The 57,671-nt window shown below is 38.9% G+C and carries 54 protein-coding genes and 1 pseudogene (2 of these 55 cut by a window edge); 30 read left to right on the forward strand and 25 right to left on the reverse strand.

The window, feature by feature from the left end; translation table 11 throughout:
- Positions 1-847 carry the 3' portion of a fimbrial protein gene (locus tag AABS66_RS13215; RefSeq protein WP_430225012.1) on the forward strand. It extends 770 nt beyond the left edge of the window, so only the last 847 of its 1,617 coding nucleotides appear in the window; its start codon lies beyond the left edge, outside the window; the stop codon is at positions 845-847.
- A gap of 92 nt (positions 848-939) precedes the next feature.
- Positions 940-1,617 (forward strand): fimbrial protein, encoded by a 678-nt coding sequence (locus tag AABS66_RS13220; RefSeq protein ID WP_272574459.1) that lies wholly within the window; start codon positions 940-942, stop codon positions 1,615-1,617.
- Between the two features lie 45 nt (positions 1,618-1,662).
- Here AABS66_RS13220 and AABS66_RS13225 read toward each other — a convergent pair whose 3' ends face one another.
- The 10 genes and pseudogenes from AABS66_RS13225 to AABS66_RS13270 form a co-directional block, all read right to left on the reverse strand.
- The gene (locus tag AABS66_RS13225) at positions 1,663-2,664 is read right to left on the reverse strand and encodes a fimbrial protein (protein ID WP_241016866.1); all 1,002 of its coding nucleotides are present in this window, start codon (positions 2,662-2,664) and stop codon (positions 1,663-1,665) included.
- 13 nt (positions 2,665-2,677) lie between these two features.
- Entirely contained in the window at positions 2,678-3,244 is a 567-nt protein-coding gene (locus AABS66_RS13230; RefSeq protein WP_206085162.1) for a fimbrial protein, read from the reverse strand.
- 39 nt (positions 3,245-3,283) lie between these two features.
- Positions 3,284-3,898: a fimbrial protein gene (locus AABS66_RS13235; protein ID WP_206085161.1), complete on the reverse strand. Its 615-nt coding sequence runs from the start codon at positions 3,896-3,898 to the stop codon at positions 3,284-3,286.
- Between the two features lie 10 nt (positions 3,899-3,908).
- Positions 3,909-4,658, reverse strand: coding sequence for a fimbria/pilus periplasmic chaperone (locus AABS66_RS13240; protein ID WP_206085160.1), 750 nt, complete (start codon positions 4,656-4,658; stop codon positions 3,909-3,911).
- Positions 4,659-4,671: 13 nt separating this feature from the next.
- The gene (locus tag AABS66_RS13245) at positions 4,672-7,203 is read right to left on the reverse strand and encodes an outer membrane usher protein (protein ID WP_206085159.1); all 2,532 of its coding nucleotides are present in this window, start codon (positions 7,201-7,203) and stop codon (positions 4,672-4,674) included.
- Between the two features lie 28 nt (positions 7,204-7,231).
- Positions 7,232-7,777, reverse strand: a complete 546-nt coding sequence (locus AABS66_RS13250; protein WP_241016864.1) for a fimbrial protein — start codon at positions 7,775-7,777, stop codon at positions 7,232-7,234.
- Positions 7,778-7,843: 66 nt separating this feature from the next.
- On the reverse strand, positions 7,844-8,407 hold the full coding sequence (locus tag AABS66_RS13255; RefSeq protein WP_094960889.1) for a fimbrial protein: 564 nt from the start codon (positions 8,405-8,407) through the stop codon (positions 7,844-7,846).
- Between the two features lie 82 nt (positions 8,408-8,489).
- Positions 8,490-8,879 carry a helix-turn-helix domain-containing protein gene (locus tag AABS66_RS13260; protein ID WP_206085158.1) on the reverse strand — a complete coding sequence of 130 codons (390 nt, stop codon included), beginning with the start codon at positions 8,877-8,879 and terminating at the stop codon, positions 8,490-8,492.
- 938 nt (positions 8,880-9,817) lie between these two features.
- The gene (locus tag AABS66_RS13265) at positions 9,818-10,375 is read right to left on the reverse strand and encodes a tyrosine-type DNA invertase (protein WP_206085157.1); all 558 of its coding nucleotides are present in this window, start codon (positions 10,373-10,375) and stop codon (positions 9,818-9,820) included.
- A gap of 372 nt (positions 10,376-10,747) precedes the next feature.
- Positions 10,748-11,347, reverse strand: a pseudogene (locus AABS66_RS13270) (formate dehydrogenase subunit gamma).
- Positions 11,348-11,495: 148 nt separating this feature from the next.
- Here AABS66_RS13270 and AABS66_RS13275 point away from each other — a divergent pair.
- From AABS66_RS13275 to AABS66_RS13285, 3 genes are all read left to right on the forward strand, one after another.
- Entirely contained in the window at positions 11,496-12,236 is a 741-nt protein-coding gene (locus AABS66_RS13275; protein WP_206085156.1) for a MurR/RpiR family transcriptional regulator, read from the forward strand.
- Positions 12,237-12,429: 193 nt separating this feature from the next.
- Positions 12,430-13,986 carry a PTS transporter subunit EIIC gene (locus AABS66_RS13280; RefSeq protein ID WP_272573805.1) on the forward strand — a complete coding sequence of 519 codons (1,557 nt, stop codon included), beginning with the start codon at positions 12,430-12,432 and terminating at the stop codon, positions 13,984-13,986.
- 14 nt (positions 13,987-14,000) lie between these two features.
- Complete coding sequence (locus AABS66_RS13285; protein WP_272538866.1) at positions 14,001-15,371, forward strand: class-II fumarase/aspartase family protein; 1,371 nt, start codon at positions 14,001-14,003, stop codon at positions 15,369-15,371.
- A 590-nt stretch (positions 15,372-15,961) separates the two neighbouring features.
- Here the strand turns inward: AABS66_RS13285 and AABS66_RS13290 are convergent.
- Complete coding sequence (locus tag AABS66_RS13290; protein ID WP_430225013.1) at positions 15,962-17,764, reverse strand: FUSC family protein; 1,803 nt, start codon at positions 17,762-17,764, stop codon at positions 15,962-15,964.
- A gap of 109 nt (positions 17,765-17,873) precedes the next feature.
- Between AABS66_RS13290 and AABS66_RS13295 the strand changes: the two genes are divergently transcribed.
- Positions 17,874-18,335: a MarR family winged helix-turn-helix transcriptional regulator gene (locus tag AABS66_RS13295; RefSeq protein ID WP_430225014.1), complete on the forward strand. Its 462-nt coding sequence runs from the start codon at positions 17,874-17,876 to the stop codon at positions 18,333-18,335.
- Between the two features lie 481 nt (positions 18,336-18,816).
- On the opposite strand, the gene AABS66_RS13300 is transcribed toward AABS66_RS13295, so the two are convergent.
- The 9 genes from AABS66_RS13300 to AABS66_RS13340 form a co-directional block, all read right to left on the reverse strand.
- Complete coding sequence (locus tag AABS66_RS13300; protein ID WP_430225015.1) at positions 18,817-19,248, reverse strand: hypothetical protein; 432 nt, start codon at positions 19,246-19,248, stop codon at positions 18,817-18,819.
- A 23-nt stretch (positions 19,249-19,271) separates the two neighbouring features.
- Positions 19,272-19,691, reverse strand: a complete 420-nt coding sequence (locus AABS66_RS13305; RefSeq protein ID WP_206085150.1) for a winged helix-turn-helix domain-containing protein — start codon at positions 19,689-19,691, stop codon at positions 19,272-19,274.
- Positions 19,692-20,003: 312 nt separating this feature from the next.
- Positions 20,004-20,477 carry a hypothetical protein gene (locus AABS66_RS13310; protein ID WP_206085149.1) on the reverse strand — a complete coding sequence of 158 codons (474 nt, stop codon included), beginning with the start codon at positions 20,475-20,477 and terminating at the stop codon, positions 20,004-20,006.
- Positions 20,458-21,108 carry a hypothetical protein gene (locus AABS66_RS13315; protein ID WP_206085148.1) on the reverse strand — a complete coding sequence of 217 codons (651 nt, stop codon included), beginning with the start codon at positions 21,106-21,108 and terminating at the stop codon, positions 20,458-20,460. Before AABS66_RS13315 ends, AABS66_RS13310 begins: the two co-directional genes overlap by 20 nt.
- Positions 21,086-21,667, reverse strand: coding sequence for a hypothetical protein (locus tag AABS66_RS13320; RefSeq protein WP_430225016.1), 582 nt, complete (start codon positions 21,665-21,667; stop codon positions 21,086-21,088). Before AABS66_RS13320 ends, AABS66_RS13315 begins: the two co-directional genes overlap by 23 nt.
- Positions 21,642-22,391 (reverse strand): type III secretion system inner membrane ring lipoprotein SctJ, encoded by a 750-nt coding sequence (gene sctJ, locus AABS66_RS13325; RefSeq protein ID WP_430225017.1) that lies wholly within the window; start codon positions 22,389-22,391, stop codon positions 21,642-21,644. Before sctJ ends, AABS66_RS13320 begins: the two co-directional genes overlap by 26 nt.
- Before the next feature lie 2 nt (positions 22,392-22,393).
- Positions 22,394-22,690 (reverse strand): type III secretion system inner rod subunit SctI, encoded by a 297-nt coding sequence (gene sctI / locus AABS66_RS13330; protein WP_206085146.1) that lies wholly within the window; start codon positions 22,688-22,690, stop codon positions 22,394-22,396.
- A gap of 55 nt (positions 22,691-22,745) precedes the next feature.
- Complete coding sequence (locus AABS66_RS13335) at positions 22,746-23,063, reverse strand: type III secretion apparatus needle protein (protein WP_206085145.1); 318 nt, start codon at positions 23,061-23,063, stop codon at positions 22,746-22,748.
- Positions 23,064-23,089: 26 nt separating this feature from the next.
- Positions 23,090-24,259, reverse strand: coding sequence for a PrgH/EprH family type III secretion apparatus protein (locus tag AABS66_RS13340; protein ID WP_206085144.1), 1,170 nt, complete (start codon positions 24,257-24,259; stop codon positions 23,090-23,092).
- Between the two features lie 193 nt (positions 24,260-24,452).
- Between AABS66_RS13340 and AABS66_RS13345 the strand changes: the two genes are divergently transcribed.
- The 24 genes from AABS66_RS13345 (at position 24,453) to AABS66_RS13460 (ending at position 50,751) form a co-directional block, all read left to right on the forward strand.
- A complete protein-coding gene (locus AABS66_RS13345) occupies positions 24,453-25,232 on the forward strand; it encodes an AraC family transcriptional regulator (protein ID WP_206085143.1) in 780 nt (259 codons plus the stop codon).
- Complete coding sequence (gene sctC, locus AABS66_RS13350) at positions 25,222-26,919, forward strand: type III secretion system outer membrane ring subunit SctC (protein WP_430225018.1); 1,698 nt, start codon at positions 25,222-25,224, stop codon at positions 26,917-26,919. The genes AABS66_RS13345 and sctC overlap by 11 nt, the downstream gene beginning before the upstream one ends.
- Positions 26,910-28,007: a type III secretion system gatekeeper subunit SctW gene (gene sctW, locus AABS66_RS13355; RefSeq protein ID WP_430225019.1), complete on the forward strand. Its 1,098-nt coding sequence runs from the start codon at positions 26,910-26,912 to the stop codon at positions 28,005-28,007. The genes sctC and sctW overlap by 10 nt, the downstream gene beginning before the upstream one ends.
- Positions 28,008-28,022: 15 nt before the next feature.
- Positions 28,023-30,089 carry an EscV/YscV/HrcV family type III secretion system export apparatus protein gene (locus AABS66_RS13360; protein ID WP_430225020.1) on the forward strand — a complete coding sequence of 689 codons (2,067 nt, stop codon included), beginning with the start codon at positions 28,023-28,025 and terminating at the stop codon, positions 30,087-30,089.
- A 17-nt stretch (positions 30,090-30,106) separates the two neighbouring features.
- Positions 30,107-30,514 (forward strand): type III secretion system protein, encoded by a 408-nt coding sequence (locus AABS66_RS13365; protein WP_206085139.1) that lies wholly within the window; start codon positions 30,107-30,109, stop codon positions 30,512-30,514.
- A gap of 16 nt (positions 30,515-30,530) precedes the next feature.
- Positions 30,531-31,823 (forward strand): type III secretion system ATPase SctN, encoded by a 1,293-nt coding sequence (gene sctN, locus AABS66_RS13370; protein WP_430225021.1) that lies wholly within the window; start codon positions 30,531-30,533, stop codon positions 31,821-31,823.
- Positions 31,820-32,263, forward strand: coding sequence for a hypothetical protein (locus AABS66_RS13375; protein WP_430225022.1), 444 nt, complete (start codon positions 31,820-31,822; stop codon positions 32,261-32,263). The genes sctN and AABS66_RS13375 overlap by 4 nt, the downstream gene beginning before the upstream one ends.
- Positions 32,250-33,551 carry a hypothetical protein gene (locus AABS66_RS13380; protein ID WP_430225023.1) on the forward strand — a complete coding sequence of 434 codons (1,302 nt, stop codon included), beginning with the start codon at positions 32,250-32,252 and terminating at the stop codon, positions 33,549-33,551. Before AABS66_RS13375 ends, AABS66_RS13380 begins: the two co-directional genes overlap by 14 nt.
- A gap of 2 nt (positions 33,552-33,553) precedes the next feature.
- Entirely contained in the window at positions 33,554-34,480 is a 927-nt protein-coding gene (locus tag AABS66_RS13385; RefSeq protein WP_430225024.1) for a FliM/FliN family flagellar motor switch protein, read from the forward strand.
- 1 nt (position 34,481) lies between these two features.
- Positions 34,482-35,147: an EscR/YscR/HrcR family type III secretion system export apparatus protein gene (locus AABS66_RS13390; RefSeq protein WP_430225025.1), complete on the forward strand. Its 666-nt coding sequence runs from the start codon at positions 34,482-34,484 to the stop codon at positions 35,145-35,147.
- A gap of 14 nt (positions 35,148-35,161) precedes the next feature.
- Positions 35,162-35,431 carry a type III secretion system export apparatus subunit SctS gene (sctS, locus tag AABS66_RS13395; RefSeq protein WP_206085133.1) on the forward strand — a complete coding sequence of 90 codons (270 nt, stop codon included), beginning with the start codon at positions 35,162-35,164 and terminating at the stop codon, positions 35,429-35,431.
- Complete coding sequence (gene sctT / locus AABS66_RS13400) at positions 35,431-36,225, forward strand: type III secretion system export apparatus subunit SctT (RefSeq protein WP_206085132.1); 795 nt, start codon at positions 35,431-35,433, stop codon at positions 36,223-36,225. Before sctS ends, sctT begins: the two co-directional genes overlap by 1 nt.
- A 20-nt stretch (positions 36,226-36,245) precedes the next feature.
- Entirely contained in the window at positions 36,246-37,322 is a 1,077-nt protein-coding gene (locus tag AABS66_RS13405; RefSeq protein ID WP_430225026.1) for an EscU/YscU/HrcU family type III secretion system export apparatus switch protein, read from the forward strand.
- Positions 37,323-37,463: 141 nt separating this feature from the next.
- On the forward strand, positions 37,464-37,979 hold the full coding sequence (sicA, locus tag AABS66_RS13410; RefSeq protein ID WP_206085130.1) for a type III secretion system translocator chaperone SicA: 516 nt from the start codon (positions 37,464-37,466) through the stop codon (positions 37,977-37,979).
- 12 nt (positions 37,980-37,991) lie between these two features.
- Complete coding sequence (sctE, locus tag AABS66_RS13415; protein WP_206085129.1) at positions 37,992-40,148, forward strand: type III secretion system translocon subunit SctE; 2,157 nt, start codon at positions 37,992-37,994, stop codon at positions 40,146-40,148.
- Positions 40,149-40,163: 15 nt separating this feature from the next.
- Positions 40,164-41,486 (forward strand): type III secretion target, IpaC/SipC family protein, encoded by a 1,323-nt coding sequence (locus tag AABS66_RS13420; protein ID WP_206085128.1) that lies wholly within the window; start codon positions 40,164-40,166, stop codon positions 41,484-41,486.
- A gap of 2 nt (positions 41,487-41,488) precedes the next feature.
- Positions 41,489-42,490: an IpaD/SipD/SspD family type III secretion system needle tip protein gene (locus AABS66_RS13425; protein WP_430225027.1), complete on the forward strand. Its 1,002-nt coding sequence runs from the start codon at positions 41,489-41,491 to the stop codon at positions 42,488-42,490.
- A gap of 56 nt (positions 42,491-42,546) precedes the next feature.
- Entirely contained in the window at positions 42,547-44,208 is a 1,662-nt protein-coding gene (locus AABS66_RS13430) for a hypothetical protein (protein WP_430225028.1), read from the forward strand.
- 8 nt (positions 44,209-44,216) lie between these two features.
- Positions 44,217-44,471, forward strand: a complete 255-nt coding sequence (locus AABS66_RS13435; protein ID WP_272538892.1) for an acyl carrier protein — start codon at positions 44,217-44,219, stop codon at positions 44,469-44,471.
- Positions 44,472-44,798: 327 nt separating this feature from the next.
- The gene (locus AABS66_RS13440) at positions 44,799-45,587 is read left to right on the forward strand and encodes an inositol monophosphatase family protein (RefSeq protein ID WP_206085124.1); all 789 of its coding nucleotides are present in this window, start codon (positions 44,799-44,801) and stop codon (positions 45,585-45,587) included.
- Positions 45,588-45,637: 50 nt separating this feature from the next.
- Positions 45,638-47,035, forward strand: coding sequence for a hexose-6-phosphate:phosphate antiporter (gene uhpT / locus AABS66_RS13445; RefSeq protein ID WP_206085123.1), 1,398 nt, complete (start codon positions 45,638-45,640; stop codon positions 47,033-47,035).
- Positions 47,036-47,285: 250 nt separating this feature from the next.
- Positions 47,286-48,671, forward strand: coding sequence for an MFS transporter (locus AABS66_RS13450; protein ID WP_206085122.1), 1,386 nt, complete (start codon positions 47,286-47,288; stop codon positions 48,669-48,671).
- Positions 48,672-48,741: 70 nt separating this feature from the next.
- Positions 48,742-49,743 (forward strand): LacI family DNA-binding transcriptional regulator, encoded by a 1,002-nt coding sequence (locus AABS66_RS13455; protein WP_430225029.1) that lies wholly within the window; start codon positions 48,742-48,744, stop codon positions 49,741-49,743.
- 24 nt (positions 49,744-49,767) lie between these two features.
- Positions 49,768-50,751: a nucleoside hydrolase gene (locus AABS66_RS13460; RefSeq protein WP_206085120.1), complete on the forward strand. Its 984-nt coding sequence runs from the start codon at positions 49,768-49,770 to the stop codon at positions 50,749-50,751.
- A 191-nt stretch (positions 50,752-50,942) separates the two neighbouring features.
- Here the strand turns inward: AABS66_RS13460 and AABS66_RS13465 are convergent, their stop codons facing one another.
- The 5 genes from AABS66_RS13465 to fdrA all read right to left on the reverse strand — a co-directional run.
- Positions 50,943-52,331 carry an amidohydrolase family protein gene (locus AABS66_RS13465; protein WP_430225030.1) on the reverse strand — a complete coding sequence of 463 codons (1,389 nt, stop codon included), beginning with the start codon at positions 52,329-52,331 and terminating at the stop codon, positions 50,943-50,945.
- Positions 52,332-52,456: 125 nt separating this feature from the next.
- Positions 52,457-53,407 (reverse strand): carbamate kinase family protein, encoded by a 951-nt coding sequence (locus AABS66_RS13470; protein WP_206085118.1) that lies wholly within the window; start codon positions 53,405-53,407, stop codon positions 52,457-52,459.
- 74 nt (positions 53,408-53,481) lie between these two features.
- A complete protein-coding gene (locus tag AABS66_RS13475) occupies positions 53,482-55,044 on the reverse strand; it encodes a xanthine permease (RefSeq protein WP_206085117.1) in 1,563 nt (520 codons plus the stop codon).
- A 275-nt stretch (positions 55,045-55,319) separates the two neighbouring features.
- Positions 55,320-56,735 carry a DUF1116 domain-containing protein gene (locus tag AABS66_RS13480; protein WP_206085116.1) on the reverse strand — a complete coding sequence of 472 codons (1,416 nt, stop codon included), beginning with the start codon at positions 56,733-56,735 and terminating at the stop codon, positions 55,320-55,322.
- Positions 56,735-57,671: the 3' portion of an acyl-CoA synthetase FdrA gene (fdrA, locus tag AABS66_RS13485; RefSeq protein ID WP_430225031.1), read on the reverse strand. The gene runs 614 nt beyond the window's last position; the window shows 937 of its 1,551 coding nt (coding positions 615-1,551); the start codon falls outside the window, past its right edge — the gene reads right to left on this strand; the stop codon is at positions 56,735-56,737. Before fdrA ends, AABS66_RS13480 begins: the two co-directional genes overlap by 1 nt.

Consider the following 57,671-nt stretch of genomic DNA (forward strand, 5'->3'; position numbering starts at 1 on the left):
AATTAGTGGCTCATTTACTGTCCGTATGTATATTGATAGTGCAAAGTTAGGTTTAGCGAGGGCGCCAGCTGCGGCATCTATTAAATATAAAGGAACTAACAGTACACGTTGGACAAATTGGTCTTCAACAACAAATATGTCTGAAATTTTTAATAATGGCTCACAGAATATTGAAGTCTTTCTTTCCAATGCGTATTTAAAATCGATTGTTGATGCCTCGCCAAATTCAACCGTGACATTGGCAGACAGTGTTTATACATTTGGTTTTCAATCTCCACTGCCACAGTCTGGTTTTTATGAATTTACGCCCTCAAACTACTTAATAATTAAACCGAGAGATTATGGAATTAGCATTATTCCTGCAGACTTTAATCCAAATCAATCGAAAACGGGTAAGGTCGGTAGCGAAGAGCCGCCGATAGAATTTAATTATATTGTGACGACCAGTGGCCCAAGACAGGCAGACTCTATTACGGCAAAAGTTGAGGGGCCCCAAACAACATTAAAAGGTCAGTCGTACTGTTTATTTACTTCAAGTGATAACAAGTTTAATGTCCCTTTTTCTGCCTACCTTTCATTTAAAAATGGCAGTGGGGTGAAGGAGTCATACCGCGCTAGTTGTGATAATAATGAAATTTCATTGAAAAACGCATTATGGGCGGAAACCCCCTGGGACCGGCCAAATGAAGATCTCGGTTCTTTTTATCGTACTGATTTAGACTTATCATTCCCAATGAATGACGCTAATTCGTTTTTCACATTAGACGGTATTGATTGGTTAGGGACAGTTTCAGCAAGTGGGACGATTACCGTTAAGGCGATTTGGACGGGACCTGATATTCAATAACTTTAATGGCTATTTTGTGGCTACTTGTAAAGACGCAAGTAGCTTTTTTATTGGTACCAATTCTTCCTTCAATTTAATAGCGGATTTTTATTATGAAACGCTTCTCTTTGCTTAAAATCCTATTTTTGATGGTGTTGTTTTCGTTTTACAACAACGCATTTGCGTTATATATCAACTCAGATATTTCTTCGATGGATTCGGGCCAAGAGTTTTTTTCTAAGCCATACGTTAATGATACGAAAAAAACGAATTTATATAATTTTAGCGCTTATAAAATTGATAGACCAGGTGGCCAAGAACAGGGTGAGCCGATACTCAATGGTGAAATTATCTTTACTCCGCTGAAGAAAATTTTATTACCAGGAGAGCAGGAGTTTTTTAAGATTTTTTATCGAGGGCAAGCGGATGAAACTGAGCGCTATTATAAGATCATTATTAGCGAAACGCCTTTGGATATGCGTAATGATGATGGGAAAAAAAAGCAGCCATTATTTTACCCAACAGTTAGCTTAGAAACCTATTTTGTTGTGAGGCCACAAAAGCCAGACTTTAAATACGATCTCAATTCAAATGATGGGGTACTAAAAAATACGGGTAATACTTATTTTAGGGTGTTATTACATGACAGCTGTGATGCTGATGATGACTCGGAGCCTTACGTCTTTTATTTGTTGCCTAATCAAGAGTTTAACGATGTACGCTTAAAAAAGAAAAGCCGAAAATATATAGTTATTTTCGATAAATATTACTCGGTCGGGAATTGTGAATAATTAATGCAAAAGAGGCTTTTAATAAGTAAAAGCCTCTTTATAACACTATGGTGTAGACATAATAATTGTTGCTGCAGAGTTAAACTGGCCTTCGATGAGCTCATTTGGCGATAAATTTGGCTTCTTTACTAACGTAAACATTAATGTATCTCTGCCATGGCCATTTTCGATTTTTGAATTGAAATGCCCATTCATTGGGGAAACACGTTGTCCTTGATGATAAATCTCTACACCTAATCCTGGCATGATCGGGCCTTGACTGCCGATATCACCTGTTCTGACGAGTAGCGCATCTCCTGAAAAGGTTGATGTTTCACCACTTAAAATCATTTTTATTGGTGCTGTTAGGTTATTATCTTCACAGCTATATGTGATCTCAACATTACGCTGAAAACGGCTCGCACTACCCACTGTTGAAATACCTGATGCATTAACCGTTTCAAAATCAACAATAATGATTTGGTTATCATTGATATCACATGTCCCTGTTCCTACAACCACATCATTTCCAGCATAGAAATTCCATTTAAAATAAGCGTGGTCAATATGTTGGTTGCTGCCTACAAATGTTGCATATTTATGGAGATCAAGCGTCATCAATAAATCTCCTTTTCTGACTAAAACTGAAGGTGTAGGCTTAACATTCACTTGCAAATATAACTTAATTTGCAAGGGCTCAGAAGCGGTGGTTAACCGGAAAACTGGAATTTCTTGACCACTAAATGGTGCTAAATAATAAGCACCGCGTACAACAACACCAGCTTTTAATTCAGGATTATTTTTAAACGCAGGGCCTAAGTCAGCGCCTGTGACATTCAGGTAGTCGACATAGGCGGATGGCGCTTCATTGCGGCAGGTCATAAAGTCGCTCACATCCGCGAATTCATTAATTCGATTAGGTACAGCAAAAATATCATTATCAAGAGGAACATCTTGTATGCTTTGTGTTCCGCCGCCAACCTCTTGGCCCCCATTTGTTTTACATTGGAATGCAAATATGGTCGGGGAGAATAATAAGGTTGCGAGAAGTAATATTAATATCTTCATTGTTACTGATACCTTAATCATAAATTAAACTAAAAATAGCGGTTGCAGTAAAATGGCCAAATGCAATACTTTTATTTTTTATTGCATCGGGTTCCCCTTGCACATTCGCATTAAAACTTAATATATTTGTGCCATTCTCTAGATTGTATGCGGGCGTCGTACTATTAATGGGAATTTTTTTACCATTGTATTCTAAAATTTCAATTCCTATACCCGAAGCCATGCTGCCAGAATCTAATGCAAGGAGGCCTGGTAAATAGCTATTTTCGGTTCCAGTAAACTTAACTGTCACTGTTTTAAAGATACTATTATCACAGTCATCTAGGTGAATATTAAAATTTTCCAGTGGTGTTTTTTGGTTAATATAGAGATACTTATTGACGATAGTACCAAAATCTACAATGATATTTTCATCACCAGGCCTTACCGTGCAAGCTTCAGCGACAAGCTGCCCTCTTATCTTAATTTCACCGATTTGGCCATTTTTTGCATGGCTCGGTAATGAAAAAAATAACAAACTGAATAGCATGAAGAGTATTATTTTTTTAAATTTGTAAAAATTGAAATTTAAGTTATTCATATAAAGACCTTCAATGCTCTATCCGCTAATTGAATTAGCTTATTCATAGGTTATTTGGAAAGAAATAATGCTTCGGTATGCGCCTGCCTGTAATTTTTCTGCAACTCTGACGGGGGCTACGTAATAAGTTAAAATATTTTGCCCAGACGAAATAAGTTGTGGTTCGCTGTACTCACCAAAGGCGATTTCTTTTCCTTTTGGGTTGGTGATTTGTAATCCCAATCCAGTAACACCTTCTACGCTGGCAATGTTAGGGCGAAACGGAATGACAGGGGCAATAAACCGAATTTTCATCCCTGGCTGGGAAGTGCTCCATGTGACATTGCCCGATTTATCATTTCTTAGGGCGGTTGGTGTGTCGATACAATCCAGCAATTCAATATTAATCGGGGTTTTATGGCCTTGTGCGCCAATTGCTTTTAATGACGCAGTTTCAACATTCCCCAAATCAACAGATTGAAATGCAGAGTCCATCGATAAATGGCAAGCACTCTCAGTTAAGGAGCCGTAAACAAAAATTTTTCCATTGGCGCCTTCGACATCCCAATTTCCTGTGGCGTCATGAAAGGCATTCGAGGACGCCCCATATATGACAGACGGTGGAAATATCAGAGAAAGCCCGAGAAGTAAGGTAAGACTTTTTTGATTAATCATCTTTTCCTCTCTATTTATTTTCAGGAACAACCTGACATGTGCTGGCTTGGCATTTGAATTGCAATTTAGGACGGCCACCGTAGTCATTGATGTAGGTTAGTACTGGGTTCGCACCAACGGTGGAACTTGGGACACCTAAATTTTCTTCGCTAAATGGTGCGACCATAACGGCTTTAAAGTTTTGATTTACTGGTGAGTTAATACGCTCCGCAGCGCCAATAATGGTGATATAAAAAGGCGTTGGATTTTTAATAATATATTGGTCGCCTTGTTTAATAAGCTGTGTTTTTTCCTGCCAAGGGTTATTCAACATTTCCGTTTCACTTAGCATGATACTTTTCGGGCGGTAAAATAATTTAATTTTGCTTTGTAATGCTAATTGTAAAACATTCGGCTTATCACTTTTAGGTGGTATCTCTCTTAAATTAAAGTAATAAACGCTTTCTCTATCTTGAGGTAACTGGTTTATTTCAGGAAGCGCTTCAACACGAACTTGGCTTGATTTTTCGGGTTCAACTCTTTGCACTGGGGGTAATACTGCAAAAGGAGAGGTAACTTTCACTCCTTGAATATTTTCTACCCAGCCTTGGGCTAAATAAGGCAGTTGGTTATTTTTATTGGTAATAGTAATTGAAACGCTTTTTTGATCGCCATTAAAAATAATGCGAGTTCTATCTAAAGCAATTGCTGAGAAAGCGCTTCCGCTAACTAAACTGCTTAATAAAATAGTACTGATATATAAATTAGTTAATTTTTTCATAGCAATCACTCAGTTACAGATTATTATCTGTTTCATTACGTTTATTTGATAGTGGCTTACAAGGAATGAATAATCCTTGGCTAATTGTTTCTAAGTTCTCAGGAAAATGAATTTCACATTGAGCTGCGCCACCCCAATGAATAATCATGACTTCATTTGGATTGATACCACTGACGTAGGCATATCCATTATCAGTGACGATCCCTGTTTCTTTTCCTTTCAAATTAGTAATCTGAGCACCAAATGGCGGCGCAGAGCCGTCAGACATACGCATTGAAAGCATCATTTTTTCACCAGACAATACATTAAATTTACGGTAGCCAATTGCGCCTTCTGTTAATGTGGCCTGGACAATAGAATCAGTCACCTCGGCATTATTCGGTAATGCATTTAAATCGACTTTAACTTTACTGCGGTAGTAACTATTTAAGTCAGGCACGACCACTTTACCGAATGCATTCGATGCAATAGGGATACCACGGTCTGATACGGGGATTTTAGCTACGCCGTCAGTGTCTATGAGTAAACGAGTGCCGCCAATATTTGAAACTCGGTGAGCATCCGCACCTTTTAACGTCATAGTGAATCCGCCTTGAGCCCCTAATCCAAATGACGTGTAATTATTGTGAATATAGCTGGCATTTGCGGTTAACTTCGTATTATCGCCGTAATGAGTAATATAGGTGCTTGCGGTTCCACCTTTATTGGTTGACCCTGCGCTGACTTGGTAATTGGTTCTATCAGACAGCTTGTCATAATAAGTTGCCCGGTTAACGGTGTCGTCCCGTGTTGCTTGTAATGAATAGCCGATATTGGCACCATTTCCCCAAGGCATTGATGCTGAAATATAAAGACCGTCATCATTTGTTTCGTTATATTTATTGCGGTACGCCGATAATGAAATATTAATATTTTTCAGGCTTCCCCAATCTAAGGTTTTTGTTACCATTAAATTGTAGCGATTGCTTTCTGGCTTATCCCAATAGGTTTGGTGCGAATAATTTAAATAAGCAGTGATCCTTGGTTCTCTAAAATTTTTATTTAGAGAAATCACATACATTTCCTTATTACTGCCTTGGCGTTCGCCTGAATCTTTAGCCGTTAAAAAATCAGTCACAGTCATAAAACTGCGCTCAGAGAAGCGGTAACCTGCGAATTGGACTTGGCTATCATAGTCATCAAAGCGCTTCGAATAGTTTATCCGATAAGAGTTACCTGTCAGTTTTTTATCATTCGGAATATTTGCAATAGAATGCGTAATATCGAAAGACAAAGCACCAAATGCTAATAGATCGCGACCTACACCTACGTTGAATGCATTATAGTCTTGGCTATTTAATGAGCCTGCGAGCAATGACCAACCATTGGTGACTCCCCATGACATTTCACCACTTGCGAATGTGTCTCCGTTAACATGGTGATCCATATCGGTTGGTCGACCCATTGCTAATTTATATCGAATACTACCTGGGCGCGTTAAATAAGGGATATTAGCCGTTTCAACTTGATATTCTTGAACAGAACCATCCTGTTCTTCGATTCGAACATCCAGTTTACCCGTCGTTGCATCGCTTAAGTTTTGGACACGAAAAGGCCCAGCAGCAACTTGTTCTTGGTAAATAACTCGCCCTTGTTGACTAATAATGACCGTTGCATTGGTGGTTGCAACACCTGTGATTTCTGGCGCATATCCACGTAAGTTCGGTGGAAGCATTAAGATATCTGAGCGTAAGCTAATCCCAGTGAATCGAAAACTGTCGAATAAATCCGTATTAAAATAGTCTTCACCCAAAGTCAGTTTTGCTTTAATGCTAGTTAAAGCTTTATAAGCATAAAGTCGGCTCCATTGGAAATCATGCTCATTTTTACTGTTTGAGCCAGTTTCTCGTTGAGCACGTCCCTGCCAATCGCCCCTGAAGCGCCATGCACCGAGGTTAACACCCGCAACACCATTTGCCGTCACATTATAATTACTATTGTTATCATGAGGTTTATTGGCTCTTGCATTAATGTTGTAGTCTAAAATAGCTCCTGAAATCCCCTCATCCCAAAGAGAGGGTGGATCCCAGTTAGCGGTTCTATATTCAAGATAGGCTTGAGGAATACTTAGGTATAATGTTGCGTCAGATAAATCTCCCTGAGCTTGAAAGCCAGGTAGACTGAGTAAATCAAGACACTCATTATTATGCCACCACGTAATTTTCTTCAATGAGTCCGCTGTTAGCCCTAATTGTTGGACTTGTTCTTGTGTAATACATACAAGGCTTGCTTCAGGGTCATTTTCAGGCGCATAAAAAGAAAATCGTTGTTCAGGCAGAGTTTCTTTATTTAATTGTATTTTTAGAGGGTAAGTGCCAGGCATAATATAGCCAGCACGTGAGAATTGCTTAATATCGATGTTTTTTTTGTCTTCTAAATCAAATAATGCTGTATTAAATTGTATAGTATCAGCAGCATATAACTGGGCAGATAATGACCCAAAAGCGAACATTATCGTTGTCGTTATTATATTTATTTTGTGTTGTTTAAAAAACATAAAAAACATCCCTAAAACACCAATATAACTTTTAGAATTAATAATAATCGACCTTGAACCTTAATAAGGTTTGGTAATTACCCGCTTTAACAGGATGATAATTGGTGACTAATTGCATTTGATATTTCAGTATCATTGTGCCAGGGGTAATTCCTTGTGCAGGCAATGGCTTCCCTGGTGTAATGGAGTATCCCGAGATATCATGCAGTGCCAATTGCACTCCTTTTGCTTCACCCGAGAGTGTGAAAAAATCACCTTCTGATGGACCATCAAAAGTGACTTCGAGTGAATTCCATTCGTTATTATCTTTTGAATATTTTTCCCAACGGCAATCAACGAGCTTAATATTGAATTCTTTTATGGGGCCTTTCCCAACTTCGCGAATATAGCTTATTGGAAGAACCCCCATATTAATGGTCTGATCCCTTGACCCGATATCTATTGCACAGGCAGTATCGACTATTTCGCCGTTCATTGTGACTTTTCCCCATCCATGAGGTGATGCCGCCATTTGTGGCGAAAGAAATAATGTAAGAAGCAATAGAGACGATACATTTCTTGGCGAATAGATAAATCCTTTCACTTTAACCTCTGACTTAATTAGGTGACTAATAGAGGAATACAGGAGTATTCCTCTTTAACTAATCAATTAGTTATAAGTTAAGGTAAAGTTAGTTACGCCTTCGAATTTACCTAATGGAATTTTATCTACTGCAACGTTTGCACCTTGTACATAAGCGCTATAACGTAGAGTGTTATCACCCGCTTGTAATTGGTGTTCTTGTGCTGTTGCAACACCCATATCTAATGCTGCTCCGTTTGTATCAGTTAATTGAATACCGACGTTACCCGCAATAGTTGGATCGGTTGCATCTAAGCCAGTTACACCTAATAATTTAGAGTTGAATGCAGCACTAGAACCAGAGAATGTGATGCTGACTTTGTCATTATAGACTTTGTCATCTGCATCTTTAGGGAATACACAGTCTTCTAATTCAATGTTGAATTGTTTAGCACTAGAAGTACCGCCATTTGCTAAAACAGAGTTAGCGATTTGGCCTAACCATACAGTTTGGTCAATAGAGTCGGAACTAATTGAGCAAGGTGCATCGATGATTTCACCTTTAAATGTAACTTTACCATGCCCTTGATCAGCGAGTGCTGGAGAAGCGATAGCGGCAGAAACAAGTGCTGCTAAAAATACTTTTTTCATTTGAACCTCATTTATATATAACAACGTGATGATTACCCAACAATTAAGTGGGCATAGTTAAAATTTTATATTTTTTAAATAACTATTTGCTGTATAAAGAATTTAGAATAATTTCTGATTGCCGATTAAAAATATAATGGCAATTATCTTGCTCATCGAAGAGGTTTTCATTGTTATGAATAAATGAATTAGCATTAGGATGTTCTTCATTTATTTTCAATGTTATACTTTCGAAAAACGCACTAGGGTTAGTATCTAGATAGAATAAGATTGAAAATAACATCCCACAGTTAATGCTACATATTCCTCTTTCATATCGAGAGATTTGTTGTTGTGATATTTTTAATTTTTTAGCTAGATCTTTACCGCTTAGCCCTTTTTCTTTTCTAAGGTGGAATAACTCCAAACCAATTTGCTCAGTTAGTATTTTCTGAAAATTATCTATACTGGTTTTTAACTTGTTATTTTTCATATCTCACCAATAAAGCTTTATGTAATTTGGTTACACAGTCAGACCCGCTTGCAAAGTAAACGATTTGCTTTCTTTTTGCTCAGGAAACGCAACAAAATAAATCAAAATGTTGCGTTAAATTGGTTTTAGCTAATTTGTTTAATATATTGGAAGTGTCAGAATTAAAATCTTTAATTTATATTATTTGTTAGTAAATCTGGAGTATTTATCTAGTGGATTTTGTTGGCGAAAATATCACAGGTGATAACTTTTTGTTGTAGATGACAATTTTTTACATAATTTACTGGTTACCTCTAAAATAAATAATACAAACAGAGTTTTATGCTGTTTGATTTTGGTTAGTCTCAGAATTATACTTATTAGGCATTTTAAACATTTTGATTTATTATGTTGCATTACCATTTGATTTTAAATCATTTTTTATTTAATTCATTGATTTTTATTTATTATTCAAAATATTTTTTATTATATTTCTTGTTGTTTGGTTATGATTTTATATTATTTTTACATTTGTCTGATTTAGAGGTTATTTATGAAATTAAAAGCTAAAACAATTTGATTTTAATTTTTTTATTTATTAAATATCTTTATATGATTCTCTAAATACGAGTTAAAATGTAATTTACACGTATATATATTGATAATATATTGTTAAATTCATGCGGTTGACTAATTACTCATATTTCGAGTATTTAAATTATGATAGTTGGTAAAAGAAGAATAAATAAAATTATTAACTAACCTTATTTTGGCGGGTTGAAAAATAACGTATTGATGGCTCTATTTAGTGGTATTCAAATTAATCATCACATCAAACATTCATAAGAATACCTCAGTTTTATAAAACCAATTGGTTAAATAACTGAGGCATTCTTGGTGTTTAATTCATTTTATAATATTGAACTTTAGTTCCATGTTGATACAAGTCATTAAATTGTCTATTGATTAGACCAAATGCCACTAAAACGTTTTTCATTACTTGCGGTATAAATTACTGTATGGGCAATATTTCGATGCCCTAAATAGTCTTGAATTAATCGGGTATCTCTACCGAGGTCAGCTAATGCATACCCACATGCATGTCTTAACATGTGCGGGTGAAGTTTGACGGGTAGCCCTGCGATTTTGCCGTATTGTTCAAATAAACGGTAGATCTGGTAGCGAGAGATTTGGCTCCCTTTTTGTGAGATAAACAAGCAATCTGAGCTGGACGTTTTCCAAGAATTTCGCTCTAACAACCACCTTTCTATTGCAGTAAACTCTTCAGGAATTATCGGTTGAACAGTGGATAAACCTCCTTTTAACCGTCTGATGTAGATTATTTTTTGTGCTAAATCAATATCTGCCATTGTGATGTGAGTAAGTTCGCTAACCCTTAGACCATGTAGGAAGCTCATTAATAACAAGCAATAGTCGCGATTGGGATATCTCCCCTGTTTGGTTGCATTTAATAGAGCGTTAACTTCTGTGCGTGTAATAAATTTGCGTTTAGTCATTATGATCTCATTTATACCTCGTTACATTTCGCTATATACCAATGATAAATTAACTAAAAATAATTAATTTTCCTAAAATTAAACACAATATGTCATAAGCACACGTGATGATACCTAAATGTGAGTGATTAATCATGGTGACTTTTCATACTCTCTCACCGCGTTAAAAAGTGTAAGAAAACAGAAAGAATGGAATTCTTGAAGGATAAAATTTATTTTTCTAAAACAGGTCTCACTCACTGAAATAAATTGATTTATGGGTGGATGTTGTTGCGTTGGTGCTAAAGAGGAAGGGGATGTAAAGGGCATCTACGGGGAGGAATCTGCCAAGCAGTACCATAAATGACGCTGCTTGGCGGTTTTAATTTACGATTATTCTTTCTTCTCTTTTTCTTCTTCTAATACTTCGCGATACCAACGAGGATGGTGTTTCCTTGCCCATCCACGCGTCACCCAGCCTTCAACCATGTACGGATAGAGCCTTTTACCCAAAAGGCAGCATAAGCATGAACAACAACCGTAATTATCAGGGCTATTGCAGAAAGTGAGTGTGCCAGTAATGCTGCTCGAATTATCGAAATTGAAAAATAATCAGCGAAATAAGGACGCCAAATAATAATTCCACTTACCGTTAAGACGATAAGGCACAGGCTGAGAACCCAATAAATCCCTTTTTGGCCAAGGTTATAATGGCCGATATCGCCAGCTTCCTCATTACGTAATACCTTGTGAATATTTTTAGCCCAAATAAGGTCTTGCTTATCCACAAAGTTATATTTTAACTATCTAAAAAACATAAAGATAAATAAAAATGCCATGAGGCTACCGACAAAGGGATGCAGTATGCGAGATAACTGGGGCGTCCCTAAAATATTCATAAACCAGTTTTATGAGGGAAAAAAAGAAACCTAATCCACTGAATGCCGTAAAGATAATGACGACTAACAGGTTACATTGCACCTTCTCACAAATTTACCTCCCTGAGTTCTACATAAAGGCCCTATTTGGCGTATAATCAGCAAATTGATTATTTTGTGCTATTTCATCATTATTAATCGTCATCAGGTTGTTGGCCCCTTCAGTACAATGGGATTTTTCGGCAAAATTGGTCAGGTGGGATATGTTGGAATTTTTAAAAAATTACGATAATTTAACGCTCAGTGAAAAAAAGGTATTAAAATATCTGAACGATAATATTGCCGATATACCCTACTTAAATATCAATGAGTTAGTCGCAAAAACCTATGTGTCGAAAACAGTCATTATTAACTTATCGCAGAAATTAGGCTTCAGTGGTTTTAAAGAGCTTAAATTTCAAATTAATAATTATATTCTGTCCAAAAATAAAACTGAAAAAGTCACGCCCGCGTCCTACAAAAAACAACTCGAGAAAAACATTAATAAAAGTTTTACGCTGATTAATGAAGATCAAATTAATGACTGTGCGAATATTTTACATAAATCGCGAAATATTTTTATTGTTGCGAGGGGTACCAGTAAGGCCGTAGGGTATTATCTTGAGCACTTACTCTTTGCATTAGGTCTGCACTGTTTTTTTATTAATGACTACAATTTGTCTGATTCTTTCACTCGACTCGTCAGCAAGGATGATACGGTGATATTTATTTCACTTTCTGGCGGAACAAAAAAGATTATTGAGACCGCCAAAATTGTCCAATTGAAAGGCGCAAATATCATTAGTATGACAGCATTCAATACGAATGAATTAACCAGTTATACCGATAACACGCTTTTTTGTTTTGCAGACAGTTACGATACTAAAAGGGATGATACCAAGTCCCGTATTGGTTTTTTTATTTTAGTTGATTTACTTATCAATGAGTTAGAAAACCTACTTTAGGCGAATTTCTTAACCTACTCTTCCTATATTACCGCCTTTTTATTGTTATTTTTAACAACAATGCCGTTTCAAAATGACTTAGGTCATAATTTATGACCTAAGATAATTTTTAAAACCGGGACATCATTTCTTTTATAAAACCCCCAAGCTAGTATGCCTTTAATTCTAATAATAGAAGTCATAAGGAAAAAGTATGGCCAGAAGAAAGTTTGGTGAATCTATCCAACGCTTTGGGAGAACATTACTCCTTCCGATTGGTGTGCTTGCACCTATCGGTATGATATTGGGTATCAGTGGTGCGTTAGTGCAAACGTATATGATTGCACGCTTTCCTTTCCTCGGAAATGAAACAGTTAACGCTCTATTAGTTAGCATTCGTTCTATTGCAGGGGTGATTTTCGATAATATCCCATTGCTGTTTGCGATGGGGGTCGCTTATGGGATGAACCAGAGAGATAAGGGGATTGCCGTCTTCGCGTCGGTAGTTGGTTACTTATCCTTGATCATTACCATGAATATTTGGTTGGTGCTCACCGGCAAGCTCGCTGATGCAGCGATTATGAGCCAAGTGGGGCAGATTAAAGTTCTTGGCATACAAACGCTGAATATCAGTGCGGCAGGGGGGATCATTACGGGTTTAATTGCCTCTTGGGCGACTGACAAGTTCTATAACCTTGAGCTTCCTACCGCGTTTGCCTTCTTCTCGGGGAAAAAATCGGTATCCATTATCATGATTGGTTTAATGATCATGGTTGGTGCGTTATTACCGTTTATCTGGGAAGTCTTAGTCCAAGGATTAATGAAGTTATCTGCTGTATTCTTGAGCCCTGTCGGCCCATTCTTTACGGCAGGTGGTGAACGTTTATTCATTCCGTTTGGCTTACACCATGTCTGGAACGTGTTGTTCCGTTTCACTGAAGCGGGCGGTACCTATGTTATTGATGGACAAACTTTTGTGGGTGTTGTCCCTGCGTTAACTGAAGTGTTATTCAAACAAGGTCCTAACAGCGAATATTGGGCGATGATGCCAAGTTTGACTCGCTTTATGGCGCAACAGCAAATGTTAGTAACACTGTTCTTATTCCCTGCGATTGCGCTGGCAATTTACAGAACATCGAAGAAAGAAAACCGTGCAGAAGTGAAGTCGATGTTGGTGACAATGGTATTGACCGCGATGCTGGGGAACGTGACAGAACCGCTCGAATTTACCTTCGTATTTATTGCACCACTGTTGTATCTCATTTACGCGATTATCGTGGGTATCGGTGCAGTGTTACTTTCTTTCGCGGGTGTTGCTATTGGTTATATTCGTGGAACGGTATTCGACTTCACGATATTTGGATTGTTATACGAGCATACAAACTGGATATTCTTAGTCATCATTGGTAGCTGTTTAGCCGTGGTCACTTACTTTATTTTCTACTGGGCGATTATCAAATTTGATATTAAAACGCCAGGCCGTGAAGAATCCAGCAACCTGAAAAATACCTTAATTAAAGAAAAACGTTATGGTGAAATTGCAGAAATTTTAATCCAAGCGTTAGGTGGAAAACAAAATATTCGTAATGTAGATAACTGTATTACTCGTATGCGGATTGATGTTGGCGAAGTGAATCAAATTGATAAAGATTTAATGTTGGAATCAGGATGTACCGCATTCTTCTTTCCATCGGCAAACCATGTCCATGTCGTTTATGGGCCTAAGGTTGAATTCGTTCGCAATGCTGTTGATGAAGCAATGAAGAAATAAAGAAGGGATACGAAATGAGAGCATTATACGATTCTAAAAGTAAAACAATTGATGATCGAGGTATTAAAGCACTTTTATCTGATGAAGCGAAATATACAACTTGGTTAATGTTTGAATCTATGTTGGCTCAAGCGCAAGCGGAGCAGGGGTTTATTCCCCAATCCGCAGCTGATGAAATTAAAGAAAAGGCGATTATTGAAAATATTGATTTTGAAGAAATGAGCCGTATTTATCAAAAAATCGGCCATGGCTTCGTGCCTTTTCTGAAAGTATTAGTGAATGCTTGTTCAGAAGAGAGTGGAAAATATATCCACTACGGTATTACCACACAGAATATCCAGCAGAGTTCCCAACTGTATATGATGAAAACGGTACACAATAAGTTTATGTTGTTGCTGAGTGAAATCATTGAAAACCTTTCTGGTTTGGCAGAAAGAACTAAGCATATGGTAATGCCAGGCAGAACCCATGGACGCCATGCGATCCCGATTACTTATGGCTATAAAGTGTCGGTGTGGATAAGCGATTTTATTGATTGTTATCAGCGCATGAAAGAGTGCGAAAAGCGCGTATTCACCATCATGATGGGGGGGGCGGTTGGTGCTTTTAACTCGATGCCAGGTATCGGTTTAGAAGTACAAAAACGCGTCGCTGAGCTAACAGGTATGCATGCGATGGAAGTGCCATCGAGAAACCTAAGCACCCATAAACTAGAATATATGGCGAATTTAGCGCTGATGGCGAATATCTGCCATAAGATTGGTGAAGAAGTTTACAGCACCACATTGGAGGAAATTGCTGAGGTTTCTGAAGGATTTACGAAGGGTACTGTGGGCAGTAGTACGATGCCACACAAGATTAACCCGAAATTAGCAAAAGGCATTATTGCAAATTCACAGAAACTGTATTCTTTGCCAAGTGTGGGGATGTACTCAGCGGTACGTCCTTATGAAGGTGACAGCAGTTCTTATATGTTATTCGATGGCTTAATTGAAGAAGCGTTAGAGTTAACGACAGAAATCTTATTAAGAACCGAAGAGCTTTCAAGAACTCTCGTTCCTCATGAAGATAGAATGCTGCATAACGTATTGAGAAATAAAGGGTTAGATAACACCGAATACGTAATGATGAAAATGGCAGAAAAACTAGGGAAAGATAAAGCCCATGAGCTGCTATACGAAGAAGCGATTAAGACTGCAGCAGATGGCGAGGATTTCTATACTAACCTCACTAAAAACAGTGTGATATCCGCTGCTTTTAGCAATGATGAAATTAAAGCGATGTTAGATCCACGTTCTTATATAGGTTTGTCTGTTGAGATAGCAGAAAAAGAAGCGAAACGTGGCCTCGTTATTTCACAAGAAATTAAACATAATTATAAGTAACAGTGATTAACGGTAATGACAGAGCCACCTATTTAGGTGGCTCTGAGGCTGTTGACAAAGCAGGATAAAAACGTGGTTTTTCCTGCTTTGTGTTATCAGCCGAAAATCAATAAATTGATTTTCCTTATTAATATTCAAAACCTATCCAACCTGCAGTCAAACCTCATCGGTTTGTCAGCAGTCTGAGAGCCACCTATTTAGGTGGCTCTTTTTTTGATAGAAAATAAGAAGTTATCGCTGACAGTATTTTTTAAGGTTGTATTAATTGATAAATTTTTCATTTAACACCTTTTTCATTTATACATGAGATAGCGCGTTTCAAAATTAAGGGATGACAATTTTACTCTCTTAAATAAAGGTGAAAATCATTTATGTCTAAACAATATCGCTTTATTGCTAAAGCTGTTGATTTTCTATTACCCAGCCTTAAAAATGCGGATCACAGCTAAAAGTGCGATTTATATATATGCGACAGGTGCTTTTGATATTGTCCCTTTAGGTTTAGAGTCAGAAGGACTTTGGTAAAAATTATCGCTAGAAAAATAGCGGGGTGTTTGTTAGGCAAAAATGCTGTTTAATCCCTCTTTTGCCTAATTGTTTTTCAAATACTTTTTTAATTGAAAAAGTGCTTGTTGTCTTATTTCATTACGCTGTAAAAACCGAAAAATCGCAGCCATTTTTGTTGCTTCTAATCTGCTTTGTTGAATGCGTTTTTCAAGCACTTTAAGCACTCTCATCTTCGACTCTTGATGCGCAAACTGTTTCTGTAAAATAAACAGATTTATCCAAATACCATGTCGAGATGCAAAAAACTCCAGTGTTGATTCATAAGGTTGCCCATTTTTACCTGCAAGTAATAAGCCGCTCAATAAACGGTGCATCATCTGGGTATTCGACGGCTTGTTTCCTTGAATTAGTGTGGTGATCCCTTGCTTAAATTGCTGTTCTGAAAGATAAATTAATTGCTGGTAACGTTTTTTAGGATTGGTGGGGAAAATCCAGGCAAAAGCCGCCATGGCAATTAATGGGCCAGAGACTACCGCAATGGCATTGCCCACATTTTGCGCCAGTGAAAGGGAAAAAGGATAGCTGGGTTGTAGCAATATCAGTGAAACCATAATGTAGTCAAATGCGATTAGGGCTAATTTATTGTGTGAATAAATCACAACGCCACTAATGATGACTGGAATGATCAACAATGCCATTTGCCATGATGATGAGGCGAAAGGCCATAAATACCAAGTGCAAATTAATGCGGCAATCGCACCAAAAAATTGCCCCGTAAAGATGTATTTCATAAACCTTGCAGGGTAATCAATGGAGGCAAACAAGGCGAGCATGACTGATAGCCCCAGTGTTAAGTAGGCCAAGGCTTGCCATTGTGTCCATAACCATAAAAAGCCAACCACTATAATGGCGATAAAAGAACGTGTAAAAGCATGCCAAGCAGAAATTTTATTTTGATGGAGTTTTAGCTTGTCATGCTGACTCGGGCGTTTGGTTGATTTTCCGAGAGCCGCATAATAAAGAGGGATTAAGAGCATTTTTAGTACGCCAGTTGGGCACAAAGACAAAAGATGTTTCCATTGTCTATCCGTAGGCTCTTGCGATGGAAAATAGAAAGGTGGCATCGATTGGAATTGTTCTAAATGTAGCAATATCTGGCTTTGAAAAATAAGCTTCTGCCGAGCTTTGGCGACTTGTTTGCGGTGGTAGCGCCAGCCAATACGGTTCGCTTCTAAAATGTCTTCATAGCTCGTCATTGCTTGCCAAAGTTGGTCAATATCCTGTTGCTTTATCGGGCTTTTTTGTTCCAAAGCTTGATGCAAAATTGAATAAAACTGCGTATCGACTTGATTTTTAAGGGCAATGACGGGCTCTTGTTCACGTTTTGGAGTAAACAAAAAATTGAATACGACCGCTGAAAGTACCCCGACAAGAATTGTCCATAACCTGTCCCAAGCAACCATAAATAACCCATCGGTGCTATGGACACTCAACATACTGACCATGACCGCAGAGTAACCCGCCAAAAAGGTGCCATAGGCGACGAAGCCTTTTTGTAGCTGACCGATGCCACTACACGCGCCTAACCATATGGCTAATCCCACAATAAATAACAACGGGTTAATGAGATGCAGTTGAATTAATATCACCCCAGCAAGTACACCAATGACGGTGCCCGCAAAACGCCACCAACTTTTTTCGAGTAAATTTTCCCGCCAAGGTTGTGCTGAAGCCCAGACCGTCATGGCTGCCCATTGTGGATGAACTAATCCCAAATATTGAGCAATAAAAAGTGCAGCGATAGAAGCACAAGCGGTAATAAAGGCAAAACGAAAGCGTATTGGATTAAACCCTAAGCGAAGCAGTAGATTTGTATTATGTGGCATAGATTATCGGTGAGTTTGGCGTGTTAAAAGGTTTAATAGTTGATAAAATCAACTAAAGGCAGTGTGATTATCGACTAATTAGTTGATAAAATCAACTAAAGAGGGGTTTATGCGTACAGAACAGGCAAGGGTGTTTGGGGTGATCAGCCGAGCGGCTCATCATTATATGAAATGGATGGGGGAGCCTTATGGGCTCAATGCTATTGAATGTTTGATGATTTTGCATATTCATCAATATGATGCTTCGACACTCGAACAAATTTCGAAGGCGATGGTGGTGGATAAGTCAGTGACAACTCGGGGGGTGAGTAAGTTTTTGGCAAAAAATTGGATAGTAAAAACCCATAGTCAAACCGATAAACGGGCTTACCACATCTCGCTGACACCGCATGGTCACACTATTGTGGGTGAATTAAATGATAAATTAGATAAGTGGAATGATTACTTAGCTACTGGTTTATCTGAAGGTGAAGCGCAGCAATTATTTGCCTCTTTAGAAAGCTTGGCAAAGAGGGCGGTAGAAAGTTCGGTAACGGATTTTCCTTTGATATGTGAAGGGAAAATGACGTGAGATGATATAAAAAAAGCCAGTTGGGTTTAGCAACTGGCTGAGTGGTTAAATCGAATTATTGTTTAAATACTGGGTTTATATGGGGCGCGGTTCATCCCTTCCCAGTGAAACTCTAGTTTGTTTGTTGCTGATTTATCACCGAATTTTAAATGAGTTTTTAGATTTCCAGTTCCATAATGGGGGTGAAGGTGCACATCAATGGAAAACTAATTTGGGTAATAATATTTAACCAAGTTATTATTTTATAGTTTTTGGGAATAGAATCCCGTGACTCGGTTTTCATTAAATAGCTACGAATAAAATAAATAAAGAATATGCTTAAGGTATATTTCAATGGAAAGGCCTAGGGATTCCTTTCCGCTAATGCAATATTAATAGAGTGATGATTAATTTATTATTTCATTTGATAGAGTATTTAATTAATAACCTTGTTTTTTTATGAAATCGTCGAGAAATTAAAATTACATTATAATTTATATGGTTATTTTATTTTTGTAACTGTCAGTGTAATTTTTTCTGATAAATCATCAGGTAGCTTTGTTATTTTATTACTCATCATGATGAGTTCACTGTTTTTCTCAATTCGAATGCTAATACCTAACTTCGCCGTGCTGTTAGCAACTTTTTCGGGTAAATTGATTTCAAAATTGATGGTTTTATTCGCACCTTTAGAACGTAGTTGATAGTTTAATAAATTCTCTGTTGGTGATAGTGAAGCATCTATTGGGCTAATAGATATGGTTATCTCAGAGTTATCAGGAATGATTGATGGTGAGTAAATAACTCCCTGTAGTTGATGGCTTGAAGAAATTTGAAGAACTTTAGGGAAATAGCTACAACCGAGTAATGTGCTAATAAATAATAGAGAAAATAAAGGTTTATATATTTTTTTTAGCGTTATAATGATTGACATGATAATAACTCAACTTATTGAAATTAACGGATAAAGACTTTCTGAAAAAAGCATTTAATATATGCATATAATGTATTTCGTGGCTTATGCTTAGATAAAACAGGTATCTCTGATTTTTCGCCAGTATATAAAATACCAATTCTTGGTAATGTCATAATAAGATTTTCATCTAATTCAACTTTTTTAAATGATTGACGTAGCTGCCTAACTAACTTGTAATAGCTACTTTCAGTCACAATAGTTCCTCTTTTTTCCCAGATTTCATACATAACTTCTCTCTTGTTACTTGTCTTAGTAAGTAAAATTTTCAATAAACAGGATTCATTTTCCGTAAGATTCGTTAATGTTTTCCCTCGTGATAGGGTTCTTTTTAGCGAGTCATAAACGACTTGTTCAGATAATAAGACTGTTTGCTCTATTTGCTTGTCATTAAGGTTAATCATAGGTTTTCCCATAAATGATAAATTGGTAATAAGTGATATCTATCCTAACTGGCGATAATATATGCATCAATATAAAGAAACGATGATTGATAATAAATTAAAAAAATTAAGTCGTTTTTTTATATTAAGATAAAGTGCAATGAAGGTATGAATTTAAATCATTTATGGTGTGAATTTATATCATAAATAAATTTGTATTTTTTATTTTTTAAAAGGGAATAATGATTGCTTGGCTATATATTAAAAACGCATGATTGAAAATTATTAATAATTATGGGAATACCCACTTAGATAAAGTGGGTATTCCCACATTTAAATATCGTCAATATCAGTATCGTCATCATCAGATTCTAGTTTTACCTGCCCAATATTACGATTAAGTTGTGTTGATAGCGGGCTATTCATCAGGCTGATGGACATATAACGTTTTAGTGTTTCATTGAATCGTTCATAGAGTGAAGAAGGCGTTTCATCAGCTTGTAGTTTTAGCGCTTGTAACGTACCTGCAATGAAACTTTCTTTTTCTTGTTTCTTTAAATGCGTCATGGTGTTAAAAATGCAACTGAAGAAATCTTTATCGCTGTTTTTTTGTTCTAATTGCCGAATGAAAGTATCAATTTTTATTTTTTCCTCTGGAGACATTTGAATATTCTCACCCTGTTTTTTTGTCGAAGTGGAAGCGTTGATTGTGTGAGATGAGGATGCCATTTTTTGTTGAATGGTTTGTGTTGATGATAAAGTCACACTTGATGTAAATAATGGTCGGTTATTGATCGGTAGGTTCATGTTTGCCTCGGTGAGTACTGAGTAATTCAATGAGTTTTTGATAGTTAGCCTTGTGTTCTTTTAATAATTGGCAGCGGCTGGAGACCGAAAAAATTTGTGGTAATGTGTTCTTTGCTGCAATGTTTGGCGAGAAATAACAAATTTCATTATTGAACTCCAGTGCGATGGTGTCGCTAGAGCTATTACTCTCAATTGTAAGCTCTGGATATTGGTCACTAAAAATGTGCTGCATATTTGCAGGCAAGTGTATCTGGTGATGACGTGTTTTTTCCTGCTGCAAAAGAAAGTAGTGTGCAACAATTTCTTTGACTCGCATGTCACTAAAAAAATTTACAAGTAATGTTTCAAGTCGCTCTGAACTTTGTTTAACTTGGTTCTGAAAGGCATTTTCACTTTTATCTATACAGATAAGAAAATCGGCTAATAATTGTTTTATACCGTCGTTATACCCTTGCTGATAAGCAATTTGGTAAATTTCTGTTTTTTCTGTTACCGCCTGCTGATAGAGGTCATTGGCCTTTTTTTGGGCGTATTCAATGACTGTTTTTTGGTATTTAGATGCATTCAATGTGCGCTTTTTGATCAGCACTTTTTCTTGAGCTGTGTCTTTAACTGGCGATAGTTGTTTCATTTTTTGTACTTCCACTGAGATAATGGCAAGTTTTTTCAATAATATTCCAAGGTAATATTGCCTGGTGACAATTAGGGATCATTTGCTGAACTTGCTGACTAAACATATATTTTGCACGCTGAACATAGGCGTGGCCGAAAGGGGCTAGGCACAGCAAAATTTGTGCTGCACCTGATGCAATTAATTTACTTTCTGTATTATTGTTTAACACTTCAATTGGGTTTAATGGTTGAAGAAAATAGTGCTGTAACATTTTGCTATTAGGTGGTTTTCCAAAAAAAAACTCTGATTGAACTTGTAATAAAGTACCTAAATGAACAGCAACAATCGGCAATTTCTTCCAATGTACTGATAATGCTTTGGGTAATAAGCGGGTTTGAGTACTTGGCATCTGTAAGTCATATTGTTCAATAAGCTTTTGGTTATGCTGCTTTTGCAATAATGGTGGTAATTGGATGTAAATCAATCCATTAAACTCGGGATGAAAATAGTTACCAGGAGCAAGAAAGATATCTCCTTGCTCAATGAGTAATTTACTTAGCATCTGCATTGAGTGCATTCTCCATTTCCATTACTGGTGTTTTTTTATTATTGCGGTATTTCAAAACACAGGCCAATACACAAAATAAGAGAATAGCTAGACTAATAATTGCGCTAAGTATTATTGGATAAGTAGCGTTTTCTGAAGGTGATTTTATTTGGTACTGTAATGGTGGTCGGCTGACAATGACGACAGAAACGTTATCGTACGTCGTTTCTGCAAAACTATTATTTAAAAATAGTTTGATTTTATTCATCATCATTTTCGGGTCTTCACTCCCTGAATAGGTCACCAAGCTGGATATTTTTTGTACTTGTTTAACCGCGCCATTACCATTTAATGGATAGCTCACATGAACCCTTGCATTGACGACATTAGGAATAGAAAGCAATGACTGTTCAAGGCGTTGTTCAATCAAGGAAAGTAATCGAGTCCGTTCAGCCTGTGGTGAAGCAACCAGTGAATCCCCAGGAAAAGCTTGAATGATTTCAACGGGGTCTTTTGACGGTAAGTTGTACTGGCGCAGTAAGTCGACTGCTAGAACAAAATTTTCTGGGGAAACACGGATAGAATCCCCACTTTTATTATCATGTTTACGGTTGGCTTCAATACCATGTTCTTGCATTACAGCAAGAACTTCATTACTTTGTCGTTGACTTAAGTTACTGAGTAGTAATTGATTATCACAACCCAGTAATAAACTGATAAAACTAATTAATAACAGTTTTTTTAAAATATTCATGATTATTGCGCTTTTAACACTGTATCAATAGCAGAGACACTTTTATGGGTGAGTGTGCTAATCATACTCATGGCTAAATTATAATTGCCGACTTGATTTTGTATTTCAATGAGCTGAGCGGGATTACTGGCATCCACATTATTTGCTTTGTTTATTAGATTGGCTTTTTCATTACCAACCGCAGCAGTATATTCTGCAAATAATTTTTTTACCTTATCTTCAAATGAGCCAGTAGATATCGATGAGGTAATATCATCAATAATGTTCGGTGTGGTAGAAAGAGATATTGGAGTGATCATAAATTATATCCTATAAAATAAGAGCACCATTGTAATAGGTGCTTTTATTCAAAAATTAAACGTTACGAATAATCGCTTGAGCAGCATCTTTGATTGATTTCATTACATTACTTTGCAATTGACGTGCCATATTATAATTGCCACTTAATGCGGTAATTTTACCGAGTACTAAAGGGTTATCGACCTCAATATTTGGGTTATCAATCATCCCCTTTAGCTCATCTGCGATAACCTTAGTGCGTGCACTAAGGCCTGCGGAGGAAGCATACATCATGCCCCATTTACTGTTTGCAGTCGTAGTGTTATTTGTTGTGGTAGTATTATCTTCTAATGTTGATGTTTGCCATTCACCACTAGTTAAACCAATAGCCATACTAATTTTCCTCTTGTTGCTTACTTCTAACGTGTTTTGGAATTAAATAACCAATGATTATTACCTAATAAAATGTAACCATTGTTATTTGAAATGAAAGATTTTCCTGCTAACTCATCATTTTCTAATGAGATAGAGAACTGAATTTGCTGTTCCCCCCATTGCTGATAGAATGAATTTACGAAACTAATTAATGATATGATTTGCTTATCATTTAGACTGCCATTTATACCAAAAATAGTTTTGTTGTTTTCGGTGATTTTATTCCATTTAACATTACTTTCTGTTAATCCTAGTTCGGCATTTTTTATTAATTCGTCTAGTTTTTTTATTCTAAATTCACTTTTTTTATAGCATTGAAAATAATTTAAAAATATTTTATCAATAATATCTTCTTCTTTTTTTGAAATATTTTTTTCTATTATTTTAATAATAGGGTGACAAGGGTCATCTATATCTATTTTTAATAAATTAGGAGTAATATCTGAGATCTTATTCTCTATTTCAGTTTCGAGGTTTTGAATTTTGTCAACCTTAAAATGGCTACGATACTTTGATTTTAATAAGCGTTGCATACTCCAGTCAAAGTCCCGCTGTGTTTTTACTAAGATTAATACCCCATTTTTACCGTCATCAGTGATTACTGCAGGGTGGTGGTTGCCACTAATAATATCCTCAATTGATTGTATTTTTTTATCCTTTGCCATCTCGGAATTGTATGGAATAAATAGACAACTGATGAAAATAATAATGATTAATGATATACCCGCGAGCATTTTTGGATGGTATGGCGATTTTTTAAATTTATTCACTCGCTTTTCTGGTTTAATAGCGATATCTGAGGATGCCCCTTCAACTGGTGAGATGGCCCAAGGGGTATCAATATGTTTAATTGCAAAAGGGAATAAATCTTCCAGTACCGTTTCATGCAAGTTAATAGGGATAATTTTGCTTTGAGCTTGAGTATGAAGATCAATGGCGATTTGGCCTTCATAGGAAATAATTGAAAACGTAAAAGGTTCTTGATGACTCGGTATTGAATAAATGGTAAATCCTTCATCAGAAATATTCGTTCTATAATTATCTTCTTCACCAATAATAATAAGGTTAGCATCTAATGTTATTATTATTTCCTGATCGCGCATTTCCCCATTGGCGATTCTCATAATATAGGTTCGATTGTTCATATCTGTCATGCATGTTATCTCTATAAAAATAAGTCAAGTGTATTAAACAGAATAAATATCGAGCAGTCAGCTGAATAAATCTTACTCATTTGTACCTATGGCAGGGTGAAAAGGGTATGAAGTATTCCATTTTATTCCTTTGTATTTTGGGAAGGTGTCCTGCAATCTGCTCTAAAATCAACCAATAGATAGGGCTTATATAATGTCAAAGAAAGATATTGCTGCATTATTAGAAAATGGAAATCTCTATTTTTCTTTACAAGATAAATTATTTCTGGCAGTTAATTTTGCAGAGGGAGCGGCTTTTAGTTATAAATCTCCATATTCAAAATTAAATATTCAATTTGAAAAAAACGCTATATTTATCGCTAATGATGACGCGTTGGATAAATCAGCGAATCCTGACTGGGAAATTTATTCAATAGAATTGTCTGAGCTAATTGAAATCCTTGCTGTTATTGATACTGCAATGAAGCAATCTTTTCTTTCAAAAAAAGATAAGCTTTATTTAAATGATGAAATAACTCAAGAATTTATTCCATTAGATGAAGCGTTTTTTACAGAGATATCTATTAAAAATGTTGTTATCGATTTAGTTATTCGAGAGCAGCCAGAGTTTGAAATTTGGTGTAATACATTACGTAAATACGAAGCTTACGGCATGATGCGTTTTATTCTTTCTGCTGTGCAAAATGATAAAAATGCCAATATCAATCAGCTTTGTGCTCGCTATGGTGTATCTGCTTCTTATTTTAGGCAACTTTATAGAGAAAACTTTAATAAAACAGCAAAACGAAAAATAATGAGTGTTCGTATGGCAAACGCGATTTTGCAATTAATTGAAAGTGAAGGCTCAATTTTAGATGTGGGACTAGAAGCAGGCTACTGCTCAGCCTCTCATTTCACTAATGATCTTAAGAAAGAGTTGGGACTAACTCCTTCAGAGATTAGGCACCTTGGAGCAAATTTATATGAGCAGTAAAAGAAAGGGAGCAATATTTATTGCACTCCTTTTGTTGAGCGTCAATGTTCATTCGGCTCAATCTGAAACCTTCATTGCAGAGCCGATGGCACAAGAAAAGAGCAATGATACGTTCGTGGCGAATAATATTGCCGTTGGTAAAGTTTTTGAGGCTGTCGCGGAGCAATTAAATAAGCCGATTATTTTAAGCAAGTTAGCCGCACAGAAAAAAGTCACGGGTAATTTTAATCTTGCCAATGCTGACGAAATGTTCAAAGCCTTAACTCGTCGTATTGCATTGGTATGGTATGACGATGGCGCCAGTATTTATGTTTACGATAATAGTGAAATGCGTAGTGCGCTTGTGCCAACCCATAAAGTCAGCAGCGGGCAGGTACTTAATTATATTCAGCGTAATGGAATTTATGATGAACGTTTTCCTGTACGTTCCCAAGGTGCTGATAACTTGCTCTTTATTTCAGGGCCCCCTCTGTATGTTGAGCTTATTAAAGCGGCTACATTGTATCTTGAGAAACAACTAACCCAAGAAGGGTCAACAAGCAGTGAAGTTGCTGTTATTTCATTGAAACATGCCTCTGTCACCGACCGGACATATTCATCCCGCGGTCAGAGTATGACGGTGCCTGGCATGCTGACAGTTATTAGTACGTTGCTTAAAGATAGTGGCAATACGGTAGATGAAACCGTTAACATCCAGCCTGCAAAACTTAATGTATCTGGGGATTCAATTGATGAACTGATGGATGCGCCAATAGGGGAAGAAAGGCAGGAAAAAAAGCAGGTTATTGTTAACCGCTCTTCGGGTAAAAACGCGCTTTCATTGGTGGCTCATCCAGATAGTAATAGCTTAATTGTTAAGGGCAGCCAAGAGCAAATTAACTATGTAAAACAGCTTGTTCGTACACTAGATGTACGTCGCCGCCAAGTTGAACTCTCATTATGGATTATCGATATCACTCGTTCTGAGTTAGATAATTTAGGCGTGAGTTGGGAAGTAGGATCATATAAAGCGGGGCGAGGGGCGATGGCCTTTAACCGCAGCACATTATCCAATAGCCAAGACTTTCTATTACAGATAGATGCGTTAAGTAAAAAGGGAGATGGACGTATTGTGTCTCGCCCCGTTTTACTAACCCAAGAAAATATCCCCGCATTATTTGATAACAACACCAGTTTTTACGCCAAATTACAAGGTGAGCGTATTGCGACGTTAGAGCAAGTGACTTACGGCACCATGATCAGTGTCATGCCTCGTATTTCAGCGGGTCAGCAAGTTGAAATGGAAGTGAATATTGAAGATGGTGCACAAAGCCATGGCAGTGATGGCAAGGCTTCCAGCGTTGAAGGGCTGCCGTCTATTAATCGCACAAGTATTAATACCGTTGCACGGATTGCGCAGGACAGTAGTTTACTGATAGGTGGTTACACTCGTGAGCAATATATTGAAAATGAAAGCAAAATCCCTGGATTAGGGGATATCCCTTGGATTGGCGGGTTATTTAGTAGTTCCTCAGTTAACCAACAGAAAATGGTTCGCCTATTCCTTATTCAGCCACGTTTATTGGATGAAAATGAAGCGTGGGATGGTCGGCAATTTTCAGAAAAAACACGTATCACTCAACGTGATAGTCAATTGCACGGCACGGTACAGTTTTTGCAGCAATATATGAGTGAATCATGGCAATAACGCCGATGAATTACAGTAATCGGTTTTTATCCAACACCCAGGATAAAAGCCGTGCATCATCAAAGAGCAATAGTGATGATAGCGACGAGGTTGCTCGTGGTTTAGGTGTCATTGATAGTAGTAGTGAATACGCATCAATGGCTATGCTAGCTGCGAGCCATGTGCGTCGAGGAAACTCCCGAAAGGCACCTGAAGAGGAATGGACTCGTTTTTCTGAACGCATTTTAGATAATGATGCGGATGAAAAAGTGATGAGAATCGAGGGATTGCTAAATAAGCAGCTTATGACACCGCAGCAATTACGTGCATTATTGTTGCAGTTTTTCCCAGACCAAAGCGATTTATTAATGGCGCTCGCAACATTAATTCATCGAAGAAAGTTAAAGCAGGAGCAAATTAACAACCTCGAGACATTAAATGAGTCTCTTCTGAATGATGAAAATGCGCGTAGTGCTCAAGCTGGTGCAAATGTAGCCCTATTAGCGAAAGCATTTGCTGAAAAACTAAAACAAAGTGCTGGGAACCTGAGGGCTGTTTATCGTGAGTTTATTAATTATGATGGCCCTGTGGTTTATTTATATGAACAGTGGGTTGAAGAGTTAGAGTTTCAAGAACGTGAAAATATGATGCGCTATCTCGCTAGAGCATTGGCATGTGATTTGCAGGCCTTGCCATTGGGAGATGTCAATGTCAGTGAATTTGGTAATTTTTTTATTCGGGTGGGACGGCTAAGAGAATTACAATCACTTGACCATATATTTAGTCAGCAATTTTTTTTATCAGCATGTTTTCAAAATAATATTGATATAAATAAGCCTATATTGGAAAAATCTCTTAGCCAAGTTTTTACCAGCGGGATCCGCGGGCAAACAATATTTGAAGAAAAAGTAGTTTCTTTTATTAATAAAGAACTTCGTATTGCTCATACCGAAATACGTGCTCAATTTTTGCAGTTATTACTATTGGCTTTTTCAATGATCCCTGTAGCGGTTTTTCCATCATTGGAAGAGAGAGAACAATTATTGGAATCTTTAAAAAAATATATGAGCGATATTTTGGCTAAAGAACAACAGAAAAAAAATAAATAGGAAATTTATCAGTCTATGAAAAATATAACAGGGTTTTTATTACAGATCCGACAGCGACCTGAATTAATGGTATTGGTGATTATGGTGATGGTTATCGCTATGTTAATTATCCCATTACCAACGGTGTTGGTCGATTTATTAATAGGCCTGAATATTATGATTTCAGTACTTGTTTTTATGAGTTCTTTTTATATTACTCGAGTACTTAATTTTCAGTCGTTTCCATCCATTTTATTAATTAGTACATTATTTAGATTAGCTTTATCAATTAGTACAAGCCGCTTAATTCTATTAGAGGCGGATGCAGGTGATATTATTGCCACGTTTGGTGATTTTGTTATTCAAGATAATCTTGTGGTTGGTATGGTGGTCTTTGCCATCGTAACGATTGTACAGTTCATCGTGATTACGAAAGGTTCAGAGCGTATTGCCGAAGTGGCTGCACGATTTTCTCTTGATGCGATGCCAGGCAAACAAATGAGTATTGACGCAGACTTACGTGCTGGTGTGATAGATGAAGCTACAGTTAAAGAAAAACGTAGTGATCTAGAGAAAGAAAGTCAGTTATTTGGTTCGTTTGATGGTGCGATGAAATTCATTAAAGGGGATGCCATCGCAGGGATCGTGATTATTTTTGTCAATTTAATTGGTGGCATTTCGGTTGGTACAGCTCAACAAGGGATGGATATATCAACGGCGTTGAATACTTTTTCCTTATTGACGATAGGTGATGGTTTAGTTGCTCAAATTCCTGCTCTATTAATCTCGATAAGTGCAGGTTTCATTGTGACTCGGGTGGGTGGTAATGATAAAAACCTAGGGGAAAATATCGTTTCTGAGTTATTTGCTAATGATTTTACGATATTAATTACGGCATTAATTGTGTTATTCATGGGGTTCTTGCCAGGCTTCCCAACCAGTATATTTTTATTCCTTTCGGCGCTGTTATTTGGGTTGTTTTCTGTACGTTACTATAAAAGCTACAAGAAAAAGCCACAACAAGATCTACAAGAAACGGAAAGTGTTAACTCAGATGTGACAGAAGGGGAAACTCAGCGCGCTAATCAGGAACTTGCAGAAGAATATATTCCTGAAACATTGCCAATTATTATTTCTGTTAATCAAGAGTACAAGCCGCATTTAGAAAAGCATAATTTTCTAGCAAGAATGAAGAAGGATGTGTTTATTCGCTATGGATATCGGATACCCGATATTGCGATTAATTATTCACCTATTGTACCTGAGAACAAAATCGTCATTTTAATCAATGAAGTCAAAGCTGGTGAATACAGTATTTGCTTCCATGGCCATCGTTTATTAACACAAACAGAAGAATTAGTTCATCTTGGTATAGAGTTGACTGAATATACCGATGAATATGGTACGACAAGTTTTTGGTTTGCTGAGCGAGATAAAGAAAAGATTGAGCAACTTGGCCTATTTAGCCGTGATGATGTAACAGAAATGATTGATTGCATTAGTACCTTGATGCTACGCCATATTAATGAGTTTTTTGGTATCCAAGAAACAAAAAATTTACTGGATGATCTCGATAAGAAATACCCTGAACTGTTAAAAGAATGCTATCGACATGCCACGGTGCAGAAAGTCACTGAAGTTTTCCAACGTTTATTAATGGAAAAAATATCCGTGCGGAATATGAAGTTGATTATTGAAAATTTAGTGCAATGGATACCAAAAGAAAAAGATAGCCTGATGTTGGTGGAGCATATTCGTAGTGGAATGGCTCGCTACATTTCTTCTCGATTTGCGGTTGATGGGCGGCTCAATGTACTGATGGTCAATTCAGATTTTGAAGACACCATTCGTCAAGGGATCCGCCAATCTTCTGGGGGGGTGTATTTACACCTTGAACCAGAAACCAGTAATCAATTAATTCAAGCGGCGGAATTGGCCTTAGAAAATAGTTATTTGTCGATTAGAGACGTCAACATCCTAGTACCCGTAGATATCCGTCGTTTTGTGAAAAAAATTTTGGAAGGGCGATTTCCTGAATTAGAAGTGCTTTCTTTCAACGAAGTCTCTGAAACCGTGAAAGTGAATGTGATTAAAACAATTTAATTAATAAGGAGTAAAATATGAAATATCGATTTATAGAATCATTAAATAAATATTTATCTACAGAGGGACGTAGTGACTTAATTAACCCAGATTTAGACTGCCATACTAATATCCAATTAGAGATGAATGATTCACCTGCTATTAATATCGATCTTTCTTCAGATGATATTATTATTTGGTGCGGTTTAACTCCATGTAATTATAGCCGCTTAGAATCAGTAAGCAGTTTATTATTAAAGTCGATAGTTGAATATGCACCACGTAATTTTCAACCAGGGCAACCTGCATTAAACTTGGTGGATGATAATTTTATTTTATCTGCGGTATTAAAAGAGTCTGCATTAAATGAAAACTCAGTATTCTCAGATAGTTTTGATGAATTCTTTGAGCGTGCGAATGAATTGCGCATTCAACTTTCAGCCTAAATTATCTTGATAGATGATGAAAATTTTTGATATCTGCGCGCATCCTGCGCGCATTCACGGTTGTTTGATTGAGGCTCCTTTGCAAGGGGTATTCATTGGTGAAATCTGTTTCATTGAACGCTCAATTTCTCATCCAGAGATCATTGCGAAAGCACAAGTGGTGGGTTTTAAAGAAGGTTTAACGGTATTGAGCTTGATTGGCCGAATACAAGGTTTAACACGCGAAGTCGTAATTCGCCCTAGCGGTTACCCCTTTGTATTTCCGGTAAGTGAGTCTTTGGCAGGAAAAATTTTTGATGCATCAGGTGAGCAAGTTGGTCAATTGGCTGAAAGTTCAAGGGAAGAAACAAGCCTCAATAGCCGCTTACAACGTATTGATAACCCGCCAATTAGTGTCACACAACGGCGGCCAATCAATGAGCCTTTAACCACGGGGGTTCGTGCTATTGATGGGCTACTAACATGTGGTTTAGGGCAACGTATTGGTATTTTTGCCGCCGCGGGTAGCGGAAAAACGTCATTGATGAACATGATTATCAACCATGCTCATGCTGACATTCATATAGTGGCTTTAATTGGCGAACGTGGTCGAGAAGTTATTGAGTTTATCGAAGAGCTAAAAAGCTCTCCTCATGCCGCCCAGACTATTTTGGTGTATGCCACATCGGATAGCCCTCCAGTTGAACGCTGTAATGCCGCATTATTAGCTACCACAATTGCTGAGTATTATCGGGATCTGGGGCGCAATGTTTTGTTATACGTTGATTCAATGACGCGTTATGCAAGGGCGTTAAGGGATGTGGCGTTAGCAACGGGGGAATTGCCAGCAAGACGAGGCTATCCTGCTTCTGTTTTTGAACAATTACCGATGTTATTAGAGCGCCCAGGACGTGTGAAGCACGGAGCTATCACTGCTTTTTATACTGTTTTGTTGGAAAGTGAAGACGAAGCAGACCCGATTGGCGATGAAATTCGTTCGATCCTCGATGGTCACATCTATCTTAGCCACAAATTAGCGGGGCGTGGGCATTATCCAGCAATTGATATCTTACAAAGTATTAGTCGTGTTTTCTCGAAGGTAGTATCCCCAGAACAGGCGAAAGCAGCTGTTGAAGTACGTGAAATGCTTGGCACATTACAACAATTACAACTGTACTTGGATTTAGGGGAATACAAAGAAGGTGAAAACAGTGATAACGATAGAGCGCTAAGCAAACAACTTGAAATTGAACAGTTTTTAAAGCAAGGCATGGGGGAATCGAGTGACTTTGAAAGTGTGTTCAATCAGCTCCATCAGTTAACAATATGAGTGTAAAGAATTTATTGCTGCTAGTTGAGCGCCGTTTAGATAAAACTCGGCAAGAGCAAGGAAGGCTGAATACAGCTATTTGTGAATTACAACAAAATTTGCTGAGTATAAAAGAGCGTACTCAAATTTTAGCGGCGCAGGTTGTTTTGTATGAAAAGTCCCAAGAATTAAAACCCGTTGAGTTTTGGGAGCGACAGCGTTTGAAAGCGGCGGTATTGGCCGAGATTGCGCAATATGAGTATCAAAGCGATAGCATGTTGACGCAAATCGAAAAATATCAGCTGTTAGCTGAACGAATAAAAGCGCAATCACTTGTATTACATCGAAAGTGTGAAAAATTCCAAAAATATCTCAAACAGCAGAGAGCTGAACAGTGCTTAAAATTAGAGCGTCAGCAACAACATGAAATAGAGGAGCTATTTGTTCATGTCCGTCATTAAACCTTTTCACAATGAAAAAACAATAGGTAGTGCCGCTGAATTACCAGCAAGAAGCGACCAGTCAGGACAACGTTATCGCCAGCCAACAGCAGCGAATAGAAATATACCTTCTTATCAAAAACTAGCGATGAAGGCCGCTAGTGTTTTTGAAAAAAATACAGGTGCTAAATCAGAAGATAAAGGTCGTTTAGTGGGGGGGAATAATGACTCAAAGCTCTCATTTTTCACGGGGCAGGGAGTGCCGATATTACAGGAGGAACCGTTAGCTATTTCTTGTGACATGCATTTATTTAACAGAGTAGTTGAACCTGAAATTCAAACAGAAACTCTTTTGGAGCTAGGTGATGAAATAGAGCTCTGCAACCAACAAGAAACATCAAGGGATTATGAATTGTTAGATGATGAAATTCCTTTATTCAATATGAGTGGCATCCCATTAGCGCCAAATAACAATATTGTTCAGAAGCCGAACCAGTTATTGATGTCATTGGCAAAAGAGAAAGGGAATTCATCTGAACTGCCTGATATTCATTATGTTGATGAGCAAATAATAGTTAACTCACTGTTGTTGAAAAGAGAATCGAAAGGTGATTTTTTCGCGAAGAAACCATCGATGGTATTAGAGAATGACGGCCATCAAGTGGGAGGAAATCCAGCAACAGAGCGATTAGTAATGGGTATGCAAGAAAGTAAACAGGGCATTGAACACTCAAAAACAGTTGCTCAGGAAGCTCACGTGAATATGCAACCCGAAATTACAGTTAAAGATCCGCAGTCCGATACTACTGCTAAATTAAGTTCTGCAATAATGCAAGAGCGCGTCATACAAGATTTGACGAAAAGTGAGAAAAACCAGTCCGTTTTACAAGAGAATGAAAATATTGATGTCATTAATATATCTCGAAATAGTCTAGGGCCTACGGAACTTGGAACCACGGTACAACCTCAGGCTCAAACATCAGTAGCACGTGAGTCATCTTCTGTGGCATCTCAGATAGATAAATGGGCAGGTCATAGCGCTGCAATTGCGGATTCTCACATTAAAGAGACTTTGCCGCGAACGTTAACTTATACCTTCCATCAATGGAAAAATACACCGTCTGTGACCTTTGAATTGGCGACAAAAACAGAGTTTATTGCCACAACACAGAGCCGTGAAGTGCAGCATAGCTTACAAGAAAATAAGTATTTACTCGGTGGTGAGAAAAATATTTATTTCAGACAAGACCAAGAACGTGGCCAGCAGCATAGGCAACAACAGGAACAGCATCAGCAAGAAGACGATTAAGTATGTTGAAAATTCGACGAGTTGGTCAGCAAGAAAAGCAACTAAAAATTTGGCAGCAGCAATATCACGTTGATGTGGTTAATTCTCTCACTCACTCAGGACAACGTTATTTTAGAGTGTGTTTACAGAATAAATTGCAGCGAGTAAACGTATTAGTTCAGATTGAAAAATGGTGTCAGCATCGTTGGCCAGAACTTGTTCATTACGCGTGGGGTAACTTGAGTGTTGATACGCTGTGCAATGTTTTTATGTTTGAAAACAAGCATCAACATTTTTTTGAGGGGCGGTTTACATGTTCTTCGGTAGAAATCATTGATGGTAATGATATTCAAGGGTTCAGATTATCGGCAAAAGAAACCTGTCTCGGTGAGGTACTGCTGTGTACTCCATTTGATGGCCTAGCGGTGCGAGAGCAAGCCGATAATGGCATCACTAATGTCTCAGTATCGGCAGATTGGGTTTTAGGATACAGCCATATTAGCTTGTCACTCTTGCGTACTTTAGCGTTAGGTGATGCGCTTTGTATTCAACAATTACAACTGCATATGTTGGTTGGCGAACGTGTATTTGCACGGTTTCAAAAACAAGAAGAAGGTTTATTTATGATTGAAGAAATATTGTCTCCAGAAGAGGGTGAAAATATTCAATTGGTGGACGATTATCAAGATGAAATTGAACGTCCATTTAATATGGCAGATATGAGTATTAAATTAACGTTTGTACTTGGCCACAGTGATATTCCTGTTACAGAGCTTGGTAATATACAACTTGGTTCAGTATTTTCCATTGGTGAAAATAAAGAACGAGAGGTAAAGATATACGCCAATAAGCAATTAGTGGCAGAAGGAGAATTGATTTATTTAGATGGTGAGAGTGAATTAGGCTTAGAAATTACCCGCATAATTAGTCTCGGTGATAAAAGGGTATAATATGCCAACGGTTCCACAAGAAATACCTTTATTAGCACTTATTGCATTTTCAACACTACTCCCCTTTATTATTGCAGCAGGTACGTGTTATTTAAAAATATCGATTGTATTAGTTATGGTGCGTAATGCGATAGGCGTGCAACAGGTACCATCAACGATGGTATTAAATGCGATAGCTTTATTATTATCCATTTTTGTTATGATGCCGGTATTGCAAGATGTGAACAATTATATGCGTCAAGAAAGTGTTGATTTTAGCAATGTGGAGTCAATAGATCACTTTGTTGATGATGGACTGGGGCGCTATAAGAGCTATTTACAGAAATATTCAGAACCACAGCTAGTTAATTTTTTTGAGTCAATACAGCAGGGACGTAGTGAAGAAGAAATTCATGAGGATGGTACGCCTCCAACTTTATTTTCTTTATTACCTGCATATGCGCTCAGTGAGATTAAATCCGCATTTGAAACTGGCTTTTATATTTACCTGCCTTTTGTGGTGATTGATTTAGTCATCTCCAGTATTTTGCTTGCACTCGGTATGATGATGATGAGTCCAGTGACGATTTCTATCCCTGTAAAATTAATTTTATTCGTTGCTATCGATGGGTGGACATTAATCTCTAAGGGGTTGGTGATGCAATATATTGAATTAGCTCAGCATTGACGTGGAATATTGATATGGACGAAATCGTGTATGTTAGTAATAAGGCGATGTTATTAATTGTTATCTTATCTGCGATCCCAGTTATTGTTGCGACAGTAGTAGGGTTATTAGTGGGATTAATACAAACGGTAACTCAGCTTCAAGAACAAACTCTCCCTTTTGGTATTAAATTATTGGCGGTATTTGGTTCACTATTTATGATTTCAGGGTGGTTAGCCGATAAAGTGATGAATTATGCCACGGAGGCGATCCGTATGGCGATCCCTGCGGTAGGGCTACTGTAATGAGCCAAGAGTTAGTTTCGCTAGCATCCTATTTATTTTTTTTGTTCCAGCAAGGACTAATTAAGTTAGCATTAGCTTGGTTAAGAATTGCACCTGTTATGTTTTTTTTGCCTTTTTTTAGCAATAAACTGCTAAATGGCGGGATTATTAAAAATTGTGTCGTGATTTATATTGCCTTGGGGTTGTGGCCTTTTTTTATGGGAGTAGATCTTCAAGGGGAGCAAGCAGGGTTAGCTGAAGTTTTTTTATTTGAAATCGTTGTTGGTTTAACATTGGCTTTTATTTTAGGCCTACCTTTCATGATTGCTAATGTGATCGGTGAATTGATTGACACGCAGCGAGGTGAAACGATCAGTAGTATTATTGACCCAGCAAGTGGGACTGAAGCTTCAGAGCTGGCTGTATTCTTGAGCTATATTGTGTGCATGGTGTTTTTATCTCAAGGGGGAATGTACCAACTTTCAACCATATTTGCTCAGAGTTACCATTTACTACCGCTGGGACAAGGTTTTTCCTCTTTTAATAGCTTAGCATTAGGGGAATGGCTAAATAGTATGGTTCTTAAAGGTGTGATTTTAGCTGCTCCAATAATTGTAACCTTATTTATTACCGAGGTAGCTCTTGGGTTATATTCCCGTTTTTGCCCACAGTTGAATGCATTTTCATTATCATTAGCAATAAAATCAATAATTGCATTTATCGTATTTTTACTTTATTTCCAGAATGAAGTACCAGATATATTAATGAATATGGTTTCATTAACGCCATTGAATACGATTTTTCTTTCTAATTAACGGTATACAGTTTAATTATTATGGCAGAAAAAACAGAGAAGCCTACTGATAAAAAAATAAAGGATTCAGCAAAGAAAGGACAAAGCTATAAAAGCAAAGATTCGGTTGCCGCGATTGTATTAGTCGTTAGTGCTTTTATCTTTGATGGTATGACAAGTTTATCTGACTTGGGTCTATTAACAAAAAAGATATTACTGTCTCCAAATAATATAAATATTGATACATTACTTTGGGAATTCTTTATTATTTTTATTGGTATTTTATTACCAATTTTATTGGCGTGTTTTTTAGCTGGAACGTTGGTCTCATTATTACAGAGTCGTTTTAGGCTAGCGACAGAGGCAATAAAACTGGATTTAACAAAATTAAATCCTATTGCAGGTCTAAAAAAAATATTTTCTTTGAACTCGTTAAAAGAACTTATTAAAGCTATTTTATACTTGCTTGTCTTTATTGTCTCCGCATTGGTTTTTTTCTATCTTTGGCGACATGACATTTTTATGCTTTATCGTACTACCATTGAAGGCATGATCCAGCAATGGGCAGATTTATCAACGACCTTTATCATTGTATTTTTAGCCGTAGCCTTGCTAATTATTATCGTTGATATGATTACTGAATTTTTCTTATTTATTAAAAACTTAAAAATGGAAAAACAAGAAGTAAAGAAAGAGCACAAAGACAATGAAGGCGACCCTCAGATTAAAAGTGCGCGACGAGGTTTACATCAAGAATTACTTTCTGAAGAAGTTAAATCAAATGTTCGTAATTCTACATTTGTGATGGCTAATCCAACGCATATTGCATTGCTCATTTATTATGACCCTGATATCGCACCGCTACCTTTTTTATTTTCTAAAAGTAGAGGGTTACAAGCAAAAGCGATCATAAAATATGCCGAAAAACAGGGAGTGCCTGTTGTTAGAGATATTCCTTTAGCAAGAAAAATATGGCGAAGTTATAAAAAAGATAGGTTTATTGATGAAACTGGATTAGAAGAAATCATGAATATTGTTTCGTGGCTAATTCGAGTTGAGCTTATTCGCATGGGGGTAGATATTGATAATCTACTCGAGGGGAAAATGATAAATAAATGACGAATTTATAAAGTAAGACGAATAATAAATATAAATTAATAAATAAAATCGTTTTTTTAAAGCGGAGATTTTTTTGATTAATTATGATGCAAATAAATTTATTTTTCATCATATATTAAAGTTTAACACAAAGGTAAATATATGAATAACACTCAACATGAAGAAACACAAAATATTGATATGGAAGCATTACTTTCTAGTATCACTACCGCTTTAATGGAAGGTTCAACCTATAAAGATATTCATGGGATCCCACAAAGTACAATGGAGGGAATTTATTCTTATGCCTATGAATTTTATCAACAAGGAAAGTTAAAAGAGGCTGAAACCTTTTTTCGTTTTTTAAGTATATATGATTTTTATAACACAGATTATGTGATGGGTTTAGCTGCTGTTTACCAACTAACGAAACGTTATGACAAAGCCACTGAGTTATATGCTTTGGCATTTGTGTTAGCTAAAAATGATTACAGGCCTTTGTTTCATGCAGGGCAATGCAATTTAATGATGAAAAAAAGTAGTGCGGCGTTGCACTGTTTTGAAAGTGTTTTAGAAAGTAGTACTGATGCCGACTTACAGAAAAAATCACAAGCCTATTTAAATGCATTAAAGAAAGACTCGCCAGAAAAAACGGATTCAACAGATTCTAAAATATAACGAGGAAATGATATGGTCGATATTACAAACCTTGGTAATAATGAACGAATAAAAAATATTTATACCTTTTTACAAAACAGTAACCCATTAGGGACTGGAGATGAAAGTGTTAAATCAGTATTAGCATTAGAAATAGCCTGTGAGGAGTTGACATCTACAGAGCAGATGAAGAAGCAGCGCAATGAAAATATTCCTAAATTATTAAAACCAAAAATGATGATGATGAAAATGAGTCCACAAATAGCAGGCTCAAAATCACAAAAAGGCTTTAATGGAACCGCATTACTTATTGAAACATTTTCAACACTGCGCCAATTATTACATGAAGGTAACTTAGGTGAATTAAAAAATAGACTTGAATTAATCAATGCCGAATCAGAGTCTTTACGTCAGCAAGGTAGTGAATTACTTAATTCATTTGCAAATTCAACAAAGGAAGCTGAGAGCTACACTATTCAGACCCTAGAGGTTGAAAAAAACTTAAATCTCGCGAAAGAACAGTTAAACGGCATCACAGATAAGCAAAAAAATCTTCAACAAACCATTACGAATAATAAAGATCGTTTGGCTAATATTAAGCTTGAATTAGCCGAAAATAAAAAAATATTAGCGCAGATAAACGCTTTAGAAAAGCCGATAACAGAGGAAGCCTATCTAGTTGAAGTTGCCGCTGAAGCAAAGATTGCAGAGTTGAATACACAATTTAATCAATTAACCAATGAACTAGCAACATTGGAAGCCTCATCTGTTTTATTAAATAATCAAAAAAGTGAATTTAATTTAAAAATTGATACGTTACAACGTGATTTTGAATCGTTAGCTGATAAATCTATCGAGTTAACTAAGATTTCTGAAGATAACCGTAACAAACTAACTCAATTTATAGAAACTTCCCCTCGAAATGTTGAGCTGGATGGTGATAAATGGGAAAACACGCTGGCATTGTTGACCTTGTTGACAGCTCAACTCAAAAAAGCGATTAGCGAAGACTCTGTTCGTAACATGAAAGAACAAGAAGAAGTCATGATGAAAATCAATGAGGCTTCTCGTAGAGACTCGGAAAAAAAAGCGAAAGAAGCGGAGGCGTCCGAACGTAAAGCGGCTGAAGCGAATAAAGCGGCTTCATGCACGAGTAAAATCTTTAGTTATATTTTGTTGGCTGTTTCAGTTATTGCCACAGTTGCAACGCTTGGGGCAGCAACGCCGCTTACATTAGCCGTTGCTGCTATAGGGATTGCGATAGCGGTTACAGATATTGTATTAGAAGAAACAGGTCATAGCAGCCTAATGCAAATGTTAGCTGACCAAATTTCTTATGCTGTGACGAACATGCTGATTGAGTTTGGTGTACCAGAGGAGAAGGCTAAACAAATTGGCAGCATTGTTGGCATGATTGTCGCGGCAATTGCTTTTTTGGCACTTTCCTTGCTCTCAATGGGCTCTGCGATAAAAAGTATTCCGAGCATGATAAAAAATATACCGAAAATGATAAAAAATATTATCAAATCAGTGCCTAAAAGTTTAACCAGTGCACTCGGTAAAGCGGCAAAAGTGGGTGACGCAGTAGCAGATAGCGCTGATAGTATGGCAAAGCTTTCTAAACTCGCTAAATTGTCGGATAAATTTGATGAAGTAAAACATACTGCGAAAGCGGTTAGCCAAATTGCAGATAAAGCGGATAAATCGTCAGATGTTGTGTCCATTGGTGGCCAAATGGTGAAGGTCGGTGACTCAGTCGCGGACAGTGGTGATAGCGTGGTAAATCTATCCAAATTCGCTAAATTGTCAGACAAATTTGATGATATTACTGATGTGTCTTCAAGTGCTAAGCATGTCGTTGATAGCGTAAATAAACAAAGTGTGGGCATGGCTCGTCTTGAGGTTGCAATGAAAGGCACTGGTGCTGTTATGAGTATTGCAAATACGGCAGCAACGGGTGGACTACGTTTAGATGCTGCCGCGAATATGCGTGATATGAAGGCAATGTTGGCGGGTATGATGCTGAATGATAAGTCAATTCAAACATTAACAGAGCTACTCAATGCTCTTATTAAAGCAATGTCAAAAGAAACCGAGAAATTAAGTGAAATGTTCAACGGTATTTTGGGCTCTCTTCAGAAGTCGAATGACCAAAAAGTTGAAATGTCGAAAATGGCACGTTTTGGATAAAACTGAGAGGAAAAAATGGAAATTAATACTAATAAAGAAAGCATTATAAATATATTAGCCACTAACCATGCTTCGATTATATCGGCAGCATTAAATGACTCGAGTTTAGAAGGTATTACACCTAAAAAAGTATTAACGGTACAAGAAATCGATTTGTTAGTGAAACAAATCAGTACAGAAAAAACTGAACTTAAAGAAGCGATCGCAATAAAAGATATTAATGTGGAGCACATATTAGAGGCATTAACCTTATTAGGTGCTTCAGAAAGAATGGCATTACTGGGGGATGTTCATCAATTTATTACGATTACACCAGAAAAAATGCAGCAATTAGTGGCTAAAGTATTAGCAGAAGAGATAAATATTACCGAGCAAGCCTTCCAGACAGCCCAATTACCTGATGAAATAGAAATAAAGCAAATAGGGCTTGCCGTACAGGTAATATTAGGAAGTTCATTACTTAAAGATGTTTTCAATAATAGCCAAAGCAATGTGGAACTTAAAGAGAATGAAGTTAAGTCGACAGGAGAATTAAAATCAAACCAATTCATTGGGATTATTAGCAGTGATATATTATTAGCGTTAAGCTCAATTGTTCGTAAAGTATTATCTGAACTGAATATCTCCGATCGTCGAATTAGTGCCGATTTCTTATCATTAAATGCCAAAATGGTAGAAGCCGCTGCAGACTCTACCATTAAAGAAGGTGAAAAAGCATTTTATAGTTCATTGGCAGGGTTCTGTACTTCTTTTGCTGTGAGTTTGGGAAGTGGGTTGGTTCAAGCTAAATCACTGCACACACAACTTAAATCGACAAATACTAATTTGGTGAAGGCGAACCAGAATAGCGCTTTAACTGATAACTTGAAGGCATTGAGTCAAAGTGGGGCTTCGACGAAAAATAATACGATTAGCCTTAAAGGTAAAGATGGCAGCTCAATAGATATGGTGGACAGCCCAAGTTCAGCTCAGAAAAATTTAGTAAATCAACGAAATACAGAATCTGCACAAAGGACTAATAAGTTAGGGCTGGCGGAAAGCCAAGAGCATGATCGTATTGTGAATAAATCGAGAACATACAGCAGCATAGCAGAGCAAGGCGGGCGCCTATCCGATAATGTAGGGCAAATGGTGACATCAGGGACTCAAATTAGCGTTAAAGAAGAAGAAGCAAATAAAATGAAGCAACAGGCGACGGCTGATATCGCACGTACTATTTCAGCAGATAAAGATAAACAAGTAGATAAAGATAAAGACCTCGTGAAGCAAATGAGTGAGTATTTACGTGAAATTAGAGAAGCCAATTTGCGAACATTCCAGAGTGTTGTAAGGGGCTAACCATGGAAGTAATATTTCAACGAAATTATATTGGGTATCCAGAAGTAAAGAATGCAGTTGTTGTTGGAAAGCTGGAAACGATAACTCACCAGGATGGAAATGAATTTGCCATAGACTTAGACGCAGATCTTTATAAACAAGGAATGGTGCTAGCGAGACAATTGGGTGGTTTGGAGTTGAATGAAGCTTCTTATAGAAAATCAGTCTCATTTAACGATATTGAAAAGGAGATAAGCCATACAAAGCTAGTTTCAAAGATTTCCTCAGACTCATATAAAGCATTAAAACGTGAAAAACGAAGTGTATCAGACACTGTAATTGATGGTCGACCTCATATTAAGGGGTTAGAAACAATGATTGTGAATATTCATGATAACTATCAAAAACAGTATGGTGAATTAATTAAAGCATCGACTCAGTTTATGCAAGATATTAATACGGCGATTGGTAAGTTAAGTAATCATATGAAAGCGGGGAGCGATGGTAAAATTGAATTCTATGCGAAAAGTTTTATCTTAGATTTAAATAGTGCCGCTGCAAAGTATTCTGGGAGACCTTTTACAGGAAATCCAAATGATGCTAATCACTTGGATGGCCATTTTAATAGCTTTAGTCTTGATGAGAGCCAAGCGACACCCCTTCTAGAGTTACCATTAGAAAATGGCGTTTTCGAATTTTGGGAGAAAAAATTATCGGGTCAAGGTTTTATAGTTAAAAAAACAGGTACACATGTAAAAATATATCCAGACCTTAAACCTATTGCAGAAATATTTAATACTGTGCGTGGTCTTAATGGGTGGGCAGATGGAGCACAAGTTCAGTCTCAGCAATTTCAAAGTATGCAAACAGCAATAGATAGCCAAAAAAATGCTGTTAATAATAGTGTTTCCCGGTTATTAGAAACATTTCGGCAAGATAATAGCCATTTTGAGACATTAACTCAGTTACTCATTCAACTAGTTAGAGACTTGAATCAAAATAATAGTGCTTTAGTTAATTTTTAATTTATAAGTACGACAATTTTTTATTAAATCATAATTTATTGTGAGGGTATTGTATAATGCCAGCTTTATCTCCTACATCAAAAAATGCAGCAACTCCCTGCATGGACATGACTAGAAATCTAGTTAATAATAGTAATTCAATAGCACATAATATTTCCTCTGTTCTACCTGCTAGTTCAACAGATGCATTACCATTAAACCGAGAAGGTAATATAAAAACCGAAACACCAAATATGAATAAAGAGGATTTGCATAATCTCAATGTTAACGATCAGGCTTCTATTATTTCTGAGCTATTAAATAAAAGTGATTATGATATCACAGCGGAAATGGTGATGAATGCATTAAACTTTGGAGGGATGGGAAATATAACTCAACAAGCTATGCATTACCGCCCTGAAAGTAGTTTGATTATTTTAACGTTACTGGAACCTCATGAAATGGCGGATGGGTTATTAGAGTCCGCCGCAAACATGGTTCAGAGTTTGAATCAAACAACGAATGATAATTCTAAAGCAACCCTTAAAAAATCATTGGAACTGTTCGATAAAAACATCCAGAAATCTTTGTCTGGTATTAAAGGTAATCATTTTCTTGTTATGGGAGAAAGGTTTAAAGAGGCCTATGTTAGGCCAGGATTTGAAAATGTTTTAAAACAGCACTTACCAGAGAAAATGGTAAAACAGCTTTCAATGGATAATTGTTTACTCTCTGAGCAGAATAAACATAAACAAGCAGAAATCTCGGTTTTAAATAGCGCTTATCAGAACGCAGGAAATGGCCCATCTGTTGATAAAGCCCATTATATGCACAATATGTTCAGTATATTGGAAGAAAGCTTAGAAATTGTTAAGACACTAAAAGTGCAAGTTAATTGGGAAGAGCGAGCCGTAATACCGAAAGTAGAAAGCCAGCCGTTATCGTCACCACCAGGGGACGAAGTTGATGGCGCAAGGGGGTTGCCTCAATCCTCGGATTTGACAAGCAGTCATATATCAGGTAGTTACAACACAACAAATAACTATTACTTTAGTTCTCCACTCAGTGAAAATATCACGAAGATCAGTCATGAATCTCCCGAAGTGGATCACTCGTCACTCGAAGAGTCTAAACAGACCAAACAGAGCGAAGCTCCCGTATTAGCACCTGTCAAAAATCAATTTATAGCGAAACTGTCGCACACGATATTAAGCCAACCCGCGAAAGAGCCAGAAGTTGATTACGAATTTCCAAAGGTGGATAACTCTATTTACCAGAGCAAGGACTTTGTTGCGAGCACGCTACACGGAAATCAACCACCTGTGAAAGAACCAGAAGTTGATTACGAATTTCCAAAGGTGGATAACTCTATTTACCAGAGCAAGGGCTTTGTTGCCAGTACGCTGCGTGGCAACCAAGATACACAGGCAAAGGTAAAGCCAGAACGTCAATCAGCCAAACAAGAGGCCATACAGCAGTTTTTACCTAAAAATGGTCATCTTTTAGGGAGCTACTTAAGAAACGGCGAAGTGCCCACCAAAGTCACATTATCAACGGAGGGCGCATTAACACGTAGTCAATCGGATAAAGAAATTTATCGTGGTACACGTGAAGCAACAAAAGTGGTTGTAGATACAGCGTCTTATCTGCCGAATAGCGAGACTCCGGTGACATTAACGGAACGAGGCGCATTGACGCGCGATCAAAGCAAAAAAGATGCTTACACCACAGGCCAGTGAGGGGCTAAATGGATATTAAACCAAATAACATTCACTGGTTATGGCTGGTGGAGCAAATCCAGCAAATACGGACTTATTCAGGGATCACGAATAGCTACACTATGGACTCTGCACTGATCGTAGACGTACATATTGATTCGCTGGAAATGTTAGAGTTAATCACTGCTATTGAGCAATATACTGGGCAGGGAATTAATGATGAAGTCTGGATGAAGTGGCGTTATTTACGCGATATCGTCGATTACCTTTCAAATGTGAAATAACACCAAAAGCCACTGGATATTTAAAAAGTGGCTTTTGGGCTTTTCATTTCTCTTTTAATTCGCTTAAGTCTTTTAGCTAGAGTAATCATAAAAAGATGATATTTTGAATTATTTATTTCTAATTTTTATCAATAGAAATTTAATAATTGATTTCTTAAATATAAAATTTGAGATTAGTCATCGTTATATCAATAAGCTAACATCGAAATTAACTATTTTTTATAAAATAAAATTAACATTAATTTTTCATGCCTTGAAATCGATCACAAAATAAATAGTTCAACAAATGTAATGTTCGAAATAATAATTTCAATTTAGGGGGTTGAAATGGACGCTATTTCGAGCAGGTATCAGTTCATTCAAAAAGTTGCTATAGACGCGGGGAAGCTGGCAGTTGTTTATTACCATCAACGTGGGCAATTAAATATTGAAAAGAAACAAGGTGATGGGCAAGATCTTGTTACAGTTGCGGATAAAAACACAGAAAATTTTATTCGCGAAAAAATTAACCATCATTTCCCTGATGACGCCATTTTTGGTGAAGAAGGCGGTTTTTCTCAAGGAAAGTCAGGCTATACCTGGGTGGTTGACCCAATTGATGGTACCAGCGCTTTTATTTTTGGCCTTGCGTCTTGGTGTGTTTCCATCGCATTGCTTGATGAGCACAAAAATACAGTGATTGCGGCAGTTTATGATGCCGTTCATGATGACCTATTTCATGCAATGCGAAACTATGGCTGTTATTGCAATCAAACACGTGTGCACGCGAACCCTGCCCATTCACTAAATGAAGGTTTATTAGGTGTGGGCATTTCAACCAGAATGTCACCTGAAACTATTATTCCATTTCTAGATAAGTTACTCCATGCGAACGGCATGTTTGTACGCAATGGCTCGGCGGCATTGATGTTAGCTTACGTTGCGGCAGGTCGGCTGATTGGCTACTTCGAACCACACCTCAACTCTTGGGACTGCCTCGCTGGGTTGTTATTAATCCAAGAAGCAGGCGGCACGACCAATGATTATTCTTCGAATCCCGATTTTCTGATGAAAGGCGGTTATGTTTTAGCGTCGAGTCCTGATGTTTATCAGCAACTTGATGCGTTCCTTAAGTAGTTAAAAAATAAAATAATTAGAATAATTAAGAACGATAAAAGGGCAATAAAATGAGTTCTAAACTTTCCTTTTTTGATATTAAAAGACTCCCGATTGGCAAGGTCCCTCTCTCTGTACAACGTGATTTATGGCTACGCAAATTTATGGAACCCTTCTTGGTGATGTGCCTCGCCTACACAGGGATCTACTTTTTACGTTATAACTTCAAAGCAGCAACACCATTTATTATTGAACAAACGGATTTTACGTTAAGTGATTTAGGCACCGTAGGGTTCGGTTTCTCGATCACCTATAGCTTAGGGCGGGTATTACTTTCCTATTATATTGACGGGAAGAATACCAAGAAGATACTCAGTTTCTTGTTATTGCTGTCCTGCGCCTCTTCATTTGCCATAGGGATGTTCTTGCTATCTTCAGGGCATTCGCTGGGGATATTTATTTTCCTCTGGGCGCTGACTGGGTTATTCCAAGCACCCGGTGGGCCTTGCTCAAATTCAACCATTAACCGCTGGACGCCAAGAAAGAATCGAGGTCGTTATATTTCATGGTGGAATGCTTCTCATAATATTGGTGCAATCCTAGCTGGTCCTATTGCTTTGTTTGGAATGGAATACGCCTTTAACGGTAATGTGGCAGGGATGTTTATTTTCCCTATTTTATTTGCCGCTGTTATCGCAACTTTTGGCCTGTTTTTCGGGAAAGATGATCCGTCGGAGTTAGGGTGGAATACGCCAGAAGAGATTTTTGATGAGCCTGTGTCTAAAGCAGATACCGCGGCAGAAAGCATGACTAAGCGTGATATTTTTGTTAAGTATGTGCTGAAAAACCCAGCTGTTTGGTTTTTGTGCTTTGCGAACTTGTGTGTGTACACCATTCGGATTGGCGTGGACAACTGGAGTGTGGCGTATGTTAAAATGGCGCTCAACTGGGATGATATTTCTGCGATTGGTACAATCACGGCGCTCGAACTTGGTGGCTTTTTAGGCTCACTAACATGGGGTTATGTCTCTGATAAAATGGGGGGAAGACGTGCGTTGCTCGGCATGTTGTGTATGATTTCAGTGATTTTCCCATTGATAGCCTATCAGAACATGACCAGTGTCTGGGGAATCTATATTGCGCTGTTTTTTGAAGGATTCTTTATTTTTGGCCCCGTGATTTTAATTGGTATCTCCATTATCGGTTTTGCCCCGAAATGTGCGACAGCGGTGGTTAACTCCATTCCTGGCTTCTTTGGTTACCTGTTTGGCGACGGGATGGCAAAAGTTCTTGTTTCCCGTATTGCAGACCCAAAAGGAGATGGCATTTCACTGGGCGGTCTCACATTGCATGGTTGGTCAGATACTTTCTATTTATTATTTGCTGCAACAGCGGTAGGTATTGTGATGTTAGGCGTTGTCGCTATTTATGAAGAACGGAAAATTCGTTTAGATAGAGCGGTAGAATAACGATTTTTAGAGACTCAACCTCTTGTGCCTTAGCGGGCTCGAGAGGTTTCTGTTTTTACCTTCAGTCATTTCCCCCTGTATTTTCAGTCATATAAATTTCATATTTCTATCATCAAGTGATAACGCTCACAAAATAGGATCACCTCGTTTGCTTAATTCTACGCGCGTAGACTATGCTTTAAGTAAATAAAATCACAAACTATATTGTCTTGATTAATCGGCTTTGCGCCAATACCAAGGGTTTATGACTATGGTCACACAATCAAATGTTGAGACTAATCAACAAGCTGCACAAGAGCGGTTAAATACTCCAGAAGGGAAGAAAGATTTCCGCCGAGCGATTTTCTCATGCTGGTTAGGAACAACCATGGAGTACGCAGATTTTGCTCTTTATGGTTTAGCGGCAGGTATCATTTTTGGTGATGTTTTCTTCCCTGATGCGACGCCGATTATGGCATTGCTCTCAAGTTTTGCAGCCTATTCAGTTGGGTTTATCGCCCGCCCAATAGGTGCATTGTTTTTTGGTTGGTTAGGTGATAAGCATGGCCGAAAAATGGTCATGGTGATCACGATTGCATTAATGGGGTTATCGACCACATTAATAGGTGCGATACCTAGCCACGCACAAATTGGTGTTTGGGCGCCAGTCTGTTTGGTTATTTTGCGATTTGCTCAAGGGTTAGGTGCAGGGGCTGAGTTATCTGGTGGTACGGTGATGTTGGGTGAGTATGCACCAGTAAAACGCCGAGGTTTGGTTTCCTCGATTATTGCGCTCGGCTCAAACAGTGGAACATTACTTGCCTCCATGATTTGGCTGATAGTGTTACAAATGGACAAGGAAAGCCTGATGTCTTGGGGCTGGCGTATTCCGTTCCTCGGTAGCATTTTAATTGCGTTAGCCGCATTATTTATCCGCCAACATATGCGTGAAACCCCCGTATTTGAACGCCAAAAAGAATTGCTCGCAGAAGAGCGCCGTAAAGCATTGGAATCAGACACCATCATCCATGCTGTTGATAACCGCTCATTTTGGCAGAAAACTCGTGCATTTTGGACGATGGTTGGCTTGCGAATTGGCGAGAATGGCCCGTCTTATCTTGCTCAAGGTTTTATTATTGGCTACGTCACAAAAATATTGTTGGTGGATAAATCCGTTCCCACCACGGCGGTATTAATCGCATCAATTTTGGGGTTTGCCATTATTCCATTCGCGGGTTGGTTATCTGACCGCTTTGGTCGTCGTATTGTTTACCGTTGGTTCTGCTTCTTGTTGATGCTGTATGCCGTGCCTGCTTTTATGTTGCTCGATTCCCGTGAACCAATGATTGTTATCCCAACGATTGTGGTTGGGATGGGGTTAGCATCACTGGGGATTTTCGGGGTACAAGCAGCTTGGGGGGTGGAGTTATTTGGCGTACGTAATCGCTATACTAAAATGGCTTTCGCTAAAGAACTCGGTTCTATTTTATCTGGTGGTACTGCGCCTCTGGTCGCTGCGGCATTATTGTCTTGGACAGGGCATTGGTGGCCAATTGCGATTTATTTCATAGGAATGGCGTGTATTGGGCTCGTGACAACATTCTTTGCACCAGAAACACGAGGTCGTGACCTTAACTTGCCTGAAGATGCCATATAAGTGGTATATAAAAGACCAGACGACTGCTATTCTTTGGAGAAAGTAAGGGTAACAGAATAAGGAATGCAGAGTGTCTGATGCAAATAGCCGTAAAGTGACGCGGGTAGATGTTGCCCGCGAAGCGGGAACATCGGTTGCGGTGGTCAGTTATGTGATAAATAACGGTCCCCGTCCCGTTGCGGAAGCAACAAAACAAAAAGTGTTAGCAGCAATCAAGAAAACGGGGTATCGCCCCAATGGGATTGCAAAAGCACTTGCATCAGGCAGTACGCAGACTTATGGACTAGTGATCCCCGATATCTCAAACCCTTTTCTGGCTTCGATAGCCCATGCACTACAAAGGGAAGCTTTTAAACATGGCCACGTTTTATTACTTGGGGATGCAGGTGATTCGCGAGCTCGCGAAAAAGAGCTAATTAATAATTTGTTGTTACGGCAAGTTGAAGGGCTGATTTACACCAGTGTTGATAGGCATCCTTATATTGACCTGATTCAGTCGTCAGGCACACCATGTGTGATGCTTGATAGGGTGGAAGCTTCAGAAGGTGTGAGTACGATCCAAGTGAATGAGAAACTTGCCGCTTATAAAATCACCCGCCATTTGATAGAGCATGGATATAAAAATATTGGCATTATTTGCGGTCCAAATGAGATGCTTAATACGCAAGACCGCTTTAGTGGCTGGCAAGAGGCATTGGCAACAGCAAACCTTCAAGTACAGCAAAAATGGATTTTAGCGGGGAAATATACGCGCGATTGGGGCTATCAGGCAATTTATCAAATGCAGCAGGTTGGGTTGCCAGAAGCCATTTTTGCAACAAATGAATTACAGGCTTTCGGTTGCTTAAAGGCGTTAGCGGAGCTAAAAGTGCATGTTCCAGAGGATATTGCACTGGTTTGTTTTAACGGTACTGTTCAATCTGAATATACGGTTCCTACGCTGACAACAGTCCGCCAACCCGTTGATAAAATTGCCGAAAAAGCGATACAAATCTTACAAAACTGGCCATATAAAGAAGCCGTATGTGAGGTCGAGTTTGAATTACAGATTGGGCACTCTTGTGGGTGCTAACGATTTAATATTTCAGGGAAAATTATGCGTGTAATTATTGATTGTGATCCAGGAAACGGGGTTGCTGGCGCGAATGTTGATGATGGGCTCGCACTCGCACTTGCGATTGCGGCACCTGAAATCCAGTTAGAGATGATCACCACGGTTTCTGGCAATACGCCTAGCAATGTGGGGTATAATGTTGCCAGCCATTTGGTGCGCTCATTAAACGAAAATATCCCCGTTTATCGAGGCGCATCATCTGCTTTAATCGAAGCTAGCGCGCCATGGCGGGAGCAGTTAGACAATGGTGCACAAAGAGCCAAGCTTACTCATCTATGGGACAACCTTCCTTCTGTGCCAGTGTTACCTGAATCGATTCCTGAAGCAGCTTTGCGCATTGGCAAATTGGTTTGTGAAAATCCGAACCAAATCACAGTTATCGCTATTGGTCCTCTCACTAATATTGCGATGGCGATGCAATTATTCCCTGAGCTCGCGGCTAATGTTGCTGAAATTGTTATTATGGGGGCCGTATTTAATGTGCCAGGTTATGTGAAAGACACCAACTTTGGCCTAGACCCAGAAGCGGCTCATGCCGTATTAAACAGCGGCGCGAATATCACGTTAGTTCCTATGGATGTAACGGTACAAACTCAGATGGTGCATAGTGACCTTGATAGGTTTGCTGAGCTCACTTCACCGTTGAGTCAGTTTTTGGTGAGCACAATGCGCCCATGGATCGATTATTCACGAACAACGCGGCAGCTTGCAGGGTGTTGGATCCACGATGTATTAACCATCGCATGGTTATTGGATAAAAGTGTAGTAACTTATGAGTTGCAGCAAGTGGATATTGAGTTACAAGGGGCATTAAGAGGGAAAAGCTACCGTCTTGAGCCGTTGCGACTACGCGTGGGGATCCCAGCGTTAAAAACAAAACCCATCAAGGTGTTGCAATCAGTTGATAACCAAAAGTTATTAGCGTTAATCTTTCAAACCATTAAAAATTATTCAACAAAAAAATAGCGCCGATCGGCGCTATCAGACTGCGGACAAACCGATATTAGGTTTGACTGCAGGTTGAATTGGTTTTGAAAATAGACGAGGAAAATCAATTCATTGATTTTCGGCTGATAACACAAAGCAGGAAAAACCACGCTTTTATCCTGCTTTGTCAACAACCTCATAGCGCCGATCGGCGCTACTTTGCATGAGTGTTATGCAACCGATTTTTGCATAACACCATGGGCAAGGTTACCTTTATGGAAGCTTGCATGTCTTGGTGAAATGCGTGCAACGGCTTCTGCGGAGCAAGACGCATCAACCAACACAAAACTTGCATCATCCCCTTTTGCAGGCCATACCTGCGTTCCTTTTTCATCTAGCGGCAGAATATTGCCAGTCGCGATTGCCAGTGAACGTGATAACGAAAGTTCGTCAGGGCGGGTATAAAGCTGTGCGTATAAATTGGCTTTTTCCAGCATATCCCCAAGGCCAAATGGCGACCAATGGTCAACCACGCTATCTGTTCCAGTCATCACAAATACACCATTTTTATTGAGTGTTTTCAGTGGCATATGCAGTGTGCCAATCGGTACGGTTGAGGCAATGGTGATTTGTTGTTCTGCTAGCTGCTTTGCCGTTTTTTCAGCTTGTTCAGGGCTTAATGTTGCCAGTGCAAAGGCATGGCTGATGGTGACTTTTCCACGTAAGCTGCGGTTTTCATCCACAGTTTTAATCATATACTCGATAGCAGCAAAACCTGCTGGGCTGGTTTCATGTAGATGAATATCCACGCCTTTATTGTAATCCAAGGCGATTTGGAACATGGCATCAAGGGATTTTTCCATCGCGCCATCGACATTGGTTGGGTCTAAGCCACCGACGTAATGAGCGCCTGTTTGCATGGCTTCACGCATTAATGGCACTGATTTAGAGAGTAATAACCCATGTTGCGGGAACGCGACAATTTCGCAGGTCAAATCTTGTTGATGTTCGCCCAGTACTTTTTGTAGCGCTTCTAAATTTTTCAATCCAGAAACAGGTTCGATATTGCAGTGGCTGCGTGCAATGGTGGATCCTTGGGATTGGATCAAGTTGATCAGCGCGTGCGCTTTTTCTTCGGTGAAAGGTTGCAACTCGGGCAACATTTTTTGCTCAAGTGCGATCATATCCATAATTGTTTTACCTTCACGAGATGCAGGGGCTTGCCATGGGCCACCGTAGAAGGTTTTATCGAGGTGAATATGCATATCGCGAAACGCAGGCAACATTAGTTTGCCTTGTGCGCTATAGGTATTTAAGGCGCTATTGGTATGTTGTTTATTCGGTAAAACCGCAACAATTTTGCCCTGATCGATTTCAATGGTTTGTAAGGCTGTTTTCGTGCCGATTACTGTTGAATCACGGAAGTTAAACCCTGTTTCCAGTAACACATCATCGAGGTAGTAGTGCTTGTCGGTGATACTTGAAATAGCGGATTGCCCAGCGGGTTCGTTTTGTGCATTGGCGATACTCGACATCGCGCCAAACAAGGTGCAAGCGGCAGCCACTTTTGCACCTGTGGATAGGAACTCTCTTCTGCCGGATGGTCTTTCTGCTGTCATAGAAACTCCTTTTTGGGATGGCACTTAACCGCCCAGATCATGTTCAAACGATCTGGGAGATTATTAAACTGCGAGACGGATAAGACATTCGCGGATCCTGATAAGAAGATCTGCGAATCTAACATTTACCCTTTAACGATGTGGGTACCTGTTTCGCCGCGTAAGGCCTCAGGTAATTTTTCAGGGGTAGTGATAATTACACGCTTGCCGCCGTTGGCAATAAACGACAGGCTTGCTTCAATTTTTGGCAACATACTACCTGCAGGGAAATGGCCTTCTTCCATATAGCGTTGCATATCGCTGGTGGACGTTTCTCCGAGGGTTTTTTGCTCTGGTTTACCGAAGTGTATGCATACCTTTTCGACACCTGTGGTGATAATCAAAATATCGGCATTCAGTTCTTTGGCGAGCAATGTGGTTGATAAGTCTTTATCAATTACCGCATCAACGCTTTTGTATCCACCATTTCCATTATCAATAACAGGAATACCCCCTCCGCCAGCAGCAACGACCACATAATCGTGCTCTGTTAAGGTGCGTATGGCTTTTGATTCAATCACTCGCTTTGGTTCTGGAGAGGCAACAACACGGCGGTAACCGCGGCCAGAGTCTTCCACAAAATGCCACGTTGGGTTGGTTTGTTGCAGTTCGTTGGCTTGTTCTTGCGTGAAGAATGCACCGATTGGCTTTGTTGGTGCACTAAAGTTCGGATCGTTTTTATCCACTTCCACTTGCGTGACAACCGTTATCGCTTGACGATTATGGCGCTTTGCAAGGACGTTAGTGAGCGCTTGCTGAACTAAATAGCCGATCCCACCTTGTGTGTCTGCAACGCAGTTAGCGAGCGGTGTTAATGGTAAGCCTTCGGTTTCGTGGGCGATTTCAGCACGACGTAAATCCAGCCCAACTTGAGGTCCATTTCCATGAGTCAAAACAATGTTGTAGTCACCTTCAAGCATGTCACTAATATGGTGTGCGACTTCTTGGACGGCTTTTTCTTGAGCTTCGATAGACTGGCTGTTGTTATCTTTGATAATACTGTTGCCCCCGATGGCAACAACCACGAGTTCTTTCATTGTTAATATTTCCTGATACAGAGAGTTCGGATAGTAGGTGTACAGCGCACACCTACTAGGCAAGGTTGGCTGCATTACACTGACTTGCTGAGCTTCTCAGACTTTTCAGCTTGTTGTTCTTCAACCGATTTACGGCTATCTAAAAAATGCTTGAGTACAAATAAAGCCGCCATCATGAGGTAAGCGTAAACAAACATCAAGGTTGAACCCGTTGCAATTCCTACCGCTGGGGAGTGAATAATTCCAAAGAATACTAATATTGCACCTGCAGCTGCGGCAATCGCACCACGTAATGGTTGATTGAGGATGGCGAAGATAGCAATACAACCCCACAACATACTCGCTAATGGTGCGCCGTTACCTAAATGAACAAGCCCTTGATAATAAACGCCTTTATGTAATAGAACTTCAGTACCAATCGCACTTGCAGAGGTGCCTGCAGCTCCCATCACACTGTTCACCATGGTAAGCGCCCAGTTGGCAATCCATGGGAACAAACAGATAAAGATGACAGGGACTTCCACTTTTGGCGTTTCTCGCACCACCTGGTTAGCAGTAACAACCCCAATAAACACCAGAATTGGCACGATAGCGGTCATTGGGATGATAGCTAACATAAATGCACCAATACCGAATAATGGCACGATAAACATGGTGATACCGGATGCTAAGGTATAGCCCACGCTTGCGCCCATTGCTTTCCAACCTGCGTGGCCCACGTAAACAGTGACAGGGAATGGGTTACCCATAAAGCAACCAACTGTGGAAGATAAACCGTTCGCTAACATGACTTTACGTGTGTTGTATTCATCACCTGCGGCGTGCGCACTTTCAATGTTTTCAAGGTCAAAGATATAGTTTGCTAAGCCCAATGGTACCGCAGATGCTAAGTATGGCAGCGCGTGTGGTAAGCCTTGGAAGAAGCTATCAATGTGGATACCAGGAGGGTTAAAACCAAATGACGCCATAGAATCTTTAATTGCTTCGGCACTTTGTAAGCCAGAAACCCATGCCAATACGGTACCTGCGATCAACAGCAGCAAACCTGTTGGAACGCGAGCAAAGATAGGCTTTTTACCGAACCAGTTAATGAAGATTAACAGTAAAACCACAAAAGAAACGGTCGGTGCTTCAAATGCTTGCAGCATTGGGTTCATCGCCAGAAGCAGTAAACCTAAGCCAGACAAACAAGATAACAGCACGGTACGTGGGATCATCTTACGGATGGTTTCACCTAAGAATGAACCACCGACTAAAATCATCGATTCTACAAAACACCAAACCAAGGCGATTTGAATGGCGAACTCGGCATTCTGCGTGGTTTGGTACACGGGCATAATAACTAAGAACGTCACGGTGAAGATGGACGGCGCACTTGGGCCAGAAGGCAGTGCGGTCACATCATTACGACCCGTTTGTTTGATCATTTGCTGACCAAAGTAGGCATAACTGATGCTGGCGAGTAAAACGGCGAAGCCAAAAGCGGGAGCGATGCGGCCGTAAACAATTTCGGATGGGATCCCAACGACGAAAATTAATAAGCCCATCATGGTGAGGAGGTTGGTTAAGTTATTGGTCATTAGGCCAAAATAGGCGGCTAAATCCCCACGTTTCCATTTGATGTTAAGTATACTCATTTTAAGTATTCCCCTGTATACCCGTCATTACCCTTCATACTTTAAGCTGCAACTGCGTTGGCTGCTCTCGGCTACTCAGGTCACATACTGATGTATGCTCCCTGAGATATCCTTGCTTGCTGCCTTGTTGCAACTTAAATTATTTTGGGTAATAACTTACTTATTTTAAGTCGCAACTGAGTTGGTTTTATTTCACTTTGGTATGCTAATAACTTGGGTATTGATGTTTTATTATTGCCCGACTTTAGTCGGGCGTTATTTTTTATTACTGGAAACTAAGCGTATTTCTGTGCGTAGGCCAACATGGCTTTTTCAAAGCAATCAAACGGCGGGTGAACGATACCTGCGCCAATCATGCCGATACCTGCATCTTTATGTGCAATTGCTGTATTGATGACAGGTAAAATACCGCTAGCTGAAACTTTCGTAATATCAATGGCGGTTGGGATCCCCATAAAGCCGAGTAATGGGATAGTCACATTCGGGTTTTCGCCTAATGTGATTTCGCGCATTTGACGAGAGAAATCCACCGCTTCTTCTACTGTACCGCCGACTAATGCGACGATTGCGGGGGCCGTTGCCATTGCGAAGCCGCCGATACCATAGGTTTCAGTGATTGCTGAGTCACCAATATCTAAGCCCGAATCTTCAGGTTTATAACCTGCGAACATTGGGCCGATAACTTGCTGTGAAGGGCCTGTAAACCAATGACCTGGTAAGCCACTGATACGCAAGCCAAACTCATAACCGTTACGCGCCATCGTCGTGACCACAGTGCTGTACTCAATGCCGTGTGCCGCATCCATTGACGCTTTACACATGGCCATCCATGTTGGGCCTGAGAAATAATCACTGCTTGCGACGAAATCAAACACGTCTTTTTGCTGTGCGACAGAGAAATCGGTTTGGATAATCCCAGTGGTTAGCGCTTGAATGAGCAATGTAGTGCCCGCGTTATTACGGTTATGGCACTCATCCCCCATATGCAGCGCTTGTGCTAACATCAAACGCAGGTCAATTTCACCAACAATTTTCATGGCGTCGCGTAGCATTGGGCCCAAGACATCACGCATCCAATTTAAGCGGTCAATCACGCTTTGGTCGTTTGCACCCATGCGCAGAATTTTGGCCATTTGCTCACTCAGGTTCGTGAATGCGCGGTTACCATAAGTCTTGTTTTCAACGATATGCATAAACATCGATGCAGACGTCACTCCAGCCATGGAGCCCACACAATCGTGCTCATGGCACGGAGAGAAAATAATCTCACCTGATGCCGCAACTCGCTCAGCATCCGCTAAATCTTTCGCAAGGCCTTCAAAGACCAGAGCACCTGTTACCGCACCTTTCATTGCGCCGCACATGTCTTTCCATTCCACTGGCGGGCCTGCGTGTAAAATGGTGTTTTTTGTCATCCCTGGCACAACGTTAATCGCTTGGTCGTAGCCGATTAATACAGGTTGGGACTGAATAATACGTTCAAGAGCTTGTGCGTTAGCGGCTTCAATTTTTTCTTGCAGCGCGGCATTTCCTTCGATTTGGTCGAGAGCGCGAATAACCGCAACGTTGCCTTGCCCTGGTGGTGTCCATGTTAAATGCGTCACCGGAACATGTTGTTTTTTCAGGTCATCACTGAACATCTCAATACCCACATTGATGACACTTAATGGTTGCTTAAATAATGTTGTCATTATGCATTCTCCCCTTTCCACACAAACTCACGTCCTAATAACCCAGTATTGGTGCTGCTGCTTGCCCAAATCACGCCTGCATCAGTCAGCATTTTGACCTGTGCATCCATATTTGGTGTGTCTTGGTCTGTACCTAGCACATATCCTAAAATTTCTAATTCACGGCCATCATTCTTGGCGATATTTTTGGCTTCTTTGATAGCGTCAATCATTACGCCAACAGGGTCTTCGTGAGAACCAAAGCCAAGGACAAAGTCCATCATGATGACGCCAACTTCTGGGTCGCGGGCTTCTTGCAGTAAACGCTCAATACGGTTTGTTGGGTCGATCATTGGGTGTGGTTTACCATTGGTAAAGTCATCATCACCAAAGTCGAGGAACGTGTGGGCAATACTTTTGTTTAAATCTTTTAAGCGATATTCAGGGTTTGGCTGGATATTGCTGTAAACATCGTCATATTTTTCCAGTGCCGCAAACATGGCTTCATCACACAGTGTACCGCCACAGAACAGGCCGCGAATGTATTTTTGCTCAGGTTTGAGTTTAGCTCGCACTTCATCGATTAATGGCAGGTTCAGTGGGTGCAGGTCTAAGTCTTCTTTACGAATTCCTGTTAGCAGAACTGCTTTCAGTGCCGCCTCTTTGGTGCCTTGTGCAAAGGTTAGTCCTGGTTTATCTTCTGGTAGTGGCTGGCTACCTAAGAAACAGACAACAACGGGTTTATGGCATTTTTCAGCTTGCTCCAGCACTTTTTTTGCAACCGCTGGTGCTGGTGGCTTAGAAATTAACGCGATAACTTTCGTTTCTTCATCCGCATCAAGCATCTTCAGGGCATCAATCATCATGATACCGCCAATTTTTTCACTTAAATCGCGACCGCCTGTACCGATTAATTGAGAGACGCCAGCGCCGAACTCATGGATACGCACGCTCAGC

It is taken from the genome of Providencia sp. SP181, from assembly GCF_050446505.1.
Taxonomy (GTDB): domain Bacteria; phylum Pseudomonadota; class Gammaproteobacteria; order Enterobacterales; family Enterobacteriaceae; genus Providencia; species Providencia vermicola.

Excerpts from the sequence above, each read along its gene's own strand:
- AABS66_RS13435 (WP_272538892.1), top strand. The coding sequence starts at position 44,217 with ATGGATATTAAACCAAATAACATTCACTGGTTATGGCTGGTGGAGCAA.
- AABS66_RS13265 (WP_206085157.1), bottom strand. The coding sequence starts at position 10,375 with ATGACTAAACGCAAATTTATTACACGCACAGAAGTTAACGCTCTATTA.
- AABS66_RS13245 (WP_206085159.1), bottom strand. The coding sequence starts at position 7,203 with ATGTTTTTTATGTTTTTTAAACAACACAAAATAAATATAATAACGACA.
- AABS66_RS13465 (WP_430225030.1), bottom strand. The coding sequence starts at position 52,331 with ATGACAGCAGAAAGACCATCCGGCAGAAGAGAGTTCCTATCCACAGGT.
- AABS66_RS13335 (WP_206085145.1), bottom strand. The coding sequence starts at position 23,063 with ATGGCTATTGGTTTAACTAGTGGTGAATGGCAAACATCAACATTAGAA.
- AABS66_RS13305 (WP_206085150.1), bottom strand. The coding sequence starts at position 19,691 with ATGATTAACCTTAATGACAAGCAAATAGAGCAAACAGTCTTATTATCT.
- AABS66_RS13440 (WP_206085124.1), top strand. The coding sequence starts at position 44,799 with ATGGACGCTATTTCGAGCAGGTATCAGTTCATTCAAAAAGTTGCTATA.
- AABS66_RS13290 (WP_430225013.1), bottom strand. The coding sequence starts at position 17,764 with ATGCCACATAATACAAATCTACTGCTTCGCTTAGGGTTTAATCCAATA.
- AABS66_RS13230 (WP_206085162.1), bottom strand. The coding sequence starts at position 3,244 with ATGAATAACTTAAATTTCAATTTTTACAAATTTAAAAAAATAATACTC.
- AABS66_RS13275 (WP_206085156.1), top strand. The coding sequence starts at position 11,496 with ATGTTGGAATTTTTAAAAAATTACGATAATTTAACGCTCAGTGAAAAA.
- sctW (WP_430225019.1), top strand. The coding sequence starts at position 26,910 with ATGGCAATAACGCCGATGAATTACAGTAATCGGTTTTTATCCAACACC.
- AABS66_RS13385 (WP_430225024.1), top strand. The coding sequence starts at position 33,554 with ATGTTGAAAATTCGACGAGTTGGTCAGCAAGAAAAGCAACTAAAAATT.
- AABS66_RS13405 (WP_430225026.1), top strand. The coding sequence starts at position 36,246 with ATGGCAGAAAAAACAGAGAAGCCTACTGATAAAAAAATAAAGGATTCA.
- AABS66_RS13300 (WP_430225015.1), bottom strand. The coding sequence starts at position 19,248 with ATGTCAATCATTATAACGCTAAAAAAAATATATAAACCTTTATTTTCT.
- AABS66_RS13285 (WP_272538866.1), top strand. The coding sequence starts at position 14,001 with ATGAGAGCATTATACGATTCTAAAAGTAAAACAATTGATGATCGAGGT.
- AABS66_RS13450 (WP_206085122.1), top strand. The coding sequence starts at position 47,286 with ATGGTCACACAATCAAATGTTGAGACTAATCAACAAGCTGCACAAGAG.
- AABS66_RS13425 (WP_430225027.1), top strand. The coding sequence starts at position 41,489 with ATGGAAGTAATATTTCAACGAAATTATATTGGGTATCCAGAAGTAAAG.
- AABS66_RS13240 (WP_206085160.1), bottom strand. The coding sequence starts at position 4,658 with ATGAAAAAATTAACTAATTTATATATCAGTACTATTTTATTAAGCAGT.
- AABS66_RS13420 (WP_206085128.1), top strand. The coding sequence starts at position 40,164 with ATGGAAATTAATACTAATAAAGAAAGCATTATAAATATATTAGCCACT.
- AABS66_RS13315 (WP_206085148.1), bottom strand. The coding sequence starts at position 21,108 with ATGAAACAACTATCGCCAGTTAAAGACACAGCTCAAGAAAAAGTGCTG.
- AABS66_RS13345 (WP_206085143.1), top strand. The coding sequence starts at position 24,453 with ATGTCAAAGAAAGATATTGCTGCATTATTAGAAAATGGAAATCTCTAT.
- sctI (WP_206085146.1), bottom strand. The coding sequence starts at position 22,690 with ATGATCACTCCAATATCTCTTTCTACCACACCGAACATTATTGATGAT.
- uhpT (WP_206085123.1), top strand. The coding sequence starts at position 45,638 with ATGAGTTCTAAACTTTCCTTTTTTGATATTAAAAGACTCCCGATTGGC.
- AABS66_RS13365 (WP_206085139.1), top strand. The coding sequence starts at position 30,107 with ATGAAATATCGATTTATAGAATCATTAAATAAATATTTATCTACAGAG.
- AABS66_RS13380 (WP_430225023.1), top strand. The coding sequence starts at position 32,250 with ATGTCCGTCATTAAACCTTTTCACAATGAAAAAACAATAGGTAGTGCC.
- sicA (WP_206085130.1), top strand. The coding sequence starts at position 37,464 with ATGAATAACACTCAACATGAAGAAACACAAAATATTGATATGGAAGCA.
- AABS66_RS13475 (WP_206085117.1), bottom strand. The coding sequence starts at position 55,044 with ATGAGTATACTTAACATCAAATGGAAACGTGGGGATTTAGCCGCCTAT.
- AABS66_RS13235 (WP_206085161.1), bottom strand. The coding sequence starts at position 3,898 with ATGATTAATCAAAAAAGTCTTACCTTACTTCTCGGGCTTTCTCTGATA.
- AABS66_RS13375 (WP_430225022.1), top strand. The coding sequence starts at position 31,820 with ATGAGTGTAAAGAATTTATTGCTGCTAGTTGAGCGCCGTTTAGATAAA.
- sctJ (WP_430225017.1), bottom strand. The coding sequence starts at position 22,391 with ATGAATATTTTAAAAAAACTGTTATTAATTAGTTTTATCAGTTTATTA.
- AABS66_RS13225 (WP_241016866.1), bottom strand. The coding sequence starts at position 2,664 with ATGAAGATATTAATATTACTTCTCGCAACCTTATTATTCTCCCCGACC.
- AABS66_RS13280 (WP_272573805.1), top strand. The coding sequence starts at position 12,430 with ATGGCCAGAAGAAAGTTTGGTGAATCTATCCAACGCTTTGGGAGAACA.
- AABS66_RS13360 (WP_430225020.1), top strand. The coding sequence starts at position 28,023 with ATGAAAAATATAACAGGGTTTTTATTACAGATCCGACAGCGACCTGAA.
- AABS66_RS13470 (WP_206085118.1), bottom strand. The coding sequence starts at position 53,407 with ATGAAAGAACTCGTGGTTGTTGCCATCGGGGGCAACAGTATTATCAAA.
- AABS66_RS13295 (WP_430225014.1), top strand. The coding sequence starts at position 17,874 with ATGCGTACAGAACAGGCAAGGGTGTTTGGGGTGATCAGCCGAGCGGCT.
- sctT (WP_206085132.1), top strand. The coding sequence starts at position 35,431 with ATGAGCCAAGAGTTAGTTTCGCTAGCATCCTATTTATTTTTTTTGTTC.
- AABS66_RS13460 (WP_206085120.1), top strand. The coding sequence starts at position 49,768 with ATGCGTGTAATTATTGATTGTGATCCAGGAAACGGGGTTGCTGGCGCG.
- AABS66_RS13320 (WP_430225016.1), bottom strand. The coding sequence starts at position 21,667 with ATGCACTCAATGCAGATGCTAAGTAAATTACTCATTGAGCAAGGAGAT.
- AABS66_RS13390 (WP_430225025.1), top strand. The coding sequence starts at position 34,482 with ATGCCAACGGTTCCACAAGAAATACCTTTATTAGCACTTATTGCATTT.
- sctS (WP_206085133.1), top strand. The coding sequence starts at position 35,162 with ATGGACGAAATCGTGTATGTTAGTAATAAGGCGATGTTATTAATTGTT.
- AABS66_RS13480 (WP_206085116.1), bottom strand. The coding sequence starts at position 56,735 with ATGACAACATTATTTAAGCAACCATTAAGTGTCATCAATGTGGGTATT.
- AABS66_RS13310 (WP_206085149.1), bottom strand. The coding sequence starts at position 20,477 with ATGAACCTACCGATCAATAACCGACCATTATTTACATCAAGTGTGACT.
- sctE (WP_206085129.1), top strand. The coding sequence starts at position 37,992 with ATGGTCGATATTACAAACCTTGGTAATAATGAACGAATAAAAAATATT.
- AABS66_RS13220 (WP_272574459.1), top strand. The coding sequence starts at position 940 with ATGAAACGCTTCTCTTTGCTTAAAATCCTATTTTTGATGGTGTTGTTT.
- AABS66_RS13260 (WP_206085158.1), bottom strand. The coding sequence starts at position 8,879 with ATGAAAAATAACAAGTTAAAAACCAGTATAGATAATTTTCAGAAAATA.
- AABS66_RS13255 (WP_094960889.1), bottom strand. The coding sequence starts at position 8,407 with ATGAAAAAAGTATTTTTAGCAGCACTTGTTTCTGCCGCTATCGCTTCT.
- sctC (WP_430225018.1), top strand. The coding sequence starts at position 25,222 with ATGAGCAGTAAAAGAAAGGGAGCAATATTTATTGCACTCCTTTTGTTG.
- AABS66_RS13430 (WP_430225028.1), top strand. The coding sequence starts at position 42,547 with ATGCCAGCTTTATCTCCTACATCAAAAAATGCAGCAACTCCCTGCATG.
- AABS66_RS13340 (WP_206085144.1), bottom strand. The coding sequence starts at position 24,259 with ATGACAGATATGAACAATCGAACCTATATTATGAGAATCGCCAATGGG.
- sctN (WP_430225021.1), top strand. The coding sequence starts at position 30,531 with ATGAAAATTTTTGATATCTGCGCGCATCCTGCGCGCATTCACGGTTGT.